The organism is Ruegeria sp. AL3, assembly GCF_056536065.1.
In genome coordinates this window covers 1,895,797-1,952,489 of sequence record NZ_JBQFJG010000001.1, presented here as the reverse complement: position 1 = coordinate 1,952,489, position 56,693 = coordinate 1,895,797, and the positions used below count along the sequence as shown (strand labels likewise).

Annotated in this window: 55 protein-coding genes; 27 read left to right on the top strand and 28 right to left on the bottom strand. The window is 58.8% G+C overall.

Annotated elements, in window-relative coordinates; translation table 11 throughout:
- Window positions 1-50 precede the first annotated feature (50 nt).
- From ACR3E6_RS09915 to ACR3E6_RS09900, 4 genes are all read left to right on the top strand, one after another.
- On the top strand, window positions 51-779 hold the full coding sequence (locus ACR3E6_RS09915) for a dienelactone hydrolase family protein (protein WP_480486946.1): 729 nt from the start codon (window positions 51-53) through the stop codon (window positions 777-779).
- Between the two features lie 79 nt (window positions 780-858).
- Window positions 859-4,020 (top strand): valine--tRNA ligase, encoded by a 3,162-nt coding sequence (locus ACR3E6_RS09910; protein WP_480486944.1) that lies wholly within the window; start codon window positions 859-861, stop codon window positions 4,018-4,020.
- 138 nt (window positions 4,021-4,158) lie between these two features.
- Window positions 4,159-5,322, top strand: a complete 1,164-nt coding sequence (locus tag ACR3E6_RS09905) for a benzoate/H(+) symporter BenE family transporter (RefSeq protein ID WP_480486942.1) — start codon at window positions 4,159-4,161, stop codon at window positions 5,320-5,322.
- A gap of 40 nt (window positions 5,323-5,362) precedes the next feature.
- Window positions 5,363-5,695 (top strand): DnaJ family domain-containing protein, encoded by a 333-nt coding sequence (locus ACR3E6_RS09900; protein ID WP_209834987.1) that lies wholly within the window; start codon window positions 5,363-5,365, stop codon window positions 5,693-5,695.
- Here the strand turns inward: ACR3E6_RS09900 and ACR3E6_RS09895 are convergent, their stop codons facing one another.
- Both ACR3E6_RS09895 and ACR3E6_RS09890 read right to left on the bottom strand, forming a co-directional pair.
- Complete coding sequence (locus ACR3E6_RS09895; RefSeq protein ID WP_171636928.1) at window positions 5,696-6,478, bottom strand: crotonase/enoyl-CoA hydratase family protein; 783 nt, start codon at window positions 6,476-6,478, stop codon at window positions 5,696-5,698.
- A 66-nt stretch (window positions 6,479-6,544) separates the two neighbouring features.
- A complete protein-coding gene (locus ACR3E6_RS09890) occupies window positions 6,545-7,615 on the bottom strand; it encodes an SMP-30/gluconolactonase/LRE family protein (RefSeq protein WP_480486939.1) in 1,071 nt (356 codons plus the stop codon).
- Between the two features lie 88 nt (window positions 7,616-7,703).
- Here ACR3E6_RS09890 and ACR3E6_RS09885 point away from each other — a divergent pair, with 88 nt between their 5' ends.
- Window positions 7,704-8,819 carry a pyridoxal phosphate-dependent aminotransferase gene (locus ACR3E6_RS09885; protein WP_480486937.1) on the top strand — a complete coding sequence of 372 codons (1,116 nt, stop codon included), beginning with the start codon at window positions 7,704-7,706 and terminating at the stop codon, window positions 8,817-8,819.
- Window positions 8,820-8,944: 125 nt separating this feature from the next.
- On the opposite strand, the gene ACR3E6_RS09880 is transcribed toward ACR3E6_RS09885, so the two are convergent.
- The 6 genes from ACR3E6_RS09880 to ACR3E6_RS09855 all read right to left on the bottom strand — a co-directional run bounded on the left by ACR3E6_RS09880 (window position 8,945) and on the right by ACR3E6_RS09855 (window position 17,755).
- The gene (locus ACR3E6_RS09880) at window positions 8,945-10,135 is read right to left on the bottom strand and encodes a pyridoxal-phosphate-dependent aminotransferase family protein (RefSeq protein WP_480486935.1); all 1,191 of its coding nucleotides are present in this window, start codon (window positions 10,133-10,135) and stop codon (window positions 8,945-8,947) included.
- Between the two features lie 51 nt (window positions 10,136-10,186).
- Window positions 10,187-10,819, bottom strand: a complete 633-nt coding sequence (locus ACR3E6_RS09875) for a bifunctional 4-hydroxy-2-oxoglutarate aldolase/2-dehydro-3-deoxy-phosphogluconate aldolase (protein ID WP_171636920.1) — start codon at window positions 10,817-10,819, stop codon at window positions 10,187-10,189.
- Between the two features lie 4 nt (window positions 10,820-10,823).
- The gene (gene edd, locus ACR3E6_RS09870) at window positions 10,824-12,629 is read right to left on the bottom strand and encodes a phosphogluconate dehydratase (protein ID WP_216598296.1); all 1,806 of its coding nucleotides are present in this window, start codon (window positions 12,627-12,629) and stop codon (window positions 10,824-10,826) included.
- Between the two features lie 2 nt (window positions 12,630-12,631).
- Complete coding sequence (gene zwf / locus ACR3E6_RS09865) at window positions 12,632-14,077, bottom strand: glucose-6-phosphate dehydrogenase (protein WP_480486932.1); 1,446 nt, start codon at window positions 14,075-14,077, stop codon at window positions 12,632-12,634.
- Between the two features lie 149 nt (window positions 14,078-14,226).
- Window positions 14,227-16,470 (bottom strand): phosphoenolpyruvate--protein phosphotransferase, encoded by a 2,244-nt coding sequence (gene ptsP, locus ACR3E6_RS09860; protein WP_171724417.1) that lies wholly within the window; start codon window positions 16,468-16,470, stop codon window positions 14,227-14,229.
- A 46-nt stretch (window positions 16,471-16,516) separates the two neighbouring features.
- Window positions 16,517-17,755, bottom strand: a complete 1,239-nt coding sequence (locus ACR3E6_RS09855) for an aspartate kinase (RefSeq protein WP_171636914.1) — start codon at window positions 17,753-17,755, stop codon at window positions 16,517-16,519.
- Between the two features lie 165 nt (window positions 17,756-17,920).
- On the opposite strand from ACR3E6_RS09855, the gene ACR3E6_RS09850 reads away from it, so the two are divergent.
- On the top strand, window positions 17,921-18,277 hold the full coding sequence (locus ACR3E6_RS09850) for a hypothetical protein (RefSeq protein WP_171363717.1): 357 nt from the start codon (window positions 17,921-17,923) through the stop codon (window positions 18,275-18,277).
- Here the strand turns inward: ACR3E6_RS09850 and ACR3E6_RS09845 are convergent.
- The 5 genes from ACR3E6_RS09845 to ACR3E6_RS09825 all read right to left on the bottom strand — a co-directional run bounded on the left by ACR3E6_RS09845 (window position 18,271) and on the right by ACR3E6_RS09825 (window position 21,324).
- Window positions 18,271-18,909, bottom strand: a complete 639-nt coding sequence (locus ACR3E6_RS09845) for an SDR family NAD(P)-dependent oxidoreductase (protein WP_480486930.1) — start codon at window positions 18,907-18,909, stop codon at window positions 18,271-18,273. The two genes, ACR3E6_RS09850 and ACR3E6_RS09845, sit on opposite strands and share 7 nt — an antisense overlap.
- Before the next feature lie 2 nt (window positions 18,910-18,911).
- The gene (locus tag ACR3E6_RS09840; RefSeq protein ID WP_171330180.1) at window positions 18,912-19,367 is read right to left on the bottom strand and encodes a DUF1178 family protein; all 456 of its coding nucleotides are present in this window, start codon (window positions 19,365-19,367) and stop codon (window positions 18,912-18,914) included.
- A gap of 72 nt (window positions 19,368-19,439) precedes the next feature.
- On the bottom strand, window positions 19,440-19,901 hold the full coding sequence (locus ACR3E6_RS09835) for an NUDIX hydrolase (RefSeq protein WP_171636911.1): 462 nt from the start codon (window positions 19,899-19,901) through the stop codon (window positions 19,440-19,442).
- A 132-nt stretch (window positions 19,902-20,033) separates the two neighbouring features.
- Entirely contained in the window at window positions 20,034-20,777 is a 744-nt protein-coding gene (locus ACR3E6_RS09830; RefSeq protein ID WP_480486927.1) for an EcsC family protein, read from the bottom strand.
- A gap of 52 nt (window positions 20,778-20,829) precedes the next feature.
- The gene (locus tag ACR3E6_RS09825; protein ID WP_171636909.1) at window positions 20,830-21,324 is read right to left on the bottom strand and encodes a GNAT family N-acetyltransferase; all 495 of its coding nucleotides are present in this window, start codon (window positions 21,322-21,324) and stop codon (window positions 20,830-20,832) included.
- 71 nt (window positions 21,325-21,395) lie between these two features.
- On the opposite strand from ACR3E6_RS09825, the gene ACR3E6_RS09820 reads away from it, so the two are divergent.
- Complete coding sequence (locus ACR3E6_RS09820) at window positions 21,396-22,001, top strand: flavin reductase family protein (protein ID WP_171636908.1); 606 nt, start codon at window positions 21,396-21,398, stop codon at window positions 21,999-22,001.
- A complete protein-coding gene (locus ACR3E6_RS09815; RefSeq protein ID WP_480486925.1) occupies window positions 22,001-22,639 on the top strand; it encodes a CatB-related O-acetyltransferase in 639 nt (212 codons plus the stop codon). The genes ACR3E6_RS09820 and ACR3E6_RS09815 overlap by 1 nt, the downstream gene beginning before the upstream one ends.
- Window positions 22,640-22,670: 31 nt before the next feature.
- On the opposite strand, the gene ACR3E6_RS09810 is transcribed toward ACR3E6_RS09815, so the two are convergent.
- Window positions 22,671-24,305 (bottom strand): SulP family inorganic anion transporter, encoded by a 1,635-nt coding sequence (locus ACR3E6_RS09810; protein ID WP_171636902.1) that lies wholly within the window; start codon window positions 24,303-24,305, stop codon window positions 22,671-22,673.
- A 166-nt stretch (window positions 24,306-24,471) separates the two neighbouring features.
- Here ACR3E6_RS09810 and ACR3E6_RS09805 point away from each other — a divergent pair, with 166 nt between their 5' ends.
- The 3 genes from ACR3E6_RS09805 to ACR3E6_RS09795 all read left to right on the top strand — a co-directional run bounded on the left by ACR3E6_RS09805 (window position 24,472) and on the right by ACR3E6_RS09795 (window position 26,887).
- Window positions 24,472-25,032, top strand: coding sequence for an invasion associated locus B family protein (locus tag ACR3E6_RS09805; protein WP_171724420.1), 561 nt, complete (start codon window positions 24,472-24,474; stop codon window positions 25,030-25,032).
- 66 nt (window positions 25,033-25,098) lie between these two features.
- The gene (locus ACR3E6_RS09800) at window positions 25,099-25,971 is read left to right on the top strand and encodes an S-methyl-5'-thioadenosine phosphorylase (protein ID WP_480486923.1); all 873 of its coding nucleotides are present in this window, start codon (window positions 25,099-25,101) and stop codon (window positions 25,969-25,971) included.
- Window positions 25,972-26,257: 286 nt separating this feature from the next.
- Entirely contained in the window at window positions 26,258-26,887 is a 630-nt protein-coding gene (locus ACR3E6_RS09795) for a LysE family translocator (RefSeq protein ID WP_480486921.1), read from the top strand.
- Between the two features lie 7 nt (window positions 26,888-26,894).
- Here the strand turns inward: ACR3E6_RS09795 and ACR3E6_RS09790 are convergent, their stop codons facing one another.
- Window positions 26,895-27,068 (bottom strand): hypothetical protein, encoded by a 174-nt coding sequence (locus tag ACR3E6_RS09790; RefSeq protein ID WP_210093516.1) that lies wholly within the window; start codon window positions 27,066-27,068, stop codon window positions 26,895-26,897.
- Window positions 27,069-27,506: 438 nt separating this feature from the next.
- Here ACR3E6_RS09790 and ACR3E6_RS09785 point away from each other — a divergent pair, with 438 nt between their 5' ends.
- Both ACR3E6_RS09785 and ACR3E6_RS09780 read left to right on the top strand, forming a co-directional pair.
- Window positions 27,507-28,046, top strand: coding sequence for an adenine phosphoribosyltransferase (locus ACR3E6_RS09785; RefSeq protein WP_171636894.1), 540 nt, complete (start codon window positions 27,507-27,509; stop codon window positions 28,044-28,046).
- A 170-nt stretch (window positions 28,047-28,216) separates the two neighbouring features.
- Window positions 28,217-28,699: a fasciclin domain-containing protein gene (locus ACR3E6_RS09780; protein ID WP_117869700.1), complete on the top strand. Its 483-nt coding sequence runs from the start codon at window positions 28,217-28,219 to the stop codon at window positions 28,697-28,699.
- 36 nt (window positions 28,700-28,735) lie between these two features.
- Here the strand turns inward: ACR3E6_RS09780 and ACR3E6_RS09775 are convergent, their stop codons facing one another.
- The 11 genes from ACR3E6_RS09775 to coxB form a co-directional block, all read right to left on the bottom strand.
- Window positions 28,736-30,151, bottom strand: coding sequence for an FAD-binding oxidoreductase (locus ACR3E6_RS09775; RefSeq protein ID WP_171636892.1), 1,416 nt, complete (start codon window positions 30,149-30,151; stop codon window positions 28,736-28,738).
- Window positions 30,152-30,189: 38 nt separating this feature from the next.
- The gene (locus tag ACR3E6_RS09770; protein WP_210093517.1) at window positions 30,190-31,008 is read right to left on the bottom strand and encodes an MBL fold metallo-hydrolase; all 819 of its coding nucleotides are present in this window, start codon (window positions 31,006-31,008) and stop codon (window positions 30,190-30,192) included.
- Between the two features lie 102 nt (window positions 31,009-31,110).
- Window positions 31,111-31,695: a GNAT family N-acetyltransferase gene (locus ACR3E6_RS09765; protein WP_171636888.1), complete on the bottom strand. Its 585-nt coding sequence runs from the start codon at window positions 31,693-31,695 to the stop codon at window positions 31,111-31,113.
- A complete protein-coding gene (locus tag ACR3E6_RS09760; protein ID WP_171724424.1) occupies window positions 31,695-32,957 on the bottom strand; it encodes a M16 family metallopeptidase in 1,263 nt (420 codons plus the stop codon). The genes ACR3E6_RS09765 and ACR3E6_RS09760 overlap by 1 nt, the downstream gene beginning before the upstream one ends.
- On the bottom strand, window positions 32,954-34,342 hold the full coding sequence (gene thrC, locus ACR3E6_RS09755) for a threonine synthase (RefSeq protein ID WP_480486916.1): 1,389 nt from the start codon (window positions 34,340-34,342) through the stop codon (window positions 32,954-32,956). Before thrC ends, ACR3E6_RS09760 begins: the two co-directional genes overlap by 4 nt.
- Window positions 34,339-35,016, bottom strand: coding sequence for an SURF1 family protein (locus ACR3E6_RS09750; RefSeq protein WP_480486915.1), 678 nt, complete (start codon window positions 35,014-35,016; stop codon window positions 34,339-34,341). Before ACR3E6_RS09750 ends, thrC begins: the two co-directional genes overlap by 4 nt.
- A 157-nt stretch (window positions 35,017-35,173) precedes the next feature.
- Entirely contained in the window at window positions 35,174-35,989 is an 816-nt protein-coding gene (locus tag ACR3E6_RS09745) for a cytochrome c oxidase subunit 3 (RefSeq protein ID WP_152457261.1), read from the bottom strand.
- A gap of 22 nt (window positions 35,990-36,011) precedes the next feature.
- Window positions 36,012-36,587, bottom strand: a complete 576-nt coding sequence (locus ACR3E6_RS09740) for a cytochrome c oxidase assembly protein (protein ID WP_152457260.1) — start codon at window positions 36,585-36,587, stop codon at window positions 36,012-36,014.
- Window positions 36,587-36,748 carry a hypothetical protein gene (locus tag ACR3E6_RS09735; protein ID WP_171636882.1) on the bottom strand — a complete coding sequence of 54 codons (162 nt, stop codon included), beginning with the start codon at window positions 36,746-36,748 and terminating at the stop codon, window positions 36,587-36,589. Before ACR3E6_RS09735 ends, ACR3E6_RS09740 begins: the two co-directional genes overlap by 1 nt.
- A complete protein-coding gene (gene cyoE / locus ACR3E6_RS09730) occupies window positions 36,745-37,695 on the bottom strand; it encodes a heme o synthase (protein WP_171636880.1) in 951 nt (316 codons plus the stop codon). The genes ACR3E6_RS09735 and cyoE overlap by 4 nt, the downstream gene beginning before the upstream one ends.
- Before the next feature lie 88 nt (window positions 37,696-37,783).
- The gene (gene coxB / locus ACR3E6_RS09725; RefSeq protein WP_171636878.1) at window positions 37,784-38,695 is read right to left on the bottom strand and encodes a cytochrome c oxidase subunit II; all 912 of its coding nucleotides are present in this window, start codon (window positions 38,693-38,695) and stop codon (window positions 37,784-37,786) included.
- Window positions 38,696-38,871: 176 nt separating this feature from the next.
- Here coxB and tldD point away from each other — a divergent pair, with 176 nt between their 5' ends.
- From tldD to topA, 3 genes are all read left to right on the top strand, one after another.
- On the top strand, window positions 38,872-40,293 hold the full coding sequence (gene tldD, locus ACR3E6_RS09720; RefSeq protein WP_480486912.1) for a metalloprotease TldD: 1,422 nt from the start codon (window positions 38,872-38,874) through the stop codon (window positions 40,291-40,293).
- Between the two features lie 238 nt (window positions 40,294-40,531).
- Complete coding sequence (dprA, locus tag ACR3E6_RS09715) at window positions 40,532-41,656, top strand: DNA-processing protein DprA (protein ID WP_480486910.1); 1,125 nt, start codon at window positions 40,532-40,534, stop codon at window positions 41,654-41,656.
- A 167-nt stretch (window positions 41,657-41,823) separates the two neighbouring features.
- Complete coding sequence (gene topA, locus ACR3E6_RS09710) at window positions 41,824-44,451, top strand: type I DNA topoisomerase (RefSeq protein WP_480486908.1); 2,628 nt, start codon at window positions 41,824-41,826, stop codon at window positions 44,449-44,451.
- A 168-nt stretch (window positions 44,452-44,619) separates the two neighbouring features.
- On the opposite strand, the gene ACR3E6_RS09705 is transcribed toward topA, so the two are convergent.
- Window positions 44,620-44,859, bottom strand: a complete 240-nt coding sequence (locus ACR3E6_RS09705; protein WP_480486906.1) for a hypothetical protein — start codon at window positions 44,857-44,859, stop codon at window positions 44,620-44,622.
- Between the two features lie 205 nt (window positions 44,860-45,064).
- Between ACR3E6_RS09705 and ACR3E6_RS09700 the strand changes: the two genes are divergently transcribed.
- Together ACR3E6_RS09700 and ACR3E6_RS09695 are read left to right on the top strand one after the other, a co-directional pair.
- Window positions 45,065-45,769: a CoA transferase subunit A gene (locus ACR3E6_RS09700; RefSeq protein WP_480486904.1), complete on the top strand. Its 705-nt coding sequence runs from the start codon at window positions 45,065-45,067 to the stop codon at window positions 45,767-45,769.
- Window positions 45,769-46,395, top strand: a complete 627-nt coding sequence (locus ACR3E6_RS09695; protein ID WP_480486902.1) for a 3-oxoacid CoA-transferase subunit B — start codon at window positions 45,769-45,771, stop codon at window positions 46,393-46,395. Before ACR3E6_RS09700 ends, ACR3E6_RS09695 begins: the two co-directional genes overlap by 1 nt.
- A 37-nt stretch (window positions 46,396-46,432) precedes the next feature.
- Here the strand turns inward: ACR3E6_RS09695 and ACR3E6_RS09690 are convergent, their stop codons facing one another.
- The gene (locus ACR3E6_RS09690) at window positions 46,433-47,299 is read right to left on the bottom strand and encodes a lytic transglycosylase domain-containing protein (protein ID WP_171636865.1); all 867 of its coding nucleotides are present in this window, start codon (window positions 47,297-47,299) and stop codon (window positions 46,433-46,435) included.
- 353 nt (window positions 47,300-47,652) lie between these two features.
- Between ACR3E6_RS09690 and ACR3E6_RS09685 the strand changes: the two genes are divergently transcribed.
- The 9 genes from ACR3E6_RS09685 to ACR3E6_RS09645 all read left to right on the top strand — a co-directional run bounded on the left by ACR3E6_RS09685 (window position 47,653) and on the right by ACR3E6_RS09645 (window position 56,681).
- Entirely contained in the window at window positions 47,653-47,880 is a 228-nt protein-coding gene (locus tag ACR3E6_RS09685) for a Flp family type IVb pilin (protein ID WP_171724432.1), read from the top strand.
- Between the two features lie 303 nt (window positions 47,881-48,183).
- The gene (locus tag ACR3E6_RS09680) at window positions 48,184-48,411 is read left to right on the top strand and encodes a hypothetical protein (RefSeq protein WP_171724433.1); all 228 of its coding nucleotides are present in this window, start codon (window positions 48,184-48,186) and stop codon (window positions 48,409-48,411) included.
- A gap of 293 nt (window positions 48,412-48,704) precedes the next feature.
- Window positions 48,705-49,583 carry a Flp pilus assembly protein CpaB gene (cpaB, locus tag ACR3E6_RS09675; protein WP_480486900.1) on the top strand — a complete coding sequence of 293 codons (879 nt, stop codon included), beginning with the start codon at window positions 48,705-48,707 and terminating at the stop codon, window positions 49,581-49,583.
- Between the two features lie 193 nt (window positions 49,584-49,776).
- Window positions 49,777-51,150 carry a type II and III secretion system protein family protein gene (locus ACR3E6_RS09670; RefSeq protein WP_209834954.1) on the top strand — a complete coding sequence of 458 codons (1,374 nt, stop codon included), beginning with the start codon at window positions 49,777-49,779 and terminating at the stop codon, window positions 51,148-51,150.
- A 17-nt stretch (window positions 51,151-51,167) separates the two neighbouring features.
- Window positions 51,168-51,791 (top strand): OmpA family protein, encoded by a 624-nt coding sequence (locus ACR3E6_RS09665; protein ID WP_171636857.1) that lies wholly within the window; start codon window positions 51,168-51,170, stop codon window positions 51,789-51,791.
- A gap of 221 nt (window positions 51,792-52,012) precedes the next feature.
- Window positions 52,013-53,248 carry a CpaE/TadZ family protein gene (locus ACR3E6_RS09660; protein ID WP_152457246.1) on the top strand — a complete coding sequence of 412 codons (1,236 nt, stop codon included), beginning with the start codon at window positions 52,013-52,015 and terminating at the stop codon, window positions 53,246-53,248.
- A gap of 25 nt (window positions 53,249-53,273) precedes the next feature.
- Window positions 53,274-54,716: a TadA family conjugal transfer-associated ATPase gene (locus ACR3E6_RS09655; RefSeq protein WP_171636855.1), complete on the top strand. Its 1,443-nt coding sequence runs from the start codon at window positions 53,274-53,276 to the stop codon at window positions 54,714-54,716.
- Between the two features lie 11 nt (window positions 54,717-54,727).
- A complete protein-coding gene (locus ACR3E6_RS09650) occupies window positions 54,728-55,696 on the top strand; it encodes a type II secretion system F family protein (protein WP_117869719.1) in 969 nt (322 codons plus the stop codon).
- 10 nt (window positions 55,697-55,706) lie between these two features.
- A complete protein-coding gene (locus ACR3E6_RS09645) occupies window positions 55,707-56,681 on the top strand; it encodes a type II secretion system F family protein (protein ID WP_171636852.1) in 975 nt (324 codons plus the stop codon).
- Window positions 56,682-56,693: the final 12 nt, after the last annotated feature.

The window sequence follows — 56,693 nt, the reverse complement described above, 5'->3', positions numbered from 1 at the left end:
GTTCACTGAAATTCGTTTGCGCGCAAAGGATGTTCGGCTAGCCTTGGGCCATGAGCTGGACGCATGATACCGTTTTTCCCTTCTCCGCCCCGATGACCAGCGGGCAGTCGACCACACATGACGTTTATGTCGGCGGCGAAGGCCCACCGATCCTGATCCTTCAGGAACTGCCCGGGATCGGGCCCGAAACGCTGGCGTTGTCCGCCAAGCTCAACGCATCCGGCTTTCGCGTCTACCTGCCTCATTTGTTTGGAACATATGGCAAGGTTGAAATGGCCAAGAACATGGCCCGGTTGTTCTGCGTGCGGCGCGAGTTCAACATTTTCGCCCGTGGCAAGCAGAGCCCCATTGCAGGATGGATGCGCGCCCTGACCCGTGAGATCAAGCAACGCGAAAACAGCGCCGGTGTGGGCGTCATCGGCATGTGCCTGACCGGCAGTTTCGCCCTGACCCTCATGGCCGAAGACGCCGTTCTGGGCGGGGTAGCCAGCCAACCTGCGCTGCCGATCCTCGGGGGTCGCCATCTGCACATGAGCGCTGAAGACATCGGCGCGGCCTCTGCGGGTATGGCCGCGAAAGGCCCCGGTCTGGCGATGCGGTACTCCGAAGACAAGCTTGCACCAAAGAAACTGATGCAGGCGCTTGAACAGGCATTCGGCAATCTGCTGGAAACCGTCGAATATCCCGGCAAGGATCATTCGCTGCTGACGCTGGATTTCCATGAACCCGCCTATCAACGCGTTGACGCCTATTTCAAAGCACGCTTTGGCGTGGCTTAGGCGCACTAGGCCTTCCCCTTGCCGCGCGCATTCGCTATTGCAGGCGCTGACCCGAATTTGTTGACGCAGGACGCATCCCATGGCGATGGAAAAGACATTCAACGCGGCCGAGGCCGAGGCCCGGATCTACAAGGCCTGGGAACAGGCCGGAGCCTTCAAGGCAGGCGCGAACCGTTCGCGCGACGAGAGCTTTTGCATCATGATCCCGCCGCCGAACGTGACCGGTGCTCTGCATGTGGGCCATGCGTTCAACAACACCCTTCAGGACATCCTGATCCGCTGGCACCGCATGCGTGGCTTTGACACGTTGTGGCAGCCCGGCCAGGACCACGCCGGCATCGCAACCCAGATGCAGGTCGAAAAGATGCTGGCCGCCACGCAACAACCCAGCCGCAACGAATTGGGCCGCGAAAAGTTTCTGGAGAAAGTCTGGGAATGGAAGGGTGAATACGGCGGCACCATCATCGAGCAGCTGAAACGCCTCGGCTCCTCCTGCGACTGGTCGCGCAACGCCTTTACCATGGCCGGTGCAGCGGGCGACCCGCGCACGGGCCATGAAAACAGCCCCAACTTCCACGACGCGGTCATCAAGGTTTTTGTCGACATGTACGACAAGGGCCTGATCTACCGCGGCAAGCGGCTGGTCAACTGGGATCCGCATTTCGAAACCGCGATCTCGGACCTCGAGGTCGAGAATATCGAGGTCGCCGGCCACATGTGGCACTTCAAGTACCCGCTGGCCGGGGGTGAGACGTACACTTACGTTGAAAAAGACGAGGACGGGAACGTCATCCTTGAGGAAGAGCGGGATTACATTTCCATCGCCACGACCCGCCCCGAGACCATGCTGGGCGACGGCGCGGTCGCGGTGCACCCCTCGGACGAACGCTATGCGCCGATCGTCGGCAAGCTGTGCGAAATCCCGGTTGGACCGAAAGAGCATCGCCGCCAGATCCCGATCATCACCGACGACTACCCCGACCCCGATTTCGGCTCGGGCGCGGTGAAGATCACCGGCGCGCATGACTTCAATGACAACATGGTCGCCAAGCGCGGCGGCATTCCGATGTACCGCCTGATGGACACCAAGGGCGCGATGCGGGCCGATGGGGCCCCTTATGCCGAAGAGGCAGGCAAGGCGCAGGACTATGCGCGTGGGCGCGCGTTCACCGAGAACGAGATCGACGCGATCAATCTGGTGCCGGATCATCTGCGTGGCCTCGACCGGTTCGAAGCGCGGGCCAAGGTGGTGGAAGAGATCACCGCCGATGGTCTGGCCGTGATGGCCCGCGCGGATGATCCGCGCCTGGGATCAACCGCGTTGAAGCCGGATCAGGAAGGCGCCGACACGCTAGTTCCGCTGGTCGAGAGCAAACCGATCATGCAGCCCTTCGGCGACCGGTCGAAGGTGGTGATCGAGCCGATGTTCACCGATCAGTGGTTCGTCGATGCCGCCAAGGTCGTCGGCCCTGCGCTGGACGCGGTCAAGGACGGCACGGTCAAGATCATCCCCGAGTCGGGCGAGAAGACCTATTACCACTGGCTGGAAAATATCGAACCCTGGTGCATCAGCCGCCAACTGTGGTGGGGGCATCAGATTCCGGTTTGGTATGGTCTAGACCTGTCCGCAGAAGACTTCATTGACGACGAGAATGATGGCGACCTTGATCTGGTTGAATTGGGTCGTTTGCTGAACGAAGGCGGCATGCTGCATCGTGGCAATGTCATGGAATGTGCCGCGAGTTTCGAGGCCGTTACCGAAAAGTTCCTGGACGACAATGCGGACATTCCCAGCCCTCTGAGCCACGCGACCGTGATCGAAGTCGCCGACAAGCAGGAGGCGATCCATCGGTTCGCCGAAAGCCTGGCGCAGTACGCCGTTGAACAGGATCCGACCAAGCTGGTTTACCCGGTGTGGCGCGACCCTGACGTGCTGGACACGTGGTTCTCCTCTGGCCTGTGGCCCATCGGCACGCTGGGCTGGCCCGAACAGACCGAAGAGTTGCAGCGCTACTTCCCGACCGATGTTCTGATCACCGGTTTCGACATCCTGTTCTTCTGGGTCGCCCGGATGATGATGATGCAGCTGGCCGTGGTCGATCAGATCCCGTTCCACACCGTATATCTGCACCAGCTCGTCCGCGACGAGAAGGGCAAGAAGATGTCCAAGACCACCGGCAACGTCATCGACCCGCTGGAGATTGTGGACGAGTTCGGTGCCGACGCGCTGCGCTTTACCAACGCGTCGATGGCGGCGATTGGCGGGGTGCTGAAACTGTCCCGCGAACGCATCACCGGTTATCGCAACTTTGGCACCAAGCTGTGGAACGCCGTCCGCTTTGCCGAGATGAACGAGGTTTTCACCGACGCCGTGCCGCAATTGGATGTGGCTGATCTGAAGCCCAAAGCCGCCGTGAACCGCTGGATCATCGGTGAAACTGCCCGCGTGCGCGAAGAGGTCGACGCGGCGCTGGATAGCTATCGCTTCAACGATGCAGCCAACGGGCTTTATGCCTTTGTCTGGGGCAAGGTCTGTGACTGGTATGTGGAACTGTCCAAACCTCTGCTGCAAGGCGATGACGCCGAGGCCCAGGCTGAAACCCGCGCCACCATGCGCTGGGTTCTGGATCAGTGCCTGGTCCTGCTGCACCCGATCATGCCATTCATCACCGAGGAGCTGTGGGGCCTGACCGGCACCCGCGCCAAGATGCTGGTGCATGCCGACTGGCCGACCTATGCCGCCGCCGAACTGGTTGATGCCGCCGCGGATCGCGAAATGAACTGGGTGATCTCGGTGATCGAGAACACCCGTTCGGCCCGCGCCCAGATGCGCGTTCCGGCCGGTCTGTACGTGCCGATGCTGGTGACCGAGATCGACGCCCACGGCCAGGCCGCCTGGGACCGGAACGAGGCGCTGATCAAGCGACTGGCCCGGATCGACAGCCTGACCAAAGCCGACACGCTGCCCAAGGGCACCATCTCTATCGCGGCGCCCGGAGCGTCCTTTGGCCTGCCGCTGGCGGATATCATCGACATCGGAGCGGAAAAGGAACGGCTGGAAAAGGCCAAGGGCAAGCTGGCCAAGGAACTTGGTGGCCTGCGCGGGCGTCTGAACAACCCGAAATTCGTGGCCTCGGCCCCTGCAGAGGTCGTGGAAGAGGCCAAAGCCAACCTCGCCGCCCGCGAAGAGGAAGAAGCGAGACTGAACGAGGCGCTGGCCCGACTGACCGAAATCGCCTGATCTTCATCTTTTCCCAAATACTCAAATCCGGAACCCCGCCGCGACCACAACGGCGGGGTTTTCTTTTGCACGTTCAGACCTTGCCCGACCCTGCCCCTGCTTGTTAGCAATCAGCGAACACATTTCCCCGAGGCCGTCATGACGCACAAAGCCCCACCGTTCCAGACAGTCTCGACCGGGCTGGTTGTGGCAATCGTCGGCTTTTTCAGCTCTTTCCCGATTGTATTGCAAGGGTTGGCGGCGATGGGCGCGTCCCCGGCGCAGGCGGCGTCCGGATTGATGATGGCGGCCATTGCCATGGGCCTGACCGCCATCGTGCTGAGCCTGTGGTATCGGCAGCCGATCAGCGTGGCCTGGTCCACGCCGGGTGCGGCCCTGCTGGCGGTTTCCGCCACACCTGCACTGGGGTTTGCCGAAGCGACAGGCGCGTTCCTTTGTGCAGGGGCTTTGACCGTGTTGGCCGGGCTGTGGCGACCATTGGGGCGAATGGCTGCGGCGATACCGACGACCCTGGCGCAGGCCATGTTGGGGGGCGTGTTGCTACCGCTTTGCATATTGCCCTTTCAGGCAGCGGTTGACCTGCCATGGCAAGCCTTGCCGGTAATTCTGACATGGTTCATCGCCGGCCGAATCAACCGCCTGTTTGCCGTTCCGGCTGCGGTCGTAGCAGCGGCAGCCGTCGTCGTTCTGAACGCCGGGGACGCGTCGCTGACGCCGACGCAATGGATCGCGGCTCCGGTCTGGACCACGCCCAGCTTCTCTGCGGCTTCGGTCATCGGGATTGCCGTGCCGCTGTTCATCGTCACGATGGCGACCCAGAACATCCCCGGCATCGCGGTGATCCGCAGCTTTGGCTATGCGCCGCAGACCGGCAAGCTGTTCTCGTCCGTGGGTATTTCCAGCATCTTGTCTTCTCCGTTCGGTGCCCCCGCCACCTGCCTTGCGGCGATCACCGCTGCGATGTGCGCGAACGAGGACAGCCACCCCGACCCCGCGCAACGCTATTGGTCTGCCGTGATGGGTGGGTTGTTCTATTGCCTGTTCGGGGTGTTCGCCGTGGCGATTACCGGGTTCGCCATTCATGCCGATCCACTGTTGATGGGCACGCTGACCGGTGTTGCGCTGATCGGGGTGATGGCCAATGCCACATCCGCCGCGCTGGAAGTTCCGGCCGAGCGCGAAGCGGCCATCCTGACCTTTGCCATCACTGCATCCGGCATTACCGCGTTTGGACTTGGTGCGGCCGTCTGGGGCTTGCTGGCAGGCGGGATGGCCTATCTTGTGAAACAACGCTTTCGGTAAACGGGTTCAAACCGCACTTCAAAGCAAGTATGAAGAGGCCATGTTTGGAGCGTTGGGAAAACTGGTCGAGCGCCAGATCAAGAAAGCCCAAGCCGAGGGTCAGTTGCAGGGCCTTGAGGGCGAAGGCCAACCGCTGCCTGACCGGTCATCCGAGGCATTGAGCGATCCGGCCACCGCCGCCGGCCATCGGATCATGGCGCAGGCAGGCGTGTTGCCGGAAGAATTCGACATCAAAAAACAGCTCGACACAGCGCGGCAGGATTATGCGACCCTGACGGACCCCGCCGAGCGCAAAGCCGCAATGGCCCGTATCGCCGATCTGGAAATGCGCTACAACATGGCCCGCGACGCGCGGCGGGCCTTCATGCGGTGATCATTTGAACTCGGGCTTGCGGCCCTGCATCTGCGCCATGACAACTTCCATCTGGTCGGGTTTGCCAATCAGTTCCACCTGCTCAGCGGATTCCGCCATCAGAACGTCTGCGCGGGGCTGAGTTTCGGCAACCTCGATCAGACGCTTGGCAGCACGGATGGCCGAGGGGCTTTGGCCCGCGATGTTTTCGGCTAGGGCCAACGCTTCGGTCAACGGATCGTCGGACAATTGCGTCACAAGGCCCCACTCCGCCGCCTGCGGCGCACCGATCGGGCGAGCCGTATAGGTCAGCAGCCGCAGCACGTCCGACCGGACCAGCCGAGGCAACAGAACCATGCCGCCCATATCGGGAATGATGCCCCATTTCATCTCCATCACGGCCAGTTTCGCTTCGGGATGCGCGATACGGATATCCGCGCCCAGCGCGATTTGCAGGCCACCGCCATAAGCCACGCCCTGAATTGCGCAGATCACCGGAACCGGAACGCGACGCCAGATCAGCGCCAGCTCCTGCATCTCGTTGGCGTCTTCATGGCTGCGGGTCATCAGCCATTCCGTGGGGTCCATATGGGCCATCTTGGCAAAGCTTGCCATGTCGAGCCCGGCGCAAAAGCTTTTGCCTTCGCCGGACAGGACCACGGCACGGGCATCCGAGGCGGCGACCTCTTGCCCGGCGGACAAAAGTGCCTTGATCATTGCATCATCCAGCGCATTCATCTTGTCGCCTCGGGTCAGAGTGACATGGGCAACGTGGTCTTGATAGGCAACGGATACGCGTGACATGGAGGACCTCCGGAAATTCAATCGTGACAAACATGCCCGGACAGACTGCGGAATACCACTGCGACGTCAGGGCATGTCGCTGACAGGCATTCGCCCGAACCACGGGGAATCGAGCGTCATGACATAGAACTGATCCCCCGCAATCTTACCGCCGGTCGTGATGCCCAAGCGGCCTTGCGGGTCCTGTAGCGTGCGCAGGATCGTACCATCGCCATCAAACTGCACCATCATGCCGCGATGGATCGGCGCGGGGCGCACTGCCGGACCCAATCGCCAGATCACCTTGCGCAGGAACGGGTACGGCATCAGCGCCTCGGACGGGACACGCGGGCTGGCGAAGGCCATCCAATAGGTGCCGTCGCCCTGAGCCTCGAGGTTGTCGGGATAGCCGGGCAGGTTTTCCAGCAGGATCTCTTGCCGCCCTGCATTTGGTCCGGTCAGCCACAGCTTGTGCACGCGCGCGCGACCTGTTTCCGCGATCAGCAGAAAATCCTCGTCAGGTGAAAGCGCGACACCGTTGGTATAGACAAAGCCCTCGGCGATTTTCTCGGTGCGGCCGTCGGGTGTGCGACGCGCGACGTAACCCGTATCGGACTGTTCCCAGATGGTGAGGACAGAGGTCGGTTTGGTCCCGCCCATGGTTTCAGGATCGAAGCGGTCAGATGAATTCGAGAAGTAGATCGTGCCATCCCGCGCCACATCCAGCTGGTTGGCGTAGATCACCGGCGCGCCGTTGATGTCGCCCACCAGCGTGTCCAATGTGCCCGGACCGGTCCAACGCATCACCCCACGATAGCTGTCAGCGATGAAAAGCGCGCCATCCGGTCCGGCCTTGAGGCCGAGGGGACGACCGCCAAGTTGGTCAACCTCGACCGGTTCCGCCCCGTCGATGAGGTAGAGAGTGCCGGACAGGCTGGTTGTGTAGATCGTGCCATCTGGCATGAAAGCGATGTCTTCAGGGCCAATCTCTGCACCCGGCAGGCGAATCAGCTGCGCGACGCCCAGCGCGTTGTTCTCTGCGAAATCACCTGTGAAACCGGCATCTACCGGCATTTCGACGGCGACAGGTTTTACCGGGACGGGCCAGACCAGAAGATAGGCGAGGCCCAGGAGAACAACGATCGAGAGAATGCGCATCTGCGCTCCTTTATTCTTACTTCTTTTCCAGCGCGCCCAACGCCTGTGCGCGCTTGCTCATTGATCGGGCTTGGGGTTATCTGCGGACATGACCGGACCTCGATACACCCCGCTTGCCCAATCCCTGCCCGCCACCGTGCCCTTTGTCGGCCCGGAAACGCAAGAGCGCCAGCGCGGCGCGTCCTTTGTGGCCCGACTGGGCGCCAATGAGAGCATTTTCGGCCCCTCGCCCCGCGCGATCGAGGCCATGGCGCAAGCCGCGTCAGAGATCTGGATGTACGGCGACCCCGAAAACCATGACCTGCGCCATGCTTTGGCCGACCATCACGGCGTATCGCCGGAGAATATCGTCGTGGGCGAAGGTATTGACGGGCTGCTGGGCTATCTGGTGCGGCTGATCGTCGGGCCTGGGGATGCGGTTGTCACCTCGGACGGGGCCTATCCGACCTTCAACTATCATGTGGCCGGGTTCGGCGGCATTCTTCACAAAGTGCCGTATTCAGGTGATCACGAGGACCCATCGGCGCTTTTTGCCAAGGCGGCTGAGGTTGGTGCCAAGCTGGTCTATCTGGCCAATCCGGACAATCCGATGGGCAGCTGGCATTCCGGCGCGGACATCGTGGCTACCATGGAAGCCTTGCCTGATGGGTGCCTTCTGGTTCTGGATGAAGCCTATGTGGAATGTGCGCCCGAAGGGACGGCTGCACCTGTCAGTATAGATGATCCGCGCGTAATCCGGATGCGGACATTTTCTAAGGTCTATGGCATGGCGGGCGCGCGGGTTGGCTATGCCCTAGGAGCGCCCGACCTGATCGCAGCCTTCAACAAGGTGCGCAACCATTTCGGCATGAACCGAGCGGCGCAGGCCGGGGCGCTGGCCGCGTTGCAGGATGGCACCTGGCTGGAGCACATTCAGGCGCAAATCGCCGAGGCGCGTGAGCGGTTAGCAACGATTGCCTGCGAGAACGGGTTGGAGCCCCTGCCCTCGGCCACCAATTTCGTGGCGATTGACTGCGGGCGTGACGGGGATTTTGCCAAGGCCGTCCTGGACGCCCTGGTGGCGCAAGGGATTTTTGTCCGGATGCCGTTTGCAGCGCCCCAGAACAGGTGCATCCGGGTAAGCTGTGGTGAAACAGCAGATCTGGATGCTTTTGCGGTCGCATTGCCCAAGGCGCTAGCGGAAGTGCGGGCAAAGACAGGCTAGCGCTGGTCTGTCTTGCCATCGGGTCAAAGGGGGACTGTCTGCCCCCCATCGCGCAAAGCGCGATCCCCCCGAGGATATTTTTGGCCAGATGAAGGGGCGGATCGGTGCTGTTGGTCTGAGGCGTGTCAGGCGGCCAGAACGGCGGCTGCGGCCTCGAGCGCGCCTTTGCCACGGGGGATATCAAGCGCGGCCATGGCCGTTTCCATACCCCCCAGCATCGCCATCACCATCTGCCCGTTGACATGGCCCATATGCCCGAGGCGAAAACAGCTGTCGTAGTCCTCCATCCCAAGACCAATGCCCAGCGTCAGGCCCAGCTGATGTTCAGTGAACGCGCGCAGGGCCGTGCCGCGACCTTCTGTCAATCGCAAGGCCGTGACGGCGTGACTGCGGTGGGCGCGATCGGCAACGTTCAGATGCAGCGCGCCGCCTTCGGCCCATGTTTCGCAGGCCGCCCAGATGGCAGTGGCCAGACGTTCATGGCGGGCCCAGACCTGTTCGATCCCCTCTGCATGGATCAGATCAAGCGCGGCGCGCAGGCCAAAGAGGTGGTGCGTAGGCGCGGTGCCGTTGAAATACTGATAGAACAGGTCTGGATCGGCGCGCGGCTGCCAATCCCAATATTGCGAAACGCGCGGCATGGTGGCCCGTTTGGCTTGTGCTTTTTCGTTGAAGAAAACAAAGCCGATGCCCGCCGGGGTCATCAGGCCTTTTTGGCAAGCGGCAACTGTGACATCGACACCCCAGCCATCCATCTCGAACCTGTCACAGCCAAGCGAGGCAATGCAGTCTGCCATCAGCAGCGCCGGGTGTTGCAGGTCGTCCAGAAGCCTGCGCAGCGCCGGGATGTCGTTCCGGATCGAACTGGATGTATCCACATGGACCGCCAGAACCGCCTTGATCTGGTGGTTTCGATCCGCACGCAACGCGTCTGCGATCCGGTCAAAATCCCAGGTTGACGAGGTGCCGAAATCGATCAATTGAACCTTTGCCCCGATGCCTTCGGCCATCTCGGCCCAGCCATGGGTGAACCGGCCCGAGGCAGGAGCTAGAACGGTTTCGCCGGGGGCGATCACGTTGGACAGAGCGGCCTCCCAGGTGCCGTGACCATTGGCGATATAGATGGCAACGTTGTGATTTGTGCGGGCAACCCGGCACAGATCGCGGGTCAGGTCGGGCATCATGTCGATGAGCGCGCCATCATAGATGTTGGGCGACGGACGGTGCATGGCTTGCAAAACCGCATCCGGCATAACCGAAGGGCCCGGAATGGCCAAATATGTCCGCCCCTGGGAAAGGGATACCGTCTGTGTCATGGGGTCAACCTGTATAAATTGACGCCCACATTACCGAGAGGCCGCGCGGCGTCAATCCGCCAGCTTCGACGCCTCGCGCGCAAGTGTCTCGATCCCGGCCCAGTCGCCGTTTTCGACCAGTTGCTTTGGTGCGACCCAGCTTCCGCCAGCGCAGATCACGTTGGGCAATGACAGGTAGTCGCGGGCGTTGGCGGGGGACACGCCCCCGGTCGGGCAAAAGCTGATCTGGGGGAGCGGCGCGCCGATTGCCTTGAGCGCGGGCGCGCCGCCCGAGGCCTCGGCCGGGAAGAATTTCAACATGTCATAGCCTTTTTCCAGCAACGCCATAGCCTCGCTTGCCGTCGCGGCGCCGGGCAACAGCGGCAGGTCTTCGGCTTCGCAGGCCGCGATCAGGGCATCCGTGGCACCGGGGGAAACGCCGAACTGCGCGCCCGCCTTTTTGGCGGCGCAGACGTCTTCGGGTGTGACCAGCGTACCTGCGCCGACCACGCCGCCCGGCACCTTGGCCATCGCGCGGATCGCGTCGAGCGCGGCGGGCGTGCGCAAGGTGACCTCAAGCGCGGGCAAGCCGCCGGCGACCAATGCCTCGGCCAGCGGGCGGGCCTGCGCGACGTCATCGACAACCAGAACCGGAACAATGGGCGCCATAGCGCAGATTTCGCGGGTGCGTTGGGATTTGGACATGAGGTTAAACTCCGAAAACGCTGGCACCGGTGTCGGCCGAGCCGACATTCTGGCGGAACGCACCAAAAAGATCGCGCCCAGCGCCGTGTTGATTGGCGGACAGGTCGGCGGTCGCGGGGGACCGGTCCAGAACGCCTGCGGTGAGGATTTCCAGATCACCCCTGACCGCGTCGACGCGCAGGACGTCACCGTCCTGAAGGTATGCAATGGGGCCGCGGTCGAGCGCCTCGGGGACAACATGGATGGCGGCGGGTACTTTGCCGGAAGCGCCAGACATGCGGCCATCGGTGACCAGAGCCACTTTCTGGCCCCGGCCCTGCAGGATCGACAGCATGGGCGTCAGCGAGTGCAGTTCCGGCATCCCGTTGGCCTTGGGGCCCTGAAACCGGACCACGACGATAACGTCATCTGTGAACTCTCCGGCTTTGAAGGCGGCTTTCACCTCATCCTGATCGTGGAACACCCGCACGGGTGCTTCGACGACCTGATGTTCCGGCGCTACGGCTGATACTTTCATAACCCCAGTGCCCAGATTGCCGGTCAGGCGCGACAGGCCCCCGGTGGGTTGGAACGGGTCATTGGCTGGGCGCAGGATCTTTTCGTTCAGGCTGTGTCCCGAACCATCCTGCCAGATCAACTCGCCATCGATCAGTTTGGGTTCCTTGGTATAGTTGTGCAGCCCCTGACCTGCGACGGTCAGCGTGTCGGGGTGCAGCAAGCCTTGTTCAAGCAGAGTACCGATCGTGTACCCAAGGCCGCCGGCCGCGTGGTAATGGTTCACATCCGCCAGGCCGTTGGGATAGACCCGCGCGACCAGCGGCACCACAGCGGAAATATCGGAAAAATCCTGCCAGTCCAGCACGATGCCACCAGCGCGCGCCATGGCGATCAGGTGGATCAGCAGATTGGTTGAACCACCGGTCGCCATCAGACCGACGATGCCATTGACGAAAGCGCGCTCGTCCAGAACCTGACAGACCGGAGTGTAGCTGTTGCCCAACGCGCTGAGCGACAGGGCACGGCGCGCGCCTTCCTCGGTCAGGGCGTCACGCAACGGGGTATTCGGATTGACGAAGCTGGAGCCCGGCAGGTGCAGCCCCATAAACTCCATCAGCATCTGGTTGGTATTGGCGGTGCCATAAAAGGTACAGGTACCGGGGCCGTGATAGGCCGCCATTTCAGCCTTCATCAGCTCTTCGCGGCCCACTTCCCCGGCGGCGAATTTCTGTCGGACCTTGGCTTTTTCGTCGTTCGGCAAGCCGCTGGTCATCGGGCCTGCGGGCAGGAATACGGCAGGCAGATGGCCAAAGGCCTGCGCGCCGATGATCAAGCCGGGCACAATCTTGTCGCACACCCCAAGAAAAACAGCCGCGTCATAGGTGTTGTGGCTAAGCGCCACACCGGTTGCCAACGCGATGACGTCGCGTGAGAACAGCGACAGCTCCATCCCCGCTTCGCCCTGGGTGACACCGTCGCACATGGCTGGCACACCGCCTGCCACCTGTGCCGTTCCGCCGGCGGCACGGATCGCATCGCGGATCAGGGCGGGATAGCGTTCAAACGGCTGATGAGCCGAAAGCATGTCATTATAGGCGGTGACAATACCCAGATTGCCCGCAGTGCCGGTGGCCATCGATTGCTGATCCTCGCCCGCGCCCGCATAGGCATGGGCCTGACCGCTACAGGACAGATGCGCACGGGCAGGACCCTTGGATCTGGCTTGCTCCATCCGTTCAAGATGTGGGCCGCGCAGATCGGCGCTGCGGTCGATGATCCGTTTGGTGACATCGGAAATGACTGAGTGAACCATGATTACCCTCCGATCTGACGCCAGCGGCGCCCATCGCGATGCATCAGCATCAATGCTTCTTCGGGGCCTGAACTGCCCTGATCGTACCGGGACGGGCGGTCTCCGCGCTGCTCCCAGCCCTGAATGATGGGATCGACCCAGGCCCAGGCGGCCTCGGCCTCGTCCCCACGCATGAACAGTGTCTGATCGCCACGGATGACATCCATGATCAGCCGCTCATAAGCGTCGGGGGCTTGCGCTTCGGCCCCAAGCGCATCGGCAAAGCTCATGTCCAGCGCAACATCCGACAGCCGGAAGCCCCCCGGCCCCGGATCCTTGATCGTGGTGCGCAAGGTGATTCCTTCGTCAGGTTGCAACCGGATCACCAGAACGTTTCCGTGCAGAGGGCCGACATTGGGAAAAATCGTGTGCGGCGGATCGCGGAAGAACACCGCAATTTCGGATTCCCGCGCGCGCAGACGCTTGCCAGTACGCAGATAGAACGGCACACCTGCCCAACGCCAGTTGCCGATATGAACCTTGAGGGCGATGAAGCTTTCGGTTCGGCTGGCGGGGTTGCCGACATGATCGACATAACCGCCCTCGCCCTTTTCGGCCCGGTACTGACCGCGCGCGATGTCAGACTGGGCCACGGGCTCGAGCGCTTCGATCACCTTGACCTTTTCATCCCGCACCGCGTTGGGCGAGAATTTCGAAGGCGGTTCCATTGCGGTCAGACACAGCAACTGCACCAGATGGTTCTGGACCATGTCCCGCATTGCGCCGGACTGATCGTAGTAGGCCCCGCGCCCTTCGACGCTTACGGTCTCGGCCACCGTGATCTGCACGTGGTCGATATGGGTCGAATTCCAGAGCGGTTCGAACAGCGAGTTGGCAAAGCGCAGCGCCATCAGATTCTGCACGGTCTCTTTGCCCAGATAATGGTCGATCCGGTAAATCTGATGTTCTTCGAAACAGGCACGCAAGCCTTCGTTCAGCGCCTTCGCCGAGGCAAGATCGTGCCCAAATGGTTTTTCGACGACAATGCGGCTGTCCGGTGTCGCAAGACCGGCGTCATGCAGCCGCTGCGCGATACCCGAAAAAAGGCTTGGACCAACGGACAAATAAAAGGCCCGCACGACGTCGTCGCGCATCCGTTCTTTCAGGTCGGACCACCCGGTCTCGCCCAGCGCATCCACGGGCACATATTCGACATGGGCAAGGAACCGATCCATTGTTTCCCGGGAAAAACCGGGCGCGAACTGTTCCATCGATTTTCGGACCTGATCGCGAAACCCGTCATTGTCGATATCAGAGCGTGCCGTACCGATGATCCGCGCGCCGTCGGGCATTTGGCCGACCTCGAAGCGATGGTACAGGCCCGGCAGGATTTTACGCTGCGCCAGATCGCCGGTCGCACCGAAGAGTACCAGATCAAATGGCTCTACCGGAATTACGCGTGAAACCATCACAGGCTCCTTCTGAATTTGCCGATATCAGCTTAGCACGGCGTGATACCCCGCAAAACCTGACATGTTATCGCTAACAATGCCTGTCTATTAGAAAGCCGCCCATGAAAAATCAAGCACAGTTTGAGGAAACCGTGCCGTTTAGCGCATCAGGTCTGATGGCGCAGCCAGTCCATGACCGCAGGACGCACCGATTGCTCTCCGCGGTGGCGCGCGTCAGCGATGATTTTGCGAACCTCCGTCAGATTGGACCGCAACAGCAGGCTTTTGACCGGGCCGATCGAGGCAGGCCGCATCGACAGCGTCCGAATCCCCATCGCCGCAAGGCACAAGGCCTCGACCGGGCGGCCAGCATCTTCGCCACAGAAGCTGAGTGGCGTGTCCGAGATATCGCAGCGTTCGACGATGCGTTCCATCAGGCTCAGGAAGCTGACATTCAGCGTGTCATAGCGACGCCGGACCAGTTCGTTTTCACGGTCAGCAGCAAAGAAGAACTGCTTTAGATCGTTCCCGCCGATCGAAATGAAGTCCACTTCGTCAAAGAATTTCTGCGGCGCGAAGGCCAGCGACGGCGTTTCCAGCATCGCGCCAACTTCAAGCATCTCGGGCAGCACATGACCCAACCGTTTTTCCCGCTCGATGGTTTTGTTCACTTCCCAACGGGCCTCGCGATATTCCTCGGCCTGCGCGACAAAAGGGAACATGATGGTCAGCGGTCGACCATTGGCGGCGCGCAGCAGGGCCTGCAACTGCATCCTCATGACGCCGCGCTTGTCCAGACCGACCCGAATGGCGCGCCAGCCCAGCGCCGGGTTTGGTTCCGCCACGTGCTTCATATAGGGCAGAACTTTGTCCGACCCGATGTCGAGTGTCCGGAATACCACCCTTTTGCCACCTGCCGCGTCCAGAACGCGCTGATACTGGCTGACCAGTTCCGACCGTTTCGGCATCTGGTTGCGGATCAGGAATTGCAGTTCAGTGCGGAACAGGCCAACGCCCTCGGCGCCCGAGGTGCCAAGCGATGGCAGATCGGCCATCAGACCTGCATTCATCACAAGGTTAATCCGCGAGCCATCGCGCGTCACGCAGGGTGTTTCGCGGATCGACGCATAACGTTCCTGCGCCTTTGCCTGCATCGCGATCTTGTCGCGGAAGGCACTGACCACACTGTCTTCCGGGCGCAGATGCACAACACCTTGATCACCATCCACCAGAACGTGATCTCCGTTCAGGGCCTCGGTGGTGATCCGGCCCACATGCACGACCAAAGGAATCGCAAGCGCCCGCGCAACAATCGTGGCATGACTGCCGACAGAGCCTTCTTCAAGCACGATCCCCTTCAGCGCCCGTCCGTATTCCAGCAAGTCGCCGGGGCCGATATTGCGCGCGATCAGGATCGGATCGGGTGGCAGATCAGCACTGTCCGTCTTGCCTTGCCCAGTCAGGATGCGCAGCAGGCGATTGCTGAGATCGTCCAGATCCGCAAGACGTTCACGCAAGTACGGATCGGTGACCTGTCCCATGCGCGCACGGGCCTGGGATTGTTCTTTCTCCACCGCGGCTTCGGCGCTGAGACCCAAGGCTATGTCTTCCTCCATCCGCCGCATCCAGCCTTTGGAATTGGCAAACATGCGGTAAGCTTCCAGGACCTTCAGCTGTTCCTTGTCGCCGCCCTGCGAAATTTCGAGCATCTTGTCGACACCGACGCGCAGTTCTTCTACCGCATCGACCAAACGTTCGCGTTCCCGGTGAGGGTCTTCGGCAATGGGGTTGGTAACCACCACGCGGGGTTCGTGCAGCCAGACATGCCCTTCGGCAGACCCTTCCTGCGCCGGGCCGCCGCGCAGCAGAACCGATTGCTGGTGCAGGGGTGACAGGGCCGCGCCTTCGCCGACAAAGGCGCCAAGCTCGGCCATTTCGGCCAGCACCATGGCGACCACTTCCAGTGCATAGACCTCATCTGCGGAAAACTCGCGCGCCTCGCGGGACTGGACGACCAGAACGCCCAGCTTTTCCCCAAGGCGTTGAACCGGCACACCCAGGAACGAGGAGTACCGCTCCTCGCCGGTTTCCGGCATGTAACGGAAGCCCTTGGCCGACGGCGCGTCGGCGGTGTTGACGACCTTGCCGAACTTGGCGACCCGCCCCACAAGGCCTTCGCCCATGCGCATCCGGGTTTTATGAACCGCTTCCGGAGACAGCCCCTCGGTCGCGCAAAGTTCCAGCGTGTCTTCATCGCGAAACAGATAGATGGAACACACCTCGGCCCTGATGCTGTCGGCAATCAGGTGCGTGATCCGGTCAAGACGTTCCTGACCGGCGGCTTCGCTCGCCATTTCTTCGCGCAACCGCCGCAGCAGCTTGCGGGATTCTGTTTCCGTGCCGTCCGCCATGGCCCAACCGATTTAGTGTGTCAGGCGATACCTTTGGCCGATAGGCTCAGGCCGCCTTGTCCAGTTCAAAGGCATCATGCAGTGCCTGAACAGCAAGTTCCATGTATTTCCTGTCGACAAGGACGGAAATTTTGATCTCGGAGGTTGTAATGACCTTGATGTTGATCCCCTCATCCGAGAGCACCTTGAACATCTTGGCCGCCACGCCCGATTGCGAGCGCATCCCGATACCCACAACCGAGACCTTGCAGACATCAGTGTCTGCAACCAGTTCGGCATAGTTCAGCTCGCCCTTTTCCTTGATCTCCAGCAGCGCTTTTTCGGCGCGTGCCACCTGATCGGTGGGACAGGAAAAGGTCATGTCCGTGCGCCCCTCGTCCGAGATGTTCTGGACGATCATGTCGACGTTCACACCCTCTTCGCTGAGCGCCGAGAAGATTGTCGTGGCGATGCCGGGGCGGTCCGCCACGGAAACAACGGTCATTTTCGCCTCGTCGCGGGAATAGGCCACACCGGCCACAACATTGGATTCCATGATATCCTCCTCGTCGCAGACCAGCGTGCCGGCCTCATCGGATTGTTCTTCAAAACTTGAGAGAACGCGCAGTTTGACTTTGTATCGCATCGCAAGTTCGACCGAGCGGGTTTGCAGCACCTTGGCACCAAGCGACGCCAGTTCCAGCATTTCTTCGAACGAGATGCGGTCCAGCTTGCGTGCCTTTTCGCAGATGCGCGGATCGGTGGTATAGACGCCATCAACGTCCGTATAGATGTCGCAGCGTTCGGCGTCGAAGGCTGCCGCAAAGGCAACCGCCGTGGTATCCGACCCACCCCGACCCAGCGTGGTGATGCGGCCTTCGGGGCTGATCCCTTGGAAGCCTGCAACCACGGCAACGCGCATTCCTTCGCCGAATTTCTGATTCAGGTTCTCGGTCGGGATTTCCTCGATCCGCGCCTGACTGTGCGCGCTGGTGGTCAGCAGCGGCACCTGCCAGCCCTGCCAGCTGCGCGCGGGGATGTCCATTTCCTGCAAGGTCAGCGCCATCAGGCCAGCGGTAACATTCTCGCCCGAGGACACGACCGCGTCGTATTCCCTGGCGTCGAACAGAGGCGACGTTTCGTTCACCCAGCCCACAAGCTCGTTGGTCTTGCCCGACATGGCCGAGACGATGACGATCACGTCATAGCCCTTGGCAACTTCAACGCCGATACGTTTGGCGGCGCGGCGGATGCGGTCCAGATTGGCGACCGATGTGCCGCCGAATTTCATTACGAGTACGGGCATGGGGGCAAAAGTCTCCGCGCCTTGGATTTGACGTTCCGTGCCTCATAAGCGAGGGGCACCGCAAGGGCAAGGGCGCAAAGGAGTTCTGCCTGCGGCGCAGGGCCGCTTTACATTGCACCGGCGCGATGTCAGCCTAAGGATAACAACCAGATCAAGAGGTTCCTCATGTTTCGCCTAGCCCTCGCCTTTGCCCTATTGTCATCGCCTGCACTGGCCCAGGTCGCGAGTGTCGCCGGGACGGACGGCAAGAACGCGTTGGGAACAATTCCCTGCGCTGCAAATGCCGGTGATCCCGTACAAAGCTGCCACGCGGAACTGCGCCGCCATGATGACGGAAACATAACGGTCGCAGTGGCCCTGGGAGGCGGACATGTGCGCAATATCTATTTCAAGGATGGTGTGCCGGAATCCAGCAATTCGACCTCGAAAATCTCACATGAAACGCGAGGCGATATGATGGTGGTCTACATTGAACCTGGTGAGGTCTTCGAAATCCCCAAAGCCGCATTGGCCTCTCAGTAGGCGTGCGGTTGCCCGTCATAGGTTTCAAAACAGCCCGTTGTGCTTAGCGACAAGGCATCAAATCGTTCAATCAGGCCGAACACGGCCTGATCCACATCGATATCCGCCGCTGCACCGCCCATATCCGTCTGAACCCAGCCCGGATGATAGATGCCGACGGCAATCCCGTCATCTTTGAGATCCATCGCCAGATTCCGCCCAAGGTTCAGAGCCGCCGCCTTGGATGCGCGGTAGATATAACTGCCACCCGGCGCAAGTGTGTGCGACGCCATTTTCGACGAAAGGATCGCAACTTTACCGCCCGCGGCGCGCAGGTTGGGCAACAGGGTCTGTATAGTCAGAAAGACCCCCGTGACATTTACCGCAAAGCTTTGCGCCCACATGTCGGCCGGGTAGCCATCGATCGAATGCCCCTTGTCCAGATACACGCCGGCATTGCAGACCAGCAGATCGACAGGCTGGTCTTTCATCTGTTCTGCCATGGCTGATTGCTGCACGGGATCGGACACATCCAGACGCACCTGCATGCTGCCGTCACGCGCCGTCCCAGTGACCTTGTCACCCTGGTTCACGTAATGCTTTGCCAGGGCTTGCCCGATGCCGCGATTGGCGCCGGTGATCATGATGTGCATGATCAATTGGTCTTTCTGCTGGGGACAAACGGCAGCGGAGCCACCGGCACGCCATCTTCGATCAGGGATTTCGCCTCATCCAGCTTGGCTTCTCCGTAGATGGCACGCTCCGGAGCCTCGCCCAGATGAATCTTGCGCGCCTCGCTGGCGAAATCTTTCCCGACATAATCCGAGTTTTCTTCGACATGGCGGCGCATCTCGGCCAAAACTTTCTCGATTTCGGGCGATGGCGTTGCAACGTCGATCTTTTCTTCCGGAGTGGAACGGATTTCACTTTTCTTCCGGGCATTCCGCGCCGGGCGGACGCGAGGCGTCATGACCGCTTTCTCGACCTGCGTGCACCCGCAAACCGCGCAGGTGACCATACCCACAGAGGCCAGCTTGTCATAGGCTTCTGCGGATTGGAACCAACTGTCGAAACTGTGGCCTTCGCTGCATTTCAACGCGTATTGAATCATGTTCAGTCCAAAAAAACGATTGGCGAATAGATACCGATCAAGGTGACAATATCAAGCCTATCAGATGCCACTTCAATGTGAGTACGGCTTAAAGTCGCGCAACAATTCAGCGAGCTCATGAGAATCGACCTTTAGCGCCGCTTTTTTCGGCGAAAACCATTTGCGCCGACGCTCGGTCTTTTCCGGGTATTCCTGCGACACAGCGCTTACATGCACTGGAAAAACATCCACCAGACATAAGGATGGGGGCCGGTTCGAATGATGTTTGTGGTGCAGAAACTGCCCCAGTCGCACCCCGCTGATCCGACCAGATACGCCCGCCTCTTCCCAAGCCTCTTGCAATGCGGTTTCCTGCGGGCTCAGACCGGGGATGAGCCATCCTTTGGGAATGATCCATCGCCGTGCCTTGCGTGTCGTGACCAACAGAATCTTGGGACGGCCGCGCTTGATCCGGAAACACAAAGCCGAGGATTGCCGCAAAACTGGCTGCCTTGCAGCTTTTGGAAGGTCATGAAGCAACAATCGTGCTTTCATCAAGCGACGCTCCCTTTCGGTCGAACGTCAGCCATCCAAATTGGTACGCTCACCCAATCTAGCGGCTGGCACCTGCAATCATACCACATGATGTATCACACGCCAAGTCACTCACGTCGCCCAGGATATCGCCTACATTCGGGCAGAAAGCCGCCGTGCCAGATCCTCATGGGGGATGTCAGCGTCAATTGCCAACCGGCGCAAACCGAAATGCACGCGCGCTATCTGTTGGTAGTAGCGCGTGTAGACATAATTCGTGCCACCGCCGGCCAATGCCCCCAGCACAGGAACGGACTGGGCTGCAAGCTTTTGCCCCAGTACTATCGAAAAACGCGGCGCAACGGCGGCAATCAGGCGTTGCATGGCCGGTCCGGTCAGGGTCAGTCGGACCGAGAAAAACCCCAGGTCTGCCCCATCATCATGCGACAATGGTCCAGCTGCCGACAAGACGCGGACGCAATCGAACTTTACGTTTTCGGCAGAGGGATCAAACCCCTCGCGCGCGGCGGCCCCTTGAATGGCACGCAGCAGCATCGCGGTTGTCGCGGGCAGCTCCATCAAGGCTGTCGAAACGCCGCCCAGCCCCCCGGCCGCACCCATGGCAGTCGTCAGCGCGGTATTGACCCAGGGCTGTTGATCAGGAACCGCGCGCCGCGAGCCCTCGGCCGCATGCATCGCCAGCCATAACGCCTGTTCGGTTGCGCCTGTCAGGCCATTCCGAACGGGTTCTGGCAATTGCTCCAGCAAAGACTCGGCTGACCCCCCAAGTTTGTTGAGAAGTTTCACGCCGACCCCTCCGGCGGACCGGTAGTGATCCGCCAAACGATCCAGTTCGGCCTCGGTATCCACGTTTTCAACAAGAACAACGCTCTGCATTCACGCCCTCCTGCCTTTCAACATCGGCGTTGCGCCGCATGGTTTCAATAGGTCAGCGGCTCCAACGTGTCACCGCGCCCTGAACCCCGGACCACGCGCCGGGCACCAGTTCCAGCCCCAAAACCCGGTCAGGGTTGGTGGGCGGAGGCATTTCGACCGCATGCAATCGCGTGAAACCGAACCGGCTGTAATAGGGCTGATCCCCGACCAGCATGACCCTCTGCCAACCGCGGGTGCGCCCCGCTTCGACTCCTGCATGTATCAGATATCCACCCAGGCCTTCACCTTGGTGGGTGGGGTGCACGGCAACCGGCCCCAGCAGCAGAGCATCATGATCACCAACATGAACAGGCCAGAACCGGATCGCACCGGCCAGAATCCCCTGACCGTCGCGCACGACCAAAGACAAGCCCGCAACCGGCGGTACATCATCACGCAAGCGGTAGGACGACAAAGCCTCGCGACCCGGCGCAAAACACAGGTCATACAGGGCTTCGACCTCCCACCAGTCGTCCGGCTCTTCCGGCCTGATCCCGAATTGCTGCACCCTGCCCTCATTTACTTGCTGGCAATCGCCCTAGCACTTCGCTACGCCTTGGGCAAACGCTTGGAGATCAGATGTTCTACCGCCCCGAAGACGGCCACGGATTGCCGCACAACCCGTTCAACGCCATCATCACGCCGCGCCCGATTGGCTGGATTTCGACTCGGGACGCGGATGGGGTCAACAATCTGGCACCCTATTCCTTCTTTAACGGCGTCGCCTATACGCCACCACAGGTCATGTTTGCCTCGACCGGCACCAAACAGGATCAGAACGCCGGCAAGGACAGCATCGCCAATATCGAGGCCACGGGCGTGTTTTGCGTAAATGTCGTGGCCCAAGCGCATCGGGACGCAATGAATGCAAGTTCGGCCGGGTTGCCGAAAGAAGTTGATGAGTTTTCGCATGCCGGGCTTTCACCCATAGAATGCGAAACCATACCCTGCGCACGGATCGAAGGGGTCCCAGCTGCGCTGGAATGCAAGCTGACCCAGATCGTCACGCTGCCCGGTGAAGCCAATCGGGTGGTGTTTGGCGAAGTGACAGGTGTACACCTGCACGACGATCATATTCGGGATGGCAAGTTTGACGTGACCTCGTTCCAACCTTTGGCACGGCTCGGGTATCGCGATTACTCTGTCGTTTCCGAGTTGTTCAGCCTTTCGAGACCGGATGACTGATGCCCCTGCCTGACGCTGCGCGCCGATATCCTGTCACTCTGCCTGACGGCACGGAACATAAAGGAACGGCCTTTCTGTCACGAGTTATCAACCACCCCAGAATTCAGGTGGGAGATTACACCTACGCATCAGATTTTGACGAACCCGAGGATTGGGCCAATCGGTTGGCCCCTTACCTGTTCGAGTTCTCGCGCGAAAAGCTGGTTTTGGGAAAGTTTTGCCAAATTGCCCACGGCGTCCGCTTTGTGACAGCCTCGGCAAGTCATGCGATGGATGGGATAACCTGCTTTCCCTTTCCGGTTTTCGATCCGGAACAGATGCTGGAATTCCAGCCGGACGTCCGTGACACCGTGATCGGCAATGATGTCTGGATCGGCTATGGCGCGCTGATCATGCCAGGAGCCAGTATCGGTGACGGAGCGATAATCGGCGCGGGTTCAGTCGTGCGTGGAACCATCCCGCCGTATGCGATCGTCTCGGGCAATCCTGCCGAAGTACGGCGATACCGGTTTGACGCCGACACAATCGAGCGGTTGCTTGCTTTAAAGTGGTGGGATTGGCCAGCCGAACTGATCGCCGAAGCCGAAAGCGCTCTGCTGACGGGAGATATCGATAAGCTGGAGCGCTTGGACCCTTGAAAAAGGCGGCCTGATTGGCCGCCTTTCGAATTCAGTGCCCGCCCAGAATACCGGTGCGGACAGAGTAATCTACCGCCAGTTCGTAATCCGGGTCATCATCACTGTCGACCATGAGGTGTCCGGCTTTGTTCAGCAGTTTGTGACAATCCCGGCTCAGGTGGCGCAGCATGACTCGTTTGCCTGCTGCCTCGTATTTTCCTGCGATATTCTCGATGGCTTGCAGCGCGGACTGATCCACCACGCGGCTTTCGGCGAAATCGATGATGACGGTTTCGGGATCGTTCGGGACGTCGAACAGTTCGATAAAGCCGTCAGAGGACCCAAAGAACAACGGCCCCTGAATTTCATAGACTTTCGCGCCTTTCTCGGTCTCGGAGTCACGCGTGACCGCATGAATGCGCTTGGCATTGTTCCAGGCATAGGCCAGCGCCGAGACGATGACGCCGACCACAACGGCAACGGCCAAGTCCTCCATCACCGTTACGACAGTGACCAGAACGATGACGAACGCATCGGTCATTGGTACTTTGCGCAGAATTTTGAACGAGTTCCACGCAAAGGTGCCGATCACAACCATGAACATCACGCCAACCAGCGCGGCCAGCGGGATTTGTTCGATCAGGGGTGATGCGAACAGGATGAAGACCAGCAGGAAAAGCGCTGCTGCAATTCCGGCAATACGAGTACGCCCGCCGGATTTCACGTTGATCATCGACTGCCCGATCATCGCGCAACCGCCCATGCCGCCGAAAAATCCGGTCACGATATTCGATGCGCCCTGCGCGATGCATTCCTGAGACGCCCCACCACGCTTGCCTGTGATCTCACCCACAAGGTTCAGGGTCAGCAAGGATTCGATCAGGCCGATGGCGGCCAGAATGACTGCATATGGCAGGATGATCTCAAAGGTTTCCCAGTTCAGAGGAACCATTGGAATATGGAAGGAAGGCAGGCCGCCTTCGATCGATGCCAGATCGCCGACGCGCGGCACATCAAGGCCAAAACCGATCACGATTGCCGCGACAACCAGAATACCGGCCAGCGGCGCAGGAATGATGCGTGTAATCCGGGGCATGACCCAGATCACTGCCATTGTCAGCCCGACAAGACCCAACATGGTGTAAAGCTGCATCCCGGACAACCATTCGCCGCCGCCCATGCCATGACCGGTATTTTCCATGGTTCCGGGCACTTTGAACTGCCCCATCTGGGCAAGAAAGATCACGATGGCCAGACCGTTCACAAAGCCCAGCATGACAGGATGCGGCACCAAACGGATGAAGCGCCCCCAATGCATCGCCCCGGCGATGACCTGAAGGAGTCCCATAAGAACAACGGTCGCGAACAGGTATTCAACCCCATGCTCGGCCACCAGTGCCACCATGACAACCGCAAGCGCGCCGGTCGCGCCCGAGATCATGCCCGGCCGTCCACCGATCAGTGCGGTGATCAAACCGACCAAAAACGCCGCATAAAGACCGACCAGCGGGTGCACACCCGCCACAAAGGCAAAGGCCACCGCCTCGGGCACCAGTGCAAGGGCAACAGTCAGGCCGGACAGCAGCTCGATCCGCAGGCGTGAGACGGTCAGCCCTTCATCTGGAACCCAGCGCAGATCGGGAATGGCAAGGCGATTGGCAAAGCTTGCCAGCAAGGCTCGGGGCATCAGACAGTCCTATAGGATTATATGTTCGCGCGAAGGCGTCGTTGTAGCTGGCGCGCCGGCATTGAGCTACTGCATAAAACGGGATGCAGCCATGCGTGTGACGCATACGTGACGCTCGCGGCAAGTTGATTTGCAGAACCATGATGAAGCCACAACATGTGAGGCCATGCGTTGGATCCTCTTCTTACTGTTCCCGGCCCTTCCCGTCCTTGCACAGGATTTGGATGGCAATGACACGGCCGGCAACTGGCGGGTAACGCATCACGAGATTTTCGGCATCTGGAATTCGATCTGTGACGAGCGTGAAGAAGACAACACCCTGCGGCAGCGGTGTTACATCCGACGGGCCGAGGTGTTTTCCTTTCGGCCAAAATTTGCGGCACAGTTCGTTTTCATTACGCCCGAACCTGAAGGTTTCAAAGTTGAATTCGGGATCGAGCCGGGCACTTTCTTCAACCCATCCGGATTTCGCATCGACAACAGCGAAGAAGCCATATGGCGCACGCGGCGCCCCGGATGCCTGACCGGGCTTGGCTGTACCTTCGAAGACCAACGTGCCGAGGCGCTTTTGGACGCCATGCTGACCGGCGATGCGTTCCGCTTTGTGTTTCGAGACCGGCACGGACAATCACAGGATCTGACCTGGTCTCTGGGCATGTTTGGCGCGGCCTGGGATGATTTCACCGTGCAATCGCAGCAGCGCAACCTGTTGACGTTACGGGAATAGGCCTCTTGTCAAATCCGGGCTGAACCCGCACAAATTCAACATCAGATATTCATGCGGAGCAGGACAGTGACCCAAACCAGAATAGCCGTCATCGGCGGATCGGGCATCTATGACATCGATGGGCTGGAAAACCCGGAATGGGTAGAGGTTGAGACCCCTTGGGGTACGCCGTCAGACCAGATCCTGACAGGGTCGCTTGACGGTATCGAAATGGCCTTTCTGCCACGTCATGGGCGCGGTCATGTGCATTCGCCCACCGATGTACCTTATCGCGCCAATATCGATGCGCTGAAACGGTTGGGCGTGACGGACGTGATCTCGGTGTCGGCCTGCGGATCGTTCCGCGAACATATGGCACCGGGTGACTTCGTGATTGTCGATCAGTTCATCGATCGCACTTTTGCACGGGACAAAAGCTTTTTCGAAACGGGCTGCGTTGCCCATGTCAGCGTTGCTCATCCCACCTGCCCACGCCTGTCGGACTCATGCGAGACGGCAGGTAAGGCCGCCGGCATCACAATCCACCGGGGCGGCACCTATCTGGCGATGGAGGGCCCCCAGTTTTCAAGCCTTGCGGAATCCAGGATGTATCGCGAGCAATGGGGCTGTGACGTGATCGGCATGACCAACATGCCCGAGGCGAAACTCGCCCGCGAGGCCGAGCTGTGTTACGCGTCGATCGCGATGGTCACCGATTATGACAGCTGGCACCCGGACCATGGCGAGGTGGACGTGACCACGATCATCGCCACCCTGACCGGCAATGCCGAAAAAGGCCGCGCACTGGTCAAGGGCCTGCCGTCCCTTCTGGGGGCCGAACGAACACCCTGCCCGCACGGTTGCGACCGGGCGCTGGAATACGCGATCCTGACCGCACCGGAAAAGCGCGACCCGGCGCTTATGGCCAAGTTGGATGCGGTGGCCGGGCGTGTGATGTAAACGCCCGGTTTTGCTACTGATGGCCGGAAATCGCGCCGAAACCCGGCCTGGCACAGGGTACTGGTAAGGTTTGTTGTCCTGCCGGTTTGTCAGAGCGGAACGTTCCCTGGCATTTTTCTTTAAGTGTTTCCTGCGACTTCTTGGGTTTCGAGCGTAATGCGTTTTGCGTATTTGGCCTGTTTTAGCGCCTCGAACAGGGAAATTGAATCCGACATTGTCGGCTTGAATCCAATTCGTAGTATGACAGAAAATCTGTATGAATTGAGTTGAGTAAAGGAACCGCATCATGCCTTTTGAAGTCTGGCTGGCCTTTGTGGCTGCATCTTCGGCTTTGCTGCTGCTCCCCGGCCCGACGGTGTTGCTGGTTCTCAGCTATGCCCTGTCCAAGGGGCGCAGTGTCGCCGTCGCATCGGCCACGGGGGTGGCGGTGGGCGATCTTTTGGCCATGACCGCATCTTTGCTGGGGCTTGGCGCGCTTGTTCTGGCTTCGGCCACGTTGTTTTCCGTTCTCAAATGGGTGGGCGCGGCCTATCTGGTCTGGCTTGGGATCAAGCTGTTGCGCAGTGCGCCAGCCGGTGGATTGAACATGGTCGACACCGGGCGGGATGTCACAGCGCGCAGCGTATTGGGCCACGCAGCCGCCGTCACAGCCCTGAACCCGAAATCCGTTGCCTTCTTCATTGCCTTTGTGCCGCAGTTCATACGCCCCGCTGAACCGCTTGGACCTCAGTTCGTCATCCTGATTGCCACATTCGTCGGGCTGGCCTGGTTGAACGCGTTGGCCTACGCCCTGTTGGCAGACAGGTTGCGGCGTTTGATCGGCCGCGCCAGCGTAATCACTGCGATGACACGGTTTGGCGGGTTGACCTTGATCGGCATGGGTATGGCCACGGCGGTCCTACGCCGACCGGCCTGACACCGCATCAGTCTTCGGCGTGCTCTTTCATGAATCCACGGATAAATCTGCGGATTTCGCGCGCAGCCGACGTGTCCAGCTCTTTGCAAAGCTCGACAAACGAGTCACGTTCATCCCTGTCGAGGCGTAAGACCAACTGACTGTTTTTCTTGGCCGATCCTTTGCCTTCATTCCTGGCCACGTGTATTTTTCCCAACGAAGTTAAGCTCTATCTGGCGATGCTGTGCATATCCATAGCATAGTTTTTGTCGTTATCGGGCACTTAACGGCAAGGACAGGACATTGACAATGAACCTTGCCACCTTCGGACCGTTCTTGAGCCAGCTCCTCGCAATTGAAGCCGACCGCGCCTGAGACACGGACATGTCGAATTGCAAACCAAACAGATTGCTCATTGCGCTACCGGAAATTCGAGCGTGGAACTGTTTGGAACAGGTGGCAGCAAGCAAGAAAATGGGTCGGAGACTTATCTTGGCCGGCGCACAAGTTGCGTCGGTTTTTGGCCTGCTCAACGCTGCAACCTCACTCCCGTGCTGATCCAGCCGTGGAATTGTTCCTTGCATGGCCAACCCCGTTGGGCCAAACACAATACCTGTGTTTGACGCTAAAAGGTTGGTCCATGTCCAGAAATAAATCTGTCAAAGATTATATCCGAACCATCGTCGATTTCCCGCATGAAGGGATCATGTTTCGGGATGTGACAACCCTGTTTGCCGACCCCCGTGGGTTTCGGATGGCGATTGACCAGATGCTGCACCCCTATGCCGGTGAGCAGATTGACAAAGTGGTCGGGCTTGAAGCACGCGGGTTCATTCTGGGCGGTGCGATTGCACATCAGTTGAGCGTCGGTTTTGTCCCGATCCGCAAGAAAGGCAAACTGCCCGGCACGACAATCAGCCAGGACTACAAGTTGGAATACGGAGAGGCGATCGTCGAGATCCATGACGATGCCATCCAACCCGGCGAAAAAATTCTGGTGGTTGACGATCTGCTCGCCACGGGCGGAACTGCAGCGGCGGGCATCAAGCTGATCGAGCGGCTTGGGGGCGAAATCGTCTCGTGCGCCTTCATCATTGACCTGCCCGAGCTTGGCGGCAGTAAAGTGTTGGAAGAGATGGGCATGGACGTGCATGTCCTGTGCGAATTCGAAGGACTCTGACCAGGAGTTTTTCACAAAAACGTGACTGGAAACTAAAAACCGGAAAGGCTTAACCCGGTTTTCGCGCCGATCAAGCCGCAAAACGGATCAATATAAGTAATCTTGTGGTCAGGTTGCCCCGTACCCTAGGTGATGCTGCTTGAAGCATTTCAACCCAGGGAGTTTAGCTCATGTTCCGCAAATTCGCCGCCGCCGGTGTCGCCTCGATCCTCTTCAGCACTGCTGCATTCGCCGATGGTCACGGCAAGGACATTGTCGACACAGCCGTCGCCGCTGGCAGCTTTGAAACACTTGTCGCGGCAGTTCAGGCCGCCGAACTGGTGGACACACTTAAAGGCGAAGGCCCGTTCACCGTGTTTGCCCCCACCGATGACGCGTTCGCGGCTTTGCCAGAAGGCACCGTCGAAAACTTGCTGAAGCCCGAAAACAAGGATCAGCTGGTTGCCATTCTGACCTACCATGTCGTGCCGGGCAAAGTGATGTCAGGTGATCTGAGCGATGACATGACGGCTGCAACCGTACAAGGCGGCGATATCACGATCGATCTGGATTCGGGTGTGATGGTGAATGACGCCAACGTGGTTCAGGCCGACATCGAAACCAAGAACGGCGTGATCCATGTGATCGACAAGGTGATCCTGCCTGCATCGTAGGAAACAACCGGGCACGGTCCGACGTTCGGGCCGTGTTCACCCTTTCAGAACCGCGCCGGGATTCATGATGCCCTGCGGGTCCAATGCCCGCTTGATGGCCCGCATCGCGCCCAGCTTGGCTGGATCGCAGTAGCGTTCCAAATCGCTGGTCTTGAGGCGCCCGACCCCATGTTCGGCACTGACCGAACCGTCGAAGGAATCGACCAGATCATGGACGGCCTGCTTGATCGCGCCTCTTTGATCATCAAATTCCGATCGGTATCGCCCTTTGGGCGGGAACACGTTGTAATGCAGGTTGCCGTCACCAAGATGACCAAAGCAATTGATCCGGAAGGGCCCCAGGCGTGCAATCAATTCTCTGCCTTCGCAAATGAAATCGGGGATTCTGGAAATCGGGATCGAGATATCATGGCTCGACACTGACCCGATCAGACGATTGGCTTCGGGAATGCGTTCGCGCACCGCCCACAAATCGGCTCTCTGCGCTTCACTTTGGGCGATTACTCCGTCCTGAACCTGACCGAGTTCTTCAGCGCGAACAAAGAGTTCCTCCAACGCGGCAAATGGTGATTGCCCATCAGCCAGACCCAGCTCGATCAAAACGCTCCACTCCGGGGGCGAGGCGAACGGCTGACGGACATCCGGCAGAACCTCGGTCAGGAAATCAAGCCCTTGCCGGTGGATCAGTTCAAACGTGCTGACGGCCTCACCCACCTTGTCCCGCGCCAAAGCCAGCAGGTCGATCGCCGCTTCGGGAGAAGCCACCTGAAACACCGCGGTCCCGACACCGGTGGGTCGCGGGAACAGCTTCAGCGATGCGGCAGTGATGATCCCCAGCGTTCCCTCGGCCCCAATCAGCAGGTTGCGCAAGTCATAGCCGGTGTTGTCCTTTCGCAGCCGGCTGAGGCCATGCCAGATCTCACCACTGGGCAGCACCGCCTCAAGCCCCAGGCACAGGTCGCGCGCGTTGCCATACCGCAAAACGTTGACGCCCCCTGCGTTGGTCGACAGGTTGCCCCCGATCCGGCAGGATCCCTGCGCCGCCAATGACAAAGGAAACAACCGGTTTACCGCCTCGGCTGCGGCCTGAACGTCTTGAAGAATAGCCCCGGCTTCGGCGACCAGAACGTTCTCGGTTGGAAAGACAGACCGGATGACGGTCATCCGTTCCAACGAGATCACCAACGGCGCAGGCCCCGCCGACATCACCTGCCCGCCGACCAGGCCAGTGCCGCCGCCATATGGAACAATCGGAACCTGTGCCTGTGCAGCCAATTTTACCAGCTGCGCCACCTCATCGGTGTTGCGCGGCAAGGCCAGCAGACCGACCCGTCCCGAAAAACGCCCGCGCGGTTCTTCCAAATACCGTTCCTCTACGGGGCGCAGGACACCGTCGCCCAGTTTCGAACGGAGCAGCGCGGCAAAACGGTCATCAGCGGGGTTCAAACTCATACGCCTCCAATGCCCAAGCGATGCGGTTGCCGCAAGCCTTATTCAAGATCAATCAGATAGCGCGGCTCAAGCACCACAACCGTGGGGCGGTCCGGAAGGTTCCGCAACGACACGGTGATCTCCGACACCCCGCCGCGCTCAACCGGAAATGTATCCCTGATATCCACCAGGAAGCGATCCAGCGAAAACTGCGAGAACCAGTGCATCGGAATGATGACAGAACTTTTCAGCCGTTTCAGAACCGCAATCATATCGGGCAGAGGCATCGTGGTCCCGCCATCCACGGCGGCCATGACCACATCCAGCCGCCCGAGCGCGGCAAACTGTTCATCCGAAGGGACATGATGCAAATGCCCCAGATGACCTATGCACAACCCCTCAACCTCGAACACAAAAATCGAATTGCCGCGTTCTTCGACCCCACCATAAACAGATCGTATATCGGTCGAGACATTGCGCACCAGCATTTCACCCAGATCCAGATGATGCTCGATACCTTTCCCGAACTCTCCCCACCCCGGAAGAACATGCGGAATGGCCGGGTCGGGATGCGCCGTCCAATGCGTGCCGTGGGCATGGTTCATCGTCACCACGTCGGGGATCAGGTTTGCGCTTCCGATAAATCCGGTAAAATCCGTCACCGCATTCAGCCCGCCGCGGGTCTGGATCATGAAAGACGCATGCGCGATATAGCTGATCCGCACCGAGAATTCCGGCACCGGATCCTGCCAGGCCGCCCTGTGCAGATACTCGATTCCGGGCGCCGCATCGGCAATGGCGACACAATGACTTGGCCGTCGCTCCTGCGCAGCGGCCCCGCCCGAAATCACCATCAATGCCGCAATCAACCAGCGCATACCCCGAGTGTAGCGCAGAAAGACAACAAGTCATGCCCCTTGTTCATCTGGCCCCAAATATCCCGGGGGAGGCGCGGCTTGCCGCGACAGGGGCAGCGCCCCCTATCCCGCGTCGGTTTTTCCACGCCGGTCAGACCGCAGGCTGGCATACAGAACATGCGTCCGCCACCGCCCGTTGATTTGCAAATACGACTGCGCCACGCCCTCGTATTTGAAGGCCGAGCTTTCCAGCAACCCGCGCGACGCCCGGTTTTCCGGCAGGCAGGCGGCTTCAATCCGGCTCAGGTCCAAACGGGTAAAGGCATGGTGAACCATCGCGCCGATGGCTTCACGCATATACCCTTGTCGGGCAAAGGCCTGACCGGTCCAGTACCCCAATGTGCCCGCCTGTGCGGGACCGCGCCGAATGTTGTCCAGCGTGATGGCCCCAACCAACACGTCATCTTCACGGCGAAACAGAAAAAGCGGAATTGCCGTCCCGGCCGCTACCGAACGTTGTGCCCAATACACACGGTTGGTAAAGGATTTGCGGCTCAGGTGGTCCTTGGCCCAGATCGGTTCCCAAGGCGTCAGGTAACCTTTCGAGGCTCGCCGCAACGCGGCCCAATCGTTGAAGTCGGAATGTACAGGCGGGCGCAGGCTGAGCCGCGCAGTCTCGAGTTTCAGCTTGCGTCTGCCCAACAGCATCACGCCGCCCGCCTCTCCTGTAGTTCGGCCAATGTCGGCGCCCCCGAAACCGGCCCGTACAGCGCCAAAGCGGCAGGTGCGTTGACGGCCATCTGCTCGGCAAATACGCGCACATTTTCGGTGCTGACCGCATCGATCTTGGCCACCGTATCTTCCAGAGACGGGACCCGCCCCCAGATCTGAACCAGCCGCGCCAGCCGTTCGGCCCGGTTTGACGGGCTTTCCAGCCCCATCAACATCCCGGCTTTCATCTGCGCACGGGCACGGGCAACCTCTTCCGTGGTCATGTCCTCTGCTGCGCGCTTCATCTCGTCGATGGTGATGGTGGCAAGCTCTGCCACCTGATCTGCCGAGGTACCGGCGTAGATCGTCGTCGTACCGGTATCCGCATAGGCACCAGTCTGGGCAAAGATCGTATAGCAGAGCCCGCGTGTTTCACGCACCTCCTGGAACAGCCGTGAGGACATGCCGCCACCCAGAGCCGTCGAATATATCTGCGCCGTATAGATCGCATCGTCGCGATAGCCCGGGCTTTCCAGCGCAAGTGCAAAATGGGCCTGCTCCAGCTTTTTCTCCTGCCGTGCTTCACCACCGGTAAAGCGCGCAGGGTCAGCGATCAGCCCGGTGCGTGGTTGCAGATGACCGAACATCTCTTCGGCCATTTTCATCAGCTGATCGTGATCCACGGCACCGGCAGCGGACAGGATCATCTGATCGGGGCCATAATGCTCTGCTACGAAGCCAGAGAGGTCTTCTCGTGAAAACGCACTGACCCGTTCGGATGGTCCCAGAATGGTTCGGCCCAAAGGCTGGTCGTGATAGCTCTGCTCCTGCAACCAGTCAAAGATCACATCGTCGGGCGTGTCATAGGCCTGGCCGATCTCCTGAAGGATCACGCCGCGTTCGACCTCGATTTCGCGCGGGTCGAAAACCGGGTTCAGAACGATGTCGCCGATCACGTCCATCGCCAGCGCCACGTCGTCCTTCAGAACGCGCGCGTAATAGGCCGTTACCTCGCGCGAGGTATAGGCGTTGATATACCCGCCCACATCCTCAATCGCCTCGGCGATTTGCAGCGCCGAACGGCGCTCTGTTCCCTTGAACGCCATATGTTCAAGGAAATGCGCGATTCCGTTCTGTTCGATCCGCTCATGCCGCCCACCGGCGGTTACCCAGATGCCGATGGCCGCAGATTGCAGCCCCGGCATATGTTCACTGACGATACGAAACCCGTTCTTCAGTTGGTCTTGTCTGACAGTCACTCAGCGATGTGCCTTTTTATATGATCCTCAAGGGCACCCAGATCATTGGCGATGCGGGTCACCCGTTCCGGACGTTCATACAGATCAGACATGCGGGATGGAAGAGGTGGATGCACGTCGCTCGCCCTCTCGACCGCCGCAGGGAACTTGGCGGGATGCGCGGTCGCCAAGGTGATCATCGGGGTATCGGTGGCACGGTGGTCTTCGCCGACCTTGATCCCGACCGCAGTGTGCGGGCAGACCAGTTCCGCGCTGTGTGCAAGCGTATGCCGGATCGTCGCCAGCGTTTCCTCCTCGGACACTCGGCCCGAGTCGAAACTCTCGCGCAGCGCTTCCATCGCGCCCTGGCTGACATTGAAGCCGCCGGACTTGAGCTCATCCATCAACTGCGCCACGGCACCGCCGTCCTCGCCATAGGCGTAATACAACGCCCGCTCAAAGTTCGAGCTGACCTGAATGTCCATCGACGGGCTGATCGAGGGGATGGTGTCGCCCTTGAAATACCCCTCACCCGACAGACAGCGGTGCAGGATGTCATTCTGGTTGGTTGCAACGACCAGACGGTCGATGGGCAAGCCCATGCGCTTGGCCAGATAGCCTGCGAAGATGTCGCCGAAATTGCCGGTCGGCACGGTGAAACTGACCTTGCGGTGCGGCGCGCCGAGGCTGACGGCGGCCGAGAAATAATAAACGATCTGCGCCAGCACCCGGGCGAAGTTGATCGAGTTCACACCTGCCAGCTTGACCCCGTCGCGGAAGTCGAAATCGTTGAACATATCTTTCAGCGCGGCCTGACAATCATCGAAATCGCCATCCACGGCCAAGGCATGAACGTTGCTGTCCGCAGGCGTCGTCATCTGGCGACGCTGCACCTCGGACACGCGGCCATGCGGGAACAGGATGAACACATCCACGGCATCCAGCCCCCGGAACGCCTCAATCGCGGCAGAACCGGTGTCGCCGCTGGTCGCGCCCACGATGGTCACGCGGTCATTGCGCCGTTTCAGGGCCACCTGGAACAGCTGGCCGATCAACTGCATGGCAAAGTCTTTGAAGGCCAGCGTGGGGCCGTGGAAGAGCTCCAGCAAGAAGTGATTCTCGTTCAGCTGCTTCAGCGGCGCGCGGGCGTCATGACCAAAACCCTCGTAGGCACGCGCGATGATCTGCTTGAACTCATCCTCTGCAAAGGAGCCGCTGACATAGGGCCACATCACACGGAACGCGATGTCTTCATAGGGCAGACCAGCAAGCGCCGCGATCTTGTCATGGCTCATCACAGGGATCTCGGCGGGCAGATAAAGCCCCCCATCGCGGGCCAATCCGGTCAGCATCGCCTCTTCAAAGGTCAGTTCTGGCGCTTGGCCACGGGTCGAGATGTATTTCATTGCTCTTCACTCTCAGAAGGGGCGCGATTGCGCCACAGAAAATAACCGGTCATCACAGCCCAAACCAGAGCCAAGCCAAACCAGGTGATTGCATATTGCAGGTGATCGTTTGGAATCCCCGCCGTATCCACCGGCAAAGGCGTCACGTTCGGGTCGGTCTGAGACCGTGCAATCAGCAACACCGGTTCGGCCCCCAGCGCGGCGGCCAGATTGGGCACGTCCCGGGCAAACCAGATGTTGTCGTCAATATCGGGCTCGGGCGTATAGCTGTCGACCTCATCCGGCCAGTGCAGGTTGCCGGTGATCTCCATCGGACCGGTCAGACGCGACGCCTGTTTTGCAGTTGTCGGCACAAACCCCCGATCGACCAGAATTATGCGGTCCTCGGTGCTGAACGATTGGATGATGCGATACCCTGCCCCGACCTGTTTGACCGAAACAAGAACATGGATTTCGCCTGGTTCCATCTCACCCGAAACCGTTATCGGAAGGTATTTGTCGGTGTCCTCTGAAACCTGCCGGGGCAAGGCGATAGGGTCGGCTGAAATGCGACTTTCAATCTCTGCCAACAGCTCCTGTTTCCAGGCCAGACGCTGCATCTGCCAGATCCCCAGCGACAGCAGAACGCCCAAACCGGCGAGGCCGAAGATCAGCAGGAACAGAATGCGGCGCATGGCAGGGTCGAACCTCGTTTCAGGAACCGGCGTCTTGTTAAGGGGCGTGTGGGCCAAATTGCAACCACGCAATTGTATGGGGCGCAATCTTGCGCCCGGAACAGAGAAAAAGCCGCCCCTCAAGGGCGGCTTTAGCAATTTGATGAGCTGATCGGGCTTACATCAGCGGGGCCTGTCCCCAGATGTAGACTGCAAAAAACAGGAACAGCCAGACAACGTCAACGAAATGCCAGTACCAGGCCGCCGCTTCGAACCCGACATGCTTTTCCGGTGTGAAGTCGCCTTTGAGGGCCCGGATCAGGCAGACCGACAGAAAGATGGTGCCGATGATGACGTGGAAACCATGGAAACCGGTCGCCATGAAGAAGTTCGAATAGAACTGATCATCGCCAAATTTCCAGCCTTCATGGGCCAGCAGCTCATAGTATTCGAACGCCTGCAAACCGGTAAAGGCAATGCCCAGAACGATACCGATGGCCAGACCGTTGATCAGCGCTTTGCGGTCGTTGTCATGCACCAGCGCGTGGTGGGCCCAGGTGATAGCACAGCCCGACAGCAGCAGAACCAGCGTGTTGATCAGCGGCAGGTGGAACGGGTCAACCGCGTGAATGTCCGGCTGGATGTATTCGGTGCCGGCATAGTCGTACATCGGGTACATGCGATGTTTGAAGAACGACCAGAACCAGGCAAAGAAGAACATCACCTCGGACATGACGAACAGGATGAAACCGTACCGCAGACCGATGCGAACCACAGGGGTGTGATCCCCCTGGCGGCTTTCGACAACAACTTCGGACCACCAAGCGAACATGGTGTAAAGAACTGCGACCAGACCGGCCCAGAACATCCACGGGGTCAATCCGTGCATCCAAAGGACGGCTCCGAACAACATCACAAAGCCGCCGACAGCTCCGATCAGAGGCCAGATCGACGGGGCCAGAATGTGATAATCATGGTTTTTAGCGTGTGCCATCAGCGTCCCTCACCTACAGGCGTTAGTTCGTGTTTGTTTCTGCCTGCGCTTCAAGGGCGGCATAGCCCTCTGGCAGGTCAATTTCGTAGAATGTATACGACAGCGTGATCGTATGAACATACTTTGCTTCAAGATCTTCGACCATTTCAGGATCGACGAAGAAGGTCACCGGCATCTCTACCCGTTCGCCGGGTTGCAGCACCTGCTCTTCAAAGCAGAAACAGGCAATTTTTTGAAAATACCCGCCCGCCGAATAGGGTGCCACATTGTATGAGGCCTGACCCGCTATTGGACGATCCGTTGGGTTGTAGGCCTCATAGAAAGCCAGTCCGGTCTCGCCGATGCGCACTTCCATCTCGCGAACGACCGGTTTGAATTCCCAGGCCATGTTTTTGGCCTTGGACGCATCAAACCGTACGGTGACCGTGCGGTCCAGAATGTCTTCGGGGGCGGCTTCGGCCACACCGGTTGTACCGCCAAATCCGGTCACGCGGCAGAACCAGTCGTAGAATGGTACCGCCGCCCAGGCCAGGCTACCCATCAGGACAACCACACCCACGGTTTGAGCGACCGTTTTCTGTGGACCAGACAAAGCCATCAGTTCTGGATCTCCTGTGTGGCCATGTTGAAGTCAGTACCCGAGACCTTGACGATCGTCAGGCCGAAAATGATCACGATAAAGGCAGCCAGCGTCAGGCCGACGCCCAGATTGCGGCTGAACCGACGCTGATGCAGTTCATGGCTTTTGCGCAGGCTCATGACCATCCTCCCAAACCATAGGGTTTCAGCAAGGCTTCGGCCAGAATAGCGCCGAAATGCAGGAAGAGGTAGAGCAGCGAAAGCTTGAAAAAGCTGCGTTCGACCTTGAAATTATCGGCCTCCGAGTCGTCCTCGGTCCGACGCGAAATTTGCCAGGCGCCGCGCAGGAACAACGCGTTCAACACCAAAGCCACGGTCAGATAGATGGGGCCACCGATGCCAGAGAACGCAGTTCCCACCGCCAGTATCGCCAGCAGGGCCGTATAGACGAGAATGTGCACACGCGTTGCTCGGCGGCCATGTGTCACTGTCAGCATGGGCACGCCCGCATCGTCATAGTCCGAGCGCATGAACAGCGCGAGTGCCCAGAAATGCGGCGGTGTCCACATGAAGGTCAGGGCGAACATCAGCCACGGTTCAACCTCCATGGACCCGGTAGCAGCCACCCAGCCGATCACCGGAGGGAAAGCGCCCGCCGCACCACCGATCACGATGTTCTGCGGGGTCGAGCGCTTCAGCCACATCGTGTAGACAACGACATAGAAAAAGATTGTGAAGCCCAGAAACGCACCTGCGAACCAGTTGGTCGCAAGGCCCAGCATGATGACCGACAGGCCCGACAGGGTCAGGCCGATGGCCATCGCCTCACCCTCCTCTACCTTGCCGGAGGGGATCGGGCGACCTTTGGTGCGTTTCATCACCTTGTCGATATCCGCATCCCACCACATGTTCAGCGCACCCGATGCACCGCCACCGATGGCGATGAACAGAATGGCGCAGAACCCGACAAAGGGGTGGACCGGAACCGGGGCCGCCAGCAGACCGACCAGCGCCGTGAACACGACCAGAGACATCACGCGCGGCTTCAGCAGGGCGAAGTAATCGCCAAAGCTGGCCTCGTCCGCGTGGGCGGTCGCTGTGCTGGCATTGATGCTTGCGTCGGTCATCTCGGGTCCTTCTGGGGCGAAAGCTGCGCGGTCAGCCCGCACAGCCTGCATTTCGTGTCAGGCGGGCTTTTACCCGCCCTCAGTGTGCTCAGTTCGAAGCAACCTGATAGCTTTGCGGCAGACCGGCATATTCTTCGATCGCACCTTGCAGCCACTGGTCATACGCTTCCTGGCTGACGACTTTCACGGTGATCGGCATATAAGCGTGGTCTTTGCCGCAGAGTTCCGAACACTGACCGAAATAGATGCCTTCCTTCTCGGCCTCGAACCAAAGTTCCGCCAGACGCCCGGGCACGCCATCCTGCTTCACGCCGAAGGACGGGATAGTCCAGGAGTGGATCACGTCAGATGCGGTAACCTGCATCACGACAACCTTGCCAACCGGGACAACAACGGCAGTGTCGGTGGCCAGCAGCCATTCGTCTTCGCTGTAACCCGCATCTGCCAGCTTGGCGCGCATGGCGTCATCCAGAACAAACGGAGTCACATCCGCGTCGGCCGGGCGCGCGCCCTCGTCCAGAGTGGCCGGATGGCCCAGCAGGTAGCTGTCAAAGGCAAAATCGTGATCAACATATTCATAGGTCCAGTACCACTGGTTGCCCACGACTTTGATGGTGATGTCGCCTTCCGGAATTTCCTGCTGTTTGAACAGAACCGGCAGCGAAAACGCACCGATGAAGACCAGAATCAGGATCGGGCCAAGGGTCCATGCAATCTCAACCGGGGTGTAGTGTGAAAAACGCGCCGGTTTCGGGTTAACGCGTTCGTTGTAACGCACGATGCAATAAACCAGCAGGCCGGCAACCAGCAGGCAGATGACGGTGATGATCACCAGAATCATGCCGTCCAGACGCTGAATTCCCGTGGCAAGGCTGGTGGCCGCGGGCTGAAAGCCCATACCGCCGTCAACCGGCTTGCCAATAATCTCAAGCTCCTGAGCCATGGCTGGAAGGCTGGAGAGGGCTGTCATAAACCCTGAAAGCATCAAAGCATTCTTCATGTTCTGTCCTGATCGTTTGATCTTTGCGTCCCTGGCGAAAAGGTGTGAATCGGTCGCACCTCTCCCGTTGTCTTTGGCCGCGTTAAAAACCATATTCCGTCGGGTAGATAAAGCAAAATGCTTGCGTCAAACAGACGCTATTTTTGATCTGGATCAAACCCGAAAGGTCGCAACCCATGTCCGACGCCCCGTTTCGCCCGTTTGAAAGCGCTCTACCACACGATGAAGCGCTTGCCATTTTGCGCTCGGCCACGGACGGGGCCGAGGACGGAGAGCTGTTTGTCGAGCGGCGAAAATCCGAGTCTCTCGTGTTCGATGACGGCCGTCTGCGCACCGCGTCTTACGATGCGTCGGAAGGGTTCGGGCTGCGTGCCGTACAAGGTGAAGTGGCTGGATATGCGCATTCCACAGACGTCTCGATTCCTGCCCTGAAACGGGCGGCGGAAACAGCAAGACTGGCTGTCGGGGATGGCGGCGGGGTCTTGGCGGATGCTCCGCGCTCCACCAATACGCGCCTCTATACGGACGAAGACCCGATTGATTCTGCCGCTTTCCCGGTCAAGATCGAGACATTGCGTGAGATCGACGCCTTCGCCCGCGATCTGGACCCGCGTGTGGTTCAGGTCAGCGCCACGATCGCGGCAGCCGTGCAAGAGGTCGAGATTCTGCGCCCCGATGGTGTGATGGTCCGCGATGTGCGCCCCATGACCCGCGTGAACGTGTCGGTCATTGTCGAACAGAACGGACGCCGCGAAAGCGGATCCGCCGGTGGTGGTGGCCGGGTTGGCCTGAGCGGGTTGATCGACCCCGCCGACTGGCAGGCCAAGGCCCGCGAAGCCCTGCGTATCGCACTAGTCAACCTGGACGCGGTTCCTGCACCGGCCGGTGTCATGGAAGTCGCGCTTGGCCCCGGCTGGCCGGGCATCCTGCTGCACGAGGCCATCGGCCACGGCCTGGAAGGCGACTTCAACCGCAAGGGCAGCTCGGCCTTTGCCGGGTTGATGGGGCAGCAGATTGCTTCGAAAGGCGTGACCGTGGTGGATGACGGCACGATTGCCGATCGTCGCGGCTCGATCACCGTGGATGATGAGGGCACGCCCAGCGCGCGCACGGTGCTGATCGAAGACGGTATATTGACCGGATACATGCAGGACCGCCAGAATGCGCGACTGATGGGGGTTGCTCCTACGGGTAACGGGCGGCGGCAGAGCTATGCGCACAAACCCATGCCGCGCATGACCAACACGATCATGCTGGGTGGCGAAGCCGACCCGCAGGCCCTGGTGGCTGATATCAAGGACGGCATCTGGGCCGTTGGATTCGGCGGGGGTCAGGTGGACATCACCAACGGCAAGTTCGTTTTCTCGTGCACCGAGGCATATCGTGTCGTAAACGGCAAAATCGGCGCGCCGGTCAAGGGCGCCACGTTGATCGGTGACGGGGCGTCGGCCTTGAAACGCATCCGCGGGCTGGGCAACGATATGGCGCTGGACCCAGGTATGGGAACCTGTGGCAAGGACGGGCAATGGGTGCCGGTGGGTGTTGGCCAGCCGACCGTGCTGATGGACGGGCTGACTGTCGGTGGTTCGGCCGCCTGAGTCGGAAGCGGCGCATTCCCGGAGGCGCAGGGTTAACCCAGCGTCTCTTTTTTCGCGAAAATTGCCTTAGGCGACCGAAGCGCCCTTTCTGACTGAGCATTATTTATTTTGCTTATTATCAATGTGTTCTATGCTTTTCTCTGACAGAATTGCAAAAAAACAGTTCTAATTTTCGACGATTCACAAGCTGTTAACTGCCTGTCCCGTAAACCAGTTCTGCAACAAGGCGGAGCAACGGATGACCGAAGAGCAGCTTTCTTCCAATCACCCCCCACTCCCACCCACCACGGAAGAGGACCGGTTCTCGTGGCTTCGTCTGTTGCGTTCTCGCAAGGTCGGTCCGGCGACATTTCGTCGGCTGCTTCGCGAACATGGCTCAGCGCAGAACGCGCTGGCCGCGCTGCCTGAAATGGCACGCGCCGCCGGTATCAAAGGGTATGAAACCTGCCCCCCCGGCGTGATCGAGGCGGAACTCAGGGCCGCAAAAGCCGCTAAAGCGCGGCTTTTGTGCCTTGGGTCCGCTGAATTCCCCGCGGCCCTGGCTGGACTCAACGAAGCCCCGCCGCTGCTTTGGGCGATCGGAGACGTTTCGCTGCTGCAAAAACCAACGATTGCGATGGTCGGCGCGCGAAACTGTTCCTCGCTCGGCGCGCGGATGGCACGTGGCCTGGCCACCGAACTGGGCAGCAAGGGGCACGTAATCGTCTCTGGCCTGGCGCGTGGCATCGATACAGCCGCACATATGGCCGCGCTGGAGACCGGCACCGTGGCGGTCATGGCCGGTGGCGTTGATGTGATCTATCCCGCCGAAAACACGGAACTGGCCCATGACATCGCGTCCCGCGGCTTACGGATTTCGGAACAACCGATGGGCGTAACACCCCAGGCCCGGCACTTTCCACGCCGAAATCGGATCATTTCGGGGCTTGCGCAGGCGGTTGTCGTCGTCGAGGCAGCCGCCAAGTCCGGCAGTCTGATCACGGCACGGGACGCACTGGATCAGGGGCGCGAGGTTCTGGCCGTTCCCGGCCATCCGTTCGACGCGCGGGCCGCCGGTTGCAATCTGTTGATTCGTGACGGCGCCACACTTGTCCGATCTGCTGAAGACGTTATTGAAGCCTTGCCGAGGCAGGACGACCTGATTTGCCGGCCAATCGAACCGCCCTCGGAACCAATCGTGCGTCCTGCAAGAGACCTGCACGAGCAAATCATCGCGCGGCTTGGCCCCTCGCCCATCGCCGAAGATCAATTGCTGCGGGATATCGCGGCCTCGGCCGGTGAGCTTGGAACGGCGCTGATCGACCTTGAACTTGATGGGCGAATCCAGCGTCAGCCCGGAGGTCTGTTGTCGCTGGCAAGTTGATCGTACCCTCGTTCCGGCGTGCCCGGTTTCTGAAGATTTGTGATAGCGCACTGAAATCACGGCGCTTTTCCACCGACGAAAGGAACGCATTGACAATTCCCGCTTGCCCCACACATTTTGCACCACCATAGAAGGCGCCAAATTCGTCGAGCGAGGTTTCCCCTTAAATGCCCGTAGTTGTTGTAGAATCTCCGGCCAAAGCAAAAACAATCAATAAATACCTGGGCCCCGACTACACGGTTCTGGCCTCTTACGGCCATGTGCGGGACCTGCCGCCAAAGGATGGATCGGTCGATCCTGAACATGACTTCTCGATGAAATGGGAGGTCGGGAACGACAGCCGCAAGCATGTCAAGGCCATTGCCGACGCGTTGAAAGAAGACAATGCGCTGATCCTCGCCACTGACCCCGACCGCGAGGGCGAGGCAATCAGCTGGCACCTACAGGAGGCGTTGACCAAACGCCGCTCGATCAAGAAGGATACGCCCGTCAGCCGCGTCACCTTCAACGCCATCACCAAGGACGCCGTGACCGAGGCGATGCAGAACCCGCGTCAGGTCGATATGCCGTTGGTCGAGGCCTATCTGGCCCGCCGCGCGCTGGATTATCTGGTGGGGTTCAACCTGTCTCCGGTTTTGTGGCGCAAACTGCCGGGTGCGAAATCGGCGGGTCGCGTGCAATCCGTCTGTCTGCGCCTGATCGTCGAGCGCGAGATGGAAATCGAGGCATTCAAGCCGGTGGAATACTGGTCGGTTCGGGCGCTGTTCGAGACACCGCGCGGGCAGACCTATGAGGCGCGTCTGGTCACGCTGGCCGGCAAGAAGCTGGACAAGCACGATCTGGCCAATGCGACACAGGCCGAGCTGGCGGTTCAGGCGATCACCAGCCGCGCGCTGAGCGTGACATCGGTCGAGGCCAAACCCGCCGCACGTAACCCAAGCGCGCCGTTCATGACCTCGACCCTGCAACAGGAGGCCAGCCGCAAATTCGGCATGGGCGCGCGCCATGCAATGCAGGTGGCGCAGCGGCTTTATGAGGCCGGGTACATTACCTATATGCGGACCGACGGCATCGACATGGCGCCTGAGGCCGTAGCAGCCACGCGCGAAACAATCGCGGATCGCTATGGTGCTGAATATGTACCGGACAGCCCGCGCATCTACAAGAACAAGGCCAAGAACGCTCAGGAAGCTCACGAGTGTATCCGCCCGACGGATATGTCCCGCGATACCAAGGCGTTGAAGGTCACGGATGAAGATCAGCGCAAGCTTTACGATCTGATCTGGAAACGCACCATCGCCTGTCAGATGGCTGCCGCACGTCTGGAGCGCACCACCGTCGAGATCGGCAGCGACGACGGTCAGGTCGGCCTTCGCGCCACGGGCCAGGTGGTAATGTTCGATGGGTTCATGCGGGTATACGAAGAAGGCCGGGATGACGTCGCGGACGAGGATGAAAAGCGCCTGCCACAGATCACGCAGGGCGATCCGGCCCGTTTTGCCAAAGCCTCTCTGAAGGATCAGTTTGCCAAGGCGACCAGCGACAGCGGTGACAAGATCGCGAAAGAAGCAATACTGTCCGAGAACGAATCCGTTCTGGCCCTTCAACACCATACCCAACCGCCCCCGCGCTATACCGAGGCCACTTTGGTCAAACGGATGGAAGAGCTGGGGATCGGGCGCCCATCTACCTATGCCTCGATCGTAACGACGATCCAGGACCGGGAATATGTCCGCAAGGACAAGAACAGGCTAATCCCCGAGGAAAAGGGCCGGATCGTCACCATCTTCCTGCTGAACTTCTTCCGCCAGTATGTTGGCTACGAGTTCACCGCGAATCTGGAAGAGCAACTGGATGACGTCAGCGCCGGGGAGCGCGACTACAAGGATCTGCTGGGCAAGTTTTGGCGTGATTTTTCAGCCGCGATTGGCGAGACCTCCGAGCTCCGGATTTCGGAAGTGTTGGATAAGCTAGACGAAGCTCTGGCTCCGCAGCTGTACCCGCCGCGCGAGGATGGGTCCGATCCGCGTATCTGCCCGAAATGCGGCACCGGTCAGTTGCACCTGAAGACCTCTCGTACGGGTGGGTTCGTCGGATGCGGGAACTATCCGGAATGTACCTATACGCGCCCGATTGCCGGTGAAGGCGCGGAAGGTGACGAAAGGCTGCTGGGCGAAGATGGCGGGGATGAGATCTGGCTGAAGTCCGGCCGGTTCGGCCCTTACGTTCAGCGGGGCGAACCCACGCCCGAGAACAAAAAGCCCCCGCGCGCATCCCTTCCGCGCGGGTGGAGCAAGGATGACATGGATCTGGAAAAGGCGCTGACGCTTCTGTCCCTGCCCCGTCAGATCGGCGAACACCCCGAAGGCGGCATGATCAGCGCGAATTTCGGGCGGTTCGGCCCCTACCTGATGCATCAGCTGCCGGAGGAGGCAAAGCCGGTCTACGCCAATCTGAAAGACCCCAATGACGTGTTCGAGATCGGCATGAACCGCGCCGTTGAATTGCTGGCCGAAAAACGGGCAAACCCCGGTCGTGGACGGCGGGCCGCGGCGAAACCTCTGAAGGAGTTGGGTGAGCATCCCGATGGCGGCGCGATGCAGGTTCTGGACGGGCGCTATGGGCCTTATGTGAAATGGGAAAAGATCAACGCGACGATCCCCAAGGACATCAAACCCGAGGACGTAACGCAGGAAATGGCCATCGAGCTTGTCAACGAGCGCGCTGCCAAAAAAGGCACCAAGAAGAAGGCCACGTCTAAAAAGAAAGCAACCACCAAGAAAGCAACAACCTAGTCTGACAGGTGGTCGGGGTTGAAAAAGCCCCCCACAATCGCCGTTTCGGCATTGCGGGGGGCTGTCAGCGAATTACCTGGGCTGAGGGCCGCACCGCACTTCGAGCGTCGTCTGCCAGTCTTCCGAGCTGCTTGAGCTAGGATAGTAGCCGGGTGCGCTGCCTGAGTTCTAGGCAGCAGCCGTCAGGACATCGATGATCAGGGCTGCATTCTTGTCCACCTCCTGATAGCCGGTATCGCTGGCCAGAACGAAGGCCTCTTTGCCCTGCTGTGCGCACCGTGCGTTGGCGGTTGAAATTGCAGATTCAAGTGAAGACTTCTCAGAATATCCAGCACCAACAACTTTGATCTTGTTATCATCGAGCTGAAGTACCGCCGCCTGATCAGGCTCACAGGCTGACAAAGCCAAAAGCGCAGCAGCTGCGGTTGCTCAGACCCAAATTCGTTTCATGTTTTCAACCTCCTATAAAAGTGCGGCGAACATGCAGAGCCACCCGATCAATTGCAACGGCCTTTTCCATTGGTAGAAATACGACCCAGCCTCCGGTTTCATTGACTTCCCTGTGACGCGACGGCACAACCAGCCCATCACCATGTCATTGGGGGAGTTTTCCATGAAGAAAGTCTATGCCAATGCCACCGAGGCGCTCGATGGGCTGCTGTCGGATGGCATGCTGATTGCCGCAGGCGGGTTTGGCCTGTGCGGCATTCCGGAATTGTTGCTTGAGGCCATCCGGGATTCGGGCGTCAAAGACCTGAGCTTTGCGTCGAACAATGCCGGTGTGGACGATTTCGGAATCGGCATCCTGTTGCAGACCAAGCAGGTCAAGAAGATGATCAGCTCGTATGTCGGTGAAAACGCCGAGTTCATGCGCCAGTATCTGAGCGGTGAGCTGGAGCTGGAATTCAACCCCCAGGGAACACTGGCCGAACGGATGCGCGCCGGTGGGGCGGGCATCCCGGGCTTCTACACCAAGACCGGCGTCGGCACCGTGATCGCTGAAGGGAAAGAGCACAAGGACTTCAACGGCGAGACCTACATTCTGGAAGAAGGCATTTTTGCCGATCTGGCCATCGTCAAAGCCTGGAAGGCTGACGACACCGGCAATCTGGTTTTCCGCAAGACCGCCCGTAATTTCAACGTTCCTGCCGCGACCTGCGGCAAGATCTGCGTGGCCGAAGTGGAAGAGATCGTTCCGCATGGTTCGCTGGACCCCGACTGCATCCATCTGCCCGGTATCTATGTGCATCGCATCATTCAGGGCGAACACGAAAAGCGCATCGAACAGCGCACCACCCGCAAGAAGGAGGAAGCATAATGCCCTGGGACCGCAATCAGATGGCCGCACGCTCGGCAGAGGAACTGGAAGACGGCATGTATGTGAACCTGGGTATCGGGATCCCGACGCTGGTGGCAAACTATGTGGGTGACAAGGACATCACGCTGCAATCGGAAAACGGCATGCTGGGCATGGGCCCCTTCCCCTTCGAGGGCGAAGAAGACCCGGACCTTATCAATGCAGGCAAGCAGACGATCACCGAACTGTCCCGCACGGCCTATTTCGACAGTGCCACATCCTTCGCCATGATCCGCGGCGGCAAGATTGCTGCGGCGATTCTGGGCGCCATGGAAGTGGATGAGAAAGGCGATCTGGCAAACTGGATGATCCCCGGCAAGCTGGTGAAAGGCATGGGCGGCGCGATGGACCTGGTTGCAGGCGTCGGCCGGGTGATTGTCGTGATGGATCACACCAACAAGCACGGCGACAGCAAGGTCCTGAAGGAATGCACCCTGCCACTGACCGGAAAGGGCGTCGTGGATCGCATTATCACCAATCTTGGTGTGCTGGATGTGGTTGAAGGCGGTCTGAAAATCGTCGAACTGGCGGAAGGTGTCAGCGAAGATGAGCTGCGCGCCGCAACGGAAGCGACAATCGTTTCCTGATCAAATGGAAAGGCCCGCCGGATCACGGCGGGCCTTGTTAGTTGGAAGTCTGAAAAACACAGCCATCGGAAATCAGGTCTGGCGGCGTTGCGCACAAAGCCCGCGCGATCTGAAACGCGGCGAGGACTTTTGGCACGTAGTCCCGGGTTTCAGCATAGGGTGGCACACCGCTGTGTTTGCGTACGGCCCCCTCTCCTGCGTTGTATCCAGCCAATACAAGTATTGGATCATTCCCGAACTCTTCCATCAGCCAGTTGAGGTATTTTACACCGCCCGCAATGTTCTCAGAGGGCTTAAGGCTGTCCTTTACCCCGAATCTGGCCGCTGTCGCGGGCATTAACTGCATAAGCCCCTGCGCGCCTGCGGAACTGACCGCGTCTGTACGCCCGGCCGATTCCACCGAGATGACCGCAAGCACCAGCGCAGGTGAAACATTGGTTCCCACAGTGGAACGAAGGATATCGATCCCGCGTTCCTTTGCGATATCTTGCAGCGATTGCAGTCGCGGTGATCTCACGTTGGTTGCGGCCAGGGCGCTGATCGCCGCGTCAAGCCGCCCGGCCCCACCTTCATCAATGTGCGGTGAAATCAAATTCCAGAAAGCCTTGTACGATCCTTTGGGATCTCGTTTGACTTCCGCACCGGGCGCCGGCAGCGGAGCGACTTTGGTACGCGCGATGATTTCCGGCACCACCAGTTCAGTGCCCGTGCTGGGCGCTGAAGGGTTGGCTGCATGTTCTTCCGGAGTGATCTGCACGGTCACACGCGGACGTTCACCGGGTTTTGGGACTTTGACGCGCTTGTATACGCCGCGCGGCTCTGTCTCGGTCGCATTTACGGATGCAGTACCCGATATCAGAAACGCCAGCACACCGGCGCATTGAAGTGCGTTCCGGAGATTCATTTGCCTGCCTCATGTTTTCTTTTTAGGCGATTTGAACCCCGAATCTTCCCGCAAGGCCAGAAAAACAAAGCGAAATGGGGCAGTTTCGCCTCATTTGGCACAATTTTGCATCGCTACAGGGCCTTTGCTTTAATCGTTGTGATTTTTTTATCTTTTATTTTCATTGTGTTATGAAAATTATAACCAAAAAGTTAAGCCATGCGAAAAAAAATCTGTGTTTGGCCCAATTCCTGCCACGCACAACAGGCAAACATTAATCCATACCGAGACGGACATGAGCGGCCTGAGAGAGAAAGCTCTGAAGAACGCCGAGGTTTGTTAAACTCTTTTTGATCCTTTAGGAGGGACGTAACATGATCAAGTTCATCAAGAACTTCCGCAAAGACGAAGACGGCGCAGTAACAGTTGACTGGGTTGTTCTGACCGCTGCAGTCATCGGCCTGGCAGCCGTTGCATACCAGCAGATCTCGGCTGGCGCGACCGGCCTGGCAACAGACGTGAACACCGCTCTGCAAGCATCGTCGATCAGCACCGGCAGCAACACCGCAACAGGTGGTATCACAGCTGCAGGCACCAACTAAGCCTCTGGTTTAGCAAGATTTCGAGACCGCGCCTTCAGGCGCGGTCTTTTTTGTTTCAGAAGTACCGGTACTTCTGAGGCAAAAATACAGGCTAATAGACATGACGCCGCCCGACACATCACGAGTGCCACCGAATTAGTCACGCCCTTTTCAGGTCTCACCGCAATAAGGAACACGAGAAAAAGTGCTGAATCTTAGATATCTTCACCAAAATCAACTTTTGGCCTGATTTCCGCCATCCGAACGAACCACTGTTGGGCGACGTTACGGGAAACACTGAATTGTCGTATTGGAGATATGTAGATGCTAAAGTTCCTTAATCGGTTCAAATCGGACGAAGCAGGAGCGGTGACCGTTGACTGGGTGGTTTTGACCGCAGTATTGATCGGTCTGTCAGGCGCGACCTACCTCGTCATCAGCTCAAGTGTTGATGGTATCGGCGGTAACATCAACCAAGCCATGAGTTCCTCTGTTGTCAGCACCGGCTCGAACACCGGGCCTGGCGGTCTCGTCACAGCGGGAACCAACTGAACCACAGCGAGTTTTCACATTCACCCACTTTCCTGAGCTTGTTGGTGAACGTGTAGGGCAAATAAACGCGGCGGCCTTTTTGGGGCGCGGCGTTTGTTTCGTTGTTCTTCGTCTGGCCTGCCGTAAGGAAATGACAGCAGTCGTTTTGCGGAATTGTGCGAAAGCTGACGCAGAATCTAACAAGCAGACATTTTTGTCCCACATTTCGACACAATTTACATTTAACACTTGGGCTGTTTCAAAGTGGCCCTTTGGCCGCTTAGTATCCGACTAAATAAGAAAGAGGTGCATGTATGCGAGCGGTATTCGGACTTGTCCTGATTGTCGGCGTTGCTCTGGCTGGGGGCGCCGTTTACATGGCGCGCAACTATATTGCGGCTTACCAAAGCGAACTGGCACGGCAGAAACAAGCGGCAGAAGAAGCGCTGGCCAATGCCAAAGTCGATGTGATCCCGACGGTAACTGTTTACGTTTCAAATCGTCCTCTGAAATACGGTGAACGCCTGACGCAGGAAGACATTCGCGCTGTAGACTGGCCGGAAAACGCGATTCCCGAAGGTTCGTTCTCTGATCTCACTGCCTTGTTTCCCGAAAGTGGCGCCAATGAGCGTTATATTCTGAGGACCATGGAAAAAGACGAGGCGATTATGGAGGTCAAGATCACACGGCCAGGCGAATCGGCCGGGCTGACCTCTCGTCTTGAAAAAGGTATGCGCGCCTTTGCGATCAGCGTCGACGTGGCCTCTGGTGTTTCAGGCTTCCTGCGCCCCGGCGACAATGTCGACATCTACTGGACCGGATCAAGCGGCACCGTCGAGGGCAACACCGGCGGCATCACCAAGCTGATCGAAACCAATGTTCAACTCATCGCGGTCGACCAGACCGCTGGTTCGGACGTCGCAAGCGCAACGATTGCACGCACAGTCACGGTCGCAGCCACGCCGGAACAGGTCGCAGCACTCGCGCAGGCCCAGAACACCGGGCGTCTTTCCCTAGCTTTGGTTGGGGTGCAGGATGACTCTGTTGCGTCGGCAATCGAGGTGGATCAGCGCAAACTGCTTGGAATTACGGCAGCCGCACCGGAACCCGAAAAAGAAGTTGAACAGGTCTGCACGACGCGTATCAGACGCGGTGGCGAGATTGTCAACGTGCCTATCCCCTGTACAAATTGACGCCAATTCAGAGTGTTACAAGATCGGAGCCGCATCTCAGATGCGGCTCTTTTCTTGTTGTTGTTGCCAATTCTCCACATAAGGAAAATTCCAGAAACCATTGATTATTGCAATAAATTCGGATTTCGCGCAGTCTCTTTGCACATAGGGCATAAGACCCAAAAAACGAGGCGTGATCGGAGAGGCAGGTCACATGACAATACGTTCCTGGATCAGCGCAACCCTGCTGGGGTTGTCGCTTTTTATGGGCCCGGTCGGCGATGCCGCCTGGGCTGAATCCCTTCGCGTGGTAAAAAAGGGCACAGTGGAAACGCTGGAAGTTCCGATGAACCGCGCGATTGTTGTGGAAAGCGAACAACCTTTCGCAGAGCTCAGCATTGCCAATGCCGGCATTGCAGACATCTCATCGTTGTCCGAGCGCACGATCTATGTTCTGGGCAAGGCCCCGGGCCTGACCACGCTGACACTGTTTGACGGCGCAGGCAATCTTTTGGCCAATGTCCGCGTCCGGGTCGCACCAGATGTTACGGAATTCAAGGAACGTCTGCGTCAAATCCTGCCCAATGAACCCATCGAGGTTCGCACAGCGAATGATGGCATTGTTTTGTCCGGTACGATCTCCAGCTCGGCCAAACTGGCCCGCGCACTTGAATTGGCTGAACGGTACGCGCCCGAACGTGTATCGAACCTGATGTCTGTGGGTGGCGTCCAGCAGGTCATGCTGAAAGTTCGCTTTGCCGAGATGAACCGCTCGGTCGCTAAAGAGCTTTCTTCAACGCTTTCAGTTACGGGCACTGATTTTGTCGGTGGTTTCAATCCGCAGAACCTTGTTCCCCCTGTCACAGTGGAAAATGGTGTCTTGTTGTTTGGCTTCGGGGTCGGATCGGCACAAGTCAACTTACTTCTGCAAGCCCTCGAGTCGAAGGGCCTTGTTCGCAACCTTGCCGAACCGAACCTTTCAGCCCTGTCCGGTCAGGAAGCAACGTTTCTGGCTGGTGGTGAAGTTCCGATTCCGGTGCCGCAAGACGACGGTGTCGTGGCAATCGAGTACAAACCCTTCGGTGTGAATATGAACTTCATTCCTCGGGTTGTGGACGGCGACCTGATCAATCTGGAAATGGGAACCTCGGTTTCGAGCATCGACACCAGCACCAACTTCACGATCAATGGAGACACCGTTCCCAGCTTTATCGTGCGGGAAGCCAAGACCACAATAGAACTGCGCGACGGGGAAAGCTTTGCCATCGCCGGACTGCTTCAGGACAACTTTGTGGACCAAGTCAACCAAGTGCCGTGGCTGGGAGATGTGCCGGTTCTGGGGTCCTTGTTCCGCAGCGCTGATTACCAGCGTGAACAAAGTGAACTTGTCATCATCATCACGGCGCATCTAGTTTCACCGACTCGAGGCGAAACTCTTGCGCTTCCAACCGATCGGGTCAAACCGCCCAGCGAATTCGACCTGTTCGTGAACGGTCGGGTGGCGCGCACACAGCGCGCGGGCGCCGGCGGAGCGTCTGAGGTTGCCAAACAGAGCTTCGGCAGCTCGTACGGCTACGTCCTAGATTGATCAGGAGGATAGGACCAATGCAGAAGTGGATCATCACACTGGGTCTTACGGTCGCCGTTGCCGCATGTACGCGCGAGGTCGGATACGAGATCGATGCCGGAACCTTTGGAAACGCGACATTGAACAATATCCAGGTTCAAAACGGCGAGTTGACCTATGCTCAGATTCTCGGTCGCAGATTTGCCGCGGATGTGCCCAGCCAAGTGAACTTTGCCTTCAACAGTTCGCAACTGGACGCATCAGCGCAAAGCATACTGTTGCAGCAGGCTGACTGGATCAAACAGTTCCCCGAAGCCAGGTTCCGGGTTTACGGACATACAGATGCCGTTGGGTCGACCAGCTACAACAAAAGCCTTGGGCTACGCCGCGCGCAGGCCGTCGTTGCGTTCCTTGAACGGCAAGGCATCTCGCGTTCACGACTTGAAGCCGTTGTATCCTTTGGGAAAACGCAGCCGTTGATCGCGACACCGAATCGGGATCGCCGCAACCGCCGGACGGTAACGGAAGTTTCTGGCTTTGTTGACCGTCACCCGCAACTGCTCGACGGTAAATACGCGAACATTATCTATCGCGAATACGTTGAAAGTGCGACGTGGAAGACCGTGATTGAGAATGTATCATCAACAGATACGGCCAACTAGTGCCGCCGGAAGCGGTGGATAATACGTTTGAAATGGGCGACATCGTCGCCCATTTCCCTACAATTGGTTCTTTTGCGCCCAATTCTCGCCCAACTTCAAAGCAACATTGTGAACAATAGGGTGACCTGCGGCCAAATTTGACCGTATTGGGGCGACAGCACATCAATCTGGCGGATTTCGTTCATATGACATGCTGAGCCCTCACGACGAGGATAGTGTTTATGACCAGCGCGACGCCGCAAGACGACAATACTGCAATCTTGGCCTGCACCATCAGTCGGGATGTTCAGAATTTCGACCTTCTGATCGAAGACATGGAAGCCATCTTGGGCGAACGCTGGGGAGATCTGGGATTTGCAGAAGCGTTGGCCTTTTTCAGCCAACCCGAAGCTGAAACGCTGGAATTCGTAGCACTGGCGATCGACGGAGAAGACGAAGACAACCTTTCTCTGCTAGGTGAGATAATCACTCAAGCCAATGAAAAGAAAGTAAAAGTTGTTCTGATCGCCGAGGATGTTACTCCGGCATCCCTGCACCAACTGCTGCGCAAGGGTGCTGACGAGTTCGTGCCCTATCCTCTTCCCGAAGGCGAATTGCAGGAAGCCATAGAGCGAATGAAGCAGCCCGACCCGGTTGCCGTTGCGCAAGCAGCCGCCGTTCCTTTGGCCGGCGGCGCGTCCAAGGAAGGCGCACTGTTTGTCGTTCAGGGCCTGGCAGGTGGTGTCGGCGCAACGACACTGGCCGTTAACCTGGCTTGGGAACTGGCCTGTGCTTCGGACAAAGACGCGCCGACCGTGTGTCTGATCGATCTGGACCTGCAATACGGGACTGTTTCCACCTATCTGGATCTGCCGCGACGAGAGACCGTGTTTGAAATGCTGTCGGATACCGATGCGATGGACAGCGAAGTATTCTCGCAAGCCCTTCAAACATATGAAGAAAAGCTTCAGGTTTTGACCGCACCCTCCGACATGGTGCCACTGGACTTGATCACCCCGGAAGACATTCAGCGCGTGATCGACATGGCGCGCGCGCATTTCGACTATGTCATTGTCGACATGCCAAAAACGCTGGTCCTGTGGTCGGAAACAGTTTTGCAGGCCGCCCATGTGTATTTCGCCCTGATCGAGCTGGACATGCGGTCCGCCCAGAATGCCCTGCGCCTGAAACGTGCATTGCAGGCAGAGGAGCTACCATTCAACAAGCTGCGTTTTGCGTTGAACCGCGCGCCGAAATTTACCGATCTGAACGGGAAAAGCCGCGTGAAACGCATGGGGGAAAGCCTTGGAATCTCCATCGACCTTCTGCTGCCTGATGGTGGCAAACCGGTCATGCAAAGTGGGGATCATGGTCTGCCTCTGGCAAATGCGGCCGCCAAGAACCCTTTGCGCCGCGAAATCGCAAAGCTGGCGAAATCGCTCCACAGCCTCGGCAGCAGTGCCGAAGAAGCTGCGTAAACATCATCCCAAGGGGGGATAAGCCGTGTTTTCAAGATACAAAAAGCAACCCGCAGCGCAGCCCGTCAAAACGCCGGCACAACCGGCTGAAACAGCGGCGTCTTCTGCACAGGCGACACCTGTCGCGACTGCGGTGGCACGCAAACCCGTGAAAAAGATTGCTGGTGAGGTCACAAGTTCAGACAAAGACCGCAAACGCAAGGAGCGGTTGGGTGAGATCAAGATCGAACTGCACCGCGAACTGCTGGAGAACCTGAACCTGGCCGCGCTGGAAAACGCCGGCGAAGCCGAGTTGCGCGCTGAAATCAGTGCTATCGCCAGTGAAGTTCTGGAAACACGAAACATTGTTCTGAACCGCGAAGACCGGTCCCAACTGAACAAGGAACTGTATGACGAGGTGACGGGCCTTGGCCCGCTCGAGGCGCTGCTTCAGGACGATTCGGTCAACGATATTCTGGTGAATGGTCCACAACAGATTTTTGTGGAACGTGCCGGCAAGCTGGAACTCAGCGACATTACCTTCAAAGATGAAAAGCACCTGATGCGGATCATCGACAAGATCGTGTCCGCCGTGGGCCGCCGCGTCGATGAATCCAACCCGTATGTTGACGCCCGTCTGGCCGATGGATCGCGTTTCAATGCCATGGTGCCTCCGATCGCGGTGGACGGATCGCTTGTTTCCATTCGTAAATTCAAGAAAGACAAGCTGGGTATTGACGACCTGGTCAATTTCGGTGCGTTCACCGAAGAAATGGCCGCCTATTTGCAGGCCGCCGTGTCCACGCGACTGAATATCATCGTTTCCGGGGGTACGGGTTCGGGTAAAACGACCACGCTCAACGCCTTGTCCAGCTTCATCGACGATGCCGAGCGGATCCTGACCATCGAGGACACGGCTGAACTTCAACTGCAACAGACGCATGTGGGTCGGATGGAAAGCCGCCCGCCCAACGTGGAAGGCAAAGGTGAAGTCAGCCCGCGCGACTGTCTGAAGAACGCCCTGCGTATGCGTCCTGACCGTATCATCGTGGGTGAGACACGCGGCGCCGAGGTCATCGACATGTTGCAGGCCATGAACACCGGTCACGACGGATCAATGACCACGATTCACGCCAACTCGGCCCGTGACGGCATTTCACGTCTGGAAAACATGATCGCGATGGCCGGGATCGAAATGCCGATCAAGGCGGTACGCAGTCAGATCGCCTCGGCTGTGAACCTGATCGTGCAGGCCAGCCGCCTACAGGACGGTTCGCGCCGGATGACCTCGATCACCGAGATCACCGGGATGGAAGGGGACGTGATTTCCATGCAGGAAATCTTTCGTTTTCAACGCGTTGGCCTGACACCAGACAACAAGATCATCGGGCATTTCACCGCCACTGGCGTCCGGAGCCACTATTCGGAACGGTTCCGTCTATGGGGCTTTGACTTGCCAGCGTCCATCTACGACCCAACCACAATGTAGGAGAACCGGGTATGCAATTGCCTATGGAGGCGATCATTTATGTCGCCATCTTTGTGGGGGTCCTTGCCTTGGTCGAGGGCATCTATCTTGTCGCCTTCGGCAAGTCCATTAGCCTGAACAGCCGCGTCAACCGGCGCCTGGATATGCTGGAAAAGGGTGCCGGACGCGAACAGGTGCTGGAGCAGCTGCGCAAAGAGATGCAGCAGCATATGAAATCGCAGAGCATTCCTCTGTATTCACTTCTTGCTGACAAGGCGCAAAAGGCTGCAATCGCGTTCTCTCCACGTCAATTGATCATGATCATGGGTCTGGTATCAGCCATGGCCTTTGTCGGTTTGAGCATTGGCACCGCTACGGACACGGCACTTCGTATCGTTGTTTCCATCGCGATCGGCATCGGCGGCGTTTACGCCTGGGTAAACCACAAGGCCAAGAAACGCATGGGAATGATCGAAGAACAACTGCCCGATGCGGTTGAGCTGATGGTACGATCTCTGCGTGTTGGCAATCCATTTGTGTCGACGATTCAGGTGGTTGCAAACGAAGTTCAGGATCCGCTGGGAACCGAATTTGGCGTTATCGCTGATGAATGTGCCTATGGTCGCGATGTGGGCGAGGCGCTGAAGGACATGGCTGAGCGTCTGGACATGCAGGATATGCGCTTTCTTGCCGTAGCGGTGGGTATTCAGCAGCAATCTGGCGGCAACCTGGCCGAAATTCTGGCCGGATTGGCAAAGGTGATCCGCGCCCGTTTTCGCCTGTTCCGTCGGGTCAAGGCGATTACGGCCGAGGCGCAATGGTCCGGCAAGTTCCTGTCCGGGTTCCCTGTTGCCTGTCTGATTTTTATTCTGGTCAAGGACCCAGGCTATTACGACGACGTGTTGGATCACCCCTGGTTTATTCCCGCGTGTTTTGTTGTCGCGATCCTGCTGACATTGAACCTGATCGTCATGAAAATCATCACCAACATCAAGGTCTGAGGGCAGCACCATGGAAATCCTGACCAGCATCAATGACCTGTTGACCCAGCACCTGGGTGAATTCGGACCGCTTATCGTTGTCGGCGTACTTGGCCTGCTTATGGTTCTGGTCGCTGTCACACTGATGATGAAGCAGCCGGAAGACCCCCTGAAGAAACTGCAAAGATCGAATGCGGCTCCTCCAAAGCAGAAAAAAGGGAAGAAAGAGCAGCTTCGAAACTCGAGCCGAAACGAACAGCTTGAGAAGTTTGCAACTTTCCTCGAGCCCAAGAACGAGGAAGAATACTCGGCCGTCGAGCTGAAGCTGCGCCAGGCGGGCTACAGGTCGAAGGATTCGGTTCGGTTCTTCCACTTTGCGCAGTTTTCCTTGGGGATCCTTGGTATTTTCATTGGTGTTCTGCTGGTCACGGTTTTTTCCGGCGGCCAGGAATTTACCGGAACACAGATGATGATCCGGGTGCTTGTCCCCGGCGCGATCGGCTATTTCGCACCCAAATACTGGATCACGCGACGGGTCGAAGAGCGGAAGGAAGCGATCACCGCCGGTTTTCCCGATACGCTTGATCTGATGCTGGTCTGCGTCGAGGCCGGTCAATCGCTGGATCAGGCCATCGTTCGCGTGGCCAGTGAAATGAGCGCGTCTTATCCGGATATCGCGCAGGAATTCGAAACCGTCGCGTATGAAATGAAGGCCGGCAAGGACAAGGATACCGTCCTGCGCGACTTCGGCGTGCGCTGTGGCGTTCAGGACGTGAACTCTTTTGTCACCGTCATGATCCAATCGGCAACATTTGGTACATCAATCGCCGAGGCGTTGCGGGTTTACGCCGGTGAGATGCGCGACAAACGCGTGATGCGCGCCGAGGAGGCCGCGAACAAGTTGCCGACCAAGATGACTCTTGTCACAATGATGCTGACGGTTCCACCGCTGCTGATTATTCTGGTTGGCCCGTCGGCAAATGTTATTTCGAGTTTTGGACGCTAGGTCGGATAGAGC

Coding starts and splice junctions, on each gene's coding strand:
- ptsP (WP_171724417.1), bottom strand. CDS start 16,470: ATGGCGGACGGCACGGAAACAGAATCCCGCAAGCTGCTGCGGCGGTTG.
- ACR3E6_RS09820 (WP_171636908.1), top strand. CDS start 21,396: ATGTTCTACCGCCCCGAAGACGGCCACGGATTGCCGCACAACCCGTTC.
- ACR3E6_RS09815 (WP_480486925.1), top strand. CDS start 22,001: ATGCCCCTGCCTGACGCTGCGCGCCGATATCCTGTCACTCTGCCTGAC.
- ACR3E6_RS09680 (WP_171724433.1), top strand. CDS start 48,184: ATGCTAAAGTTCCTTAATCGGTTCAAATCGGACGAAGCAGGAGCGGTG.
- ACR3E6_RS09695 (WP_480486902.1), top strand. CDS start 45,769: ATGCCCTGGGACCGCAATCAGATGGCCGCACGCTCGGCAGAGGAACTG.
- ACR3E6_RS09850 (WP_171363717.1), top strand. CDS start 17,921: ATGTTTCGCCTAGCCCTCGCCTTTGCCCTATTGTCATCGCCTGCACTG.
- ACR3E6_RS09780 (WP_117869700.1), top strand. CDS start 28,217: ATGTTCCGCAAATTCGCCGCCGCCGGTGTCGCCTCGATCCTCTTCAGC.
- ACR3E6_RS09785 (WP_171636894.1), top strand. CDS start 27,507: ATGTCCAGAAATAAATCTGTCAAAGATTATATCCGAACCATCGTCGAT.
- ACR3E6_RS09910 (WP_480486944.1), top strand. CDS start 859: ATGGCGATGGAAAAGACATTCAACGCGGCCGAGGCCGAGGCCCGGATC.
- cyoE (WP_171636880.1), bottom strand. CDS start 37,695: ATGACCGACGCAAGCATCAATGCCAGCACAGCGACCGCCCACGCGGAC.
- ACR3E6_RS09685 (WP_171724432.1), top strand. CDS start 47,653: ATGATCAAGTTCATCAAGAACTTCCGCAAAGACGAAGACGGCGCAGTA.
- ACR3E6_RS09690 (WP_171636865.1), bottom strand. CDS start 47,299: ATGAATCTCCGGAACGCACTTCAATGCGCCGGTGTGCTGGCGTTTCTG.
- ACR3E6_RS09750 (WP_480486915.1), bottom strand. CDS start 35,016: ATGCGCCGCATTCTGTTCCTGCTGATCTTCGGCCTCGCCGGTTTGGGC.
- thrC (WP_480486916.1), bottom strand. CDS start 34,342: ATGAAATACATCTCGACCCGTGGCCAAGCGCCAGAACTGACCTTTGAA.
- ACR3E6_RS09745 (WP_152457261.1), bottom strand. CDS start 35,989: ATGGCACACGCTAAAAACCATGATTATCACATTCTGGCCCCGTCGATC.
- ACR3E6_RS09830 (WP_480486927.1), bottom strand. CDS start 20,777: ATGCAGAGCGTTGTTCTTGTTGAAAACGTGGATACCGAGGCCGAACTG.
- ACR3E6_RS09875 (WP_171636920.1), bottom strand. CDS start 10,819: ATGTCCAAATCCCAACGCACCCGCGAAATCTGCGCTATGGCGCCCATT.
- ACR3E6_RS09805 (WP_171724420.1), top strand. CDS start 24,472: ATGCGTTGGATCCTCTTCTTACTGTTCCCGGCCCTTCCCGTCCTTGCA.
- ACR3E6_RS09880 (WP_480486935.1), bottom strand. CDS start 10,135: ATGACACAGACGGTATCCCTTTCCCAGGGGCGGACATATTTGGCCATT.
- ACR3E6_RS09670 (WP_209834954.1), top strand. CDS start 49,777: ATGACAATACGTTCCTGGATCAGCGCAACCCTGCTGGGGTTGTCGCTT.
- ACR3E6_RS09660 (WP_152457246.1), top strand. CDS start 52,013: ATGACCAGCGCGACGCCGCAAGACGACAATACTGCAATCTTGGCCTGC.
- ACR3E6_RS09770 (WP_210093517.1), bottom strand. CDS start 31,008: ATGCGCTGGTTGATTGCGGCATTGATGGTGATTTCGGGCGGGGCCGCT.
- ACR3E6_RS09895 (WP_171636928.1), bottom strand. CDS start 6,478: ATGTCACGCGTATCCGTTGCCTATCAAGACCACGTTGCCCATGTCACT.
- ACR3E6_RS09900 (WP_209834987.1), top strand. CDS start 5,363: ATGTTTGGAGCGTTGGGAAAACTGGTCGAGCGCCAGATCAAGAAAGCC.
- ACR3E6_RS09650 (WP_117869719.1), top strand. CDS start 54,728: ATGCAATTGCCTATGGAGGCGATCATTTATGTCGCCATCTTTGTGGGG.
- dprA (WP_480486910.1), top strand. CDS start 40,532: ATGACCGAAGAGCAGCTTTCTTCCAATCACCCCCCACTCCCACCCACC.
- ACR3E6_RS09810 (WP_171636902.1), bottom strand. CDS start 24,305: ATGCCCCGAGCCTTGCTGGCAAGCTTTGCCAATCGCCTTGCCATTCCC.
- ACR3E6_RS09645 (WP_171636852.1), top strand. CDS start 55,707: ATGGAAATCCTGACCAGCATCAATGACCTGTTGACCCAGCACCTGGGT.
- ACR3E6_RS09890 (WP_480486939.1), bottom strand. CDS start 7,615: ATGCGCATTCTCTCGATCGTTGTTCTCCTGGGCCTCGCCTATCTTCTG.
- ACR3E6_RS09855 (WP_171636914.1), bottom strand. CDS start 17,755: ATGCCCGTACTCGTAATGAAATTCGGCGGCACATCGGTCGCCAATCTG.
- edd (WP_216598296.1), bottom strand. CDS start 12,629: ATGGTTCACTCAGTCATTTCCGATGTCACCAAACGGATCATCGACCGC.
- ACR3E6_RS09845 (WP_480486930.1), bottom strand. CDS start 18,909: ATGCACATCATGATCACCGGCGCCAATCGCGGCATCGGGCAAGCCCTG.
- ACR3E6_RS09740 (WP_152457260.1), bottom strand. CDS start 36,587: ATGGCTTTGTCTGGTCCACAGAAAACGGTCGCTCAAACCGTGGGTGTG.
- coxB (WP_171636878.1), bottom strand. CDS start 38,695: ATGAAGAATGCTTTGATGCTTTCAGGGTTTATGACAGCCCTCTCCAGC.
- tldD (WP_480486912.1), top strand. CDS start 38,872: ATGTCCGACGCCCCGTTTCGCCCGTTTGAAAGCGCTCTACCACACGAT.
- ACR3E6_RS09885 (WP_480486937.1), top strand. CDS start 7,704: ATGACCGGACCTCGATACACCCCGCTTGCCCAATCCCTGCCCGCCACC.
- ACR3E6_RS09840 (WP_171330180.1), bottom strand. CDS start 19,367: ATGATTCAATACGCGTTGAAATGCAGCGAAGGCCACAGTTTCGACAGT.
- cpaB (WP_480486900.1), top strand. CDS start 48,705: ATGCGAGCGGTATTCGGACTTGTCCTGATTGTCGGCGTTGCTCTGGCT.
- ACR3E6_RS09915 (WP_480486946.1), top strand. CDS start 51: ATGAGCTGGACGCATGATACCGTTTTTCCCTTCTCCGCCCCGATGACC.
- ACR3E6_RS09700 (WP_480486904.1), top strand. CDS start 45,065: ATGAAGAAAGTCTATGCCAATGCCACCGAGGCGCTCGATGGGCTGCTG.
- ACR3E6_RS09775 (WP_171636892.1), bottom strand. CDS start 30,151: ATGAGTTTGAACCCCGCTGATGACCGTTTTGCCGCGCTGCTCCGTTCG.
- ACR3E6_RS09905 (WP_480486942.1), top strand. CDS start 4,159: ATGACGCACAAAGCCCCACCGTTCCAGACAGTCTCGACCGGGCTGGTT.
- ACR3E6_RS09835 (WP_171636911.1), bottom strand. CDS start 19,901: ATGAAAGCACGATTGTTGCTTCATGACCTTCCAAAAGCTGCAAGGCAG.
- ACR3E6_RS09795 (WP_480486921.1), top strand. CDS start 26,258: ATGCCTTTTGAAGTCTGGCTGGCCTTTGTGGCTGCATCTTCGGCTTTG.
- topA (WP_480486908.1), top strand. CDS start 41,824: ATGCCCGTAGTTGTTGTAGAATCTCCGGCCAAAGCAAAAACAATCAAT.
- zwf (WP_480486932.1), bottom strand. CDS start 14,077: ATGGTTTCACGCGTAATTCCGGTAGAGCCATTTGATCTGGTACTCTTC.
- ACR3E6_RS09735 (WP_171636882.1), bottom strand. CDS start 36,748: ATGAGCCTGCGCAAAAGCCATGAACTGCATCAGCGTCGGTTCAGCCGC.
- ACR3E6_RS09765 (WP_171636888.1), bottom strand. CDS start 31,695: ATGCTGTTGGGCAGACGCAAGCTGAAACTCGAGACTGCGCGGCTCAGC.
- ACR3E6_RS09665 (WP_171636857.1), top strand. CDS start 51,168: ATGCAGAAGTGGATCATCACACTGGGTCTTACGGTCGCCGTTGCCGCA.